Below are 57671 nucleotides of genomic sequence, written 5' to 3'. Positions count from 1 at the left end.
GCGTGACGCTGCCCAACATCAAGTGGGGCCTGCTGTATGGCGTGATCCTGTGCAATGCGCGGGCCATGGGCGAGTTCGGCGCGGTGTCGGTCGTCTCGGGCCACATCCGCGGCCAGACCAACACCATGCCGCTGCACGTGGAGGTGCTCTACAACGAGTACCAGTCCGTCGCGGCCTTCGCCGTGGCCTCGCTGCTGGCCATCCTGGCCCTGGTCACGCTGGTGATCAAGTCCTTCATCGAATGGCGGCACGAGCGTGAGATGAAGGCCCTGGCCGACCTGCCGCCGGAGCGCCCGCCGCAGGACGCGGCCGCGGCATGACAGAGTGAGCGAGAGGAACAAGAAATGAGCATCGAGATCCGCAACGTCAGCAAGCAGTTCGGCGACTTCCACGCGCTGCGCAACGTCAACCTGGACGTCGAGTCCGGCGAGCTGGTGGCCCTGCTGGGCCCCTCGGGCTGCGGCAAGACCACGCTGCTGCGCATCATTGCCGGCCTGGAGACGGCCGACGCCGGGAGCATCCTGTTCGCCGGCGAGGACACCACCGCGGTGCACGTGCGCGAGCGCCAGGTGGGCTTCGTGTTCCAGCACTACGCGCTGTTCCGCCACATGTCGGTGTTCGAGAACGTGGCCTTCGGCCTGCGGGTGAAGCCCCGCGCCACGCGGCCCAGCGAAGCCCAGATCAAGGCCAAGGTGACGGACCTGCTCAAGCTGGTGCAGCTCGACTGGCTGGCCGACCGCTATCCCTCGCAGCTCTCGGGCGGCCAGCGCCAGCGCATCGCCCTGGCGCGTGCCCTGGCGGTCGAGCCCAAGGTGCTGCTGCTGGACGAGCCTTTCGGCGCGCTGGACGCCAAGGTGCGCAAGGAACTGCGCCGCTGGCTGCGCCGGCTGCACGACGAACTGCACGTCACCTCCATCTTCGTCACCCACGACCAGGAAGAGGCGCTCGAAGTGGCCGACCGCGTGGTGCTGATGAACAGCGGCCGCATCGAGCAGGTGGGCTCGCCCCAGCAGGTGTGGGACCACCCGGCCAGCCCCTTCGTCTACGGCTTCCTGGGTGACGTGAACCTGTTCCACGGCCGCGCCCACGAGGGCGAGGTCGAGGTGCAGGGCGTGCGCTTCGAGGCCCCCGAGCACGGCGGCGCGCGCGACGCCAAGGCCCTGGCCTATGTGCGCCCGCACGACCTGGAGGTGCGCCCCTATGTCGAGGGTGCCAGCGGCATCGTGGCGAGCATCGGCCGCGCCATCGTGGTCGGACCCATCGCGCGGCTGGAACTCGAGCCGGTCGAATCGAATCCTGATAATCCAGGCAGCGGAACCATCATCGAAGCGCAAATCCCTGCGCAACAGTTCCGCGACCTGGGTCTGAAGGAAGGCGCCAAAGTGGTTGCCACGCCCCGCAAGGCCCGGGTGTTCGTCGAAGAAGACTGGGTGTCACCTTGATCCATTGGTTTTTTGGCGCGCCGCGCCGTGCGTTCGGCCTGATCGGCCTGGCTTGCGTGGCCATGCTGGCCTTCGGCCTGTACCTGCAGCACGTGGTCGGGCTCGAGCCCTGCCCGATGTGCGTGGTGCAGCGCTACGCGCTGGTGGCGGTGGCGGTGTTCGCCGGCCTGGCCTCGGCGGTGCGCGGCCGAGGGGGCCGCGTGGCCTGGGCGGTGCTGGGGCTGGTGGCCTGCGTGGGCGGCGCCTTCACGGCGGCGCGCCAGAGCTGGCTGCAGTGGCATCCGCCTGAGTTCACCAGCTGCGGCCGCGACATCTACGGGATGATCGAGACCTTCCCGCTGCAGCGCGCCCTGCCGATGATCTTCCGCGGCAGCGGCGACTGCTCCAAGATCGACTGGACCTTCCTGGGCCTGTCGATCGCCAACTGGTCCTTCGTCGCCTTCACCGTGTTCGGCCTGCTCATCGTCGGCCTTCTGATTGCCGGCGGGCGAGGCCGCACGGGCGGGGGCTACAGCGGCAAGGTGTCGAAGGCAGCGTAGGAAGTCGCCAGCCAGCTCTTCACGCGCTGGCGTTCGAGCAGGCCGAGGGCCGAGGGGCCCTCGCGGTCGTTCACCGCCTTCCAGAAGCTGGTGTTCTGCGCATCGATCTTGCGCATGCTCGCATCGTGCAGGCGGGGCAGGGCGATGACCTTGGCACCCGCCCGCGTCGCCTTGGCCAGCGATTGCGAGCCCAGCAGCAGCCCGAAGTCGCTGCCGCGGCCGTAGTTCTGCACCACGATGTAGTTGGGCTTGTCACCGAAGGTGTCGATCAGCGTGCCCAGCAGGTCGGTGGAGTCTCGGCCGTCGTCCAGCACGTGCCAGAAATTGACCTTCACCCCCAGATCGTCGAAGACCGAGAACAGGTCCGACTCCTTGATCCACCGCGACAGCGGCGCCAGCGTCTGTGCCGCCAGGTCGACGATCACGCTCTGCTCTGGGTTGTTCTCGAAGCCGTTGACCACCGTGTCCAGCCCTTCGAAGCTGTCGACGACCACCGGGGACGCGAAGCCCTGGTAGAAGCGCGTGAAGGAGCTGTGCGAGCGGTCCGTGTCGAAGCCCACGAAAGGCCGGCTGCGGTCGATGAAGTACTGCGCCAGAAGACGCGAAGTCACCGACTTGCCCACGCCGCCTTTTTCGCCACCGATGAAATTGAGGGAGCTCATGAACCTGCCTTGCCTTTGAGGTTGGTTGCCGGGGTTGCGAGGCATTCTAGGGTGCACCCGCCCGCACATGCTGCGCCGCTAGACCAGGTAGGGCACGAAGCGGTGCGTGCGGCGCATGTAGTCGCGGTAGGCGTCGCCGAAATGTGCGAGGCACTCCTTCTCCTCGCGCCAGGCGGTGATGAACATCAGCGCGGTCGCCGCCAGCACCAGCAGCAGGCCCAGCCAGGTGAAGCGCTGCAGGAAGACGCCCCAGGCCAGGCAGATCAGCGCCGTGTACATGGGGTGGCGGATGTATCGGAAGGCGCCCGTGGTCACGAGCCGGGTAGTCTTCTCGAAGCCGAGCAGTGCCTCGTCACGGCGGGTGCTGTTCGGCTGGCCCCACCGTCTCAGGCGGCGCGCCGCATGCAGCGGCAGCCAGACCGACGTGGCCAGTAGCAGCAGCGCCGCGAACTGGCTGGGTGACAGCGCGGGATCGTCGCCCCAGACCGGCAGGTTGATCCAGATCAGGCCGAAGATGCACTCGACCGCGAAGAATCGGTAGAAACCGTGCGAGCGCGGCCGCGTGATCGACCTGCGCGAGATGTAGAGCAAGACCGAACTCACGATGACGAAAGTTGCGGGGTAGGCCTGCAGGGGCAGAAGCATGCGGGAAATCTACACGCAGACGCGGCGGCGCTGCATGCGTCGTTGACATTGGTCACTTGGGGACTCCCAGGACGTCGGGATGAGGCACCGCAAGTTATCATCCTCGCCTCGACCCGCAGTTCCCCCTGCGATCAAATTCCTTGTAAATCAACAGCTTGGATCGAAGTCCTGCCATACAGGCAGAACCCGGCCAGGCAGGGCAAGAGCTCGTGCGCCTCAACTCGATCAAGCTTTCCGGCTTCAAATCCTTCGCTGAGCCGACCAACTTCATGCTGCCCGGGCAGCTGGTGGGCGTGGTCGGCCCCAACGGATGCGGCAAGTCGAACATCATGGACGCGGTGCGCTGGGTGCTGGGCGAATCGCGCGCCTCGGAACTGCGCGGCGAGTCCATGCAGGACGTGATCTTCAACGGCACCACCAGCCGCAAGCAGTCCAGCCGCTCCAGCGTGGAACTGGTGTTCGACAACGCGGACCATCGCGCCGGCGGCCAGTGGAGCCAGTTCACCGAGATCGCGGTGCGGCGCGTGCTCACCCGCGACGGCACCAGCAGCTACTACATCAACAACCAGCCCGTGCGCCGGCGCGACGTTCAGGACGTGTTCCTTGGCACCGGCCTGGGCCCGCGGGCCTACGCCATCATCGGCCAGGGCACGATCAGCCGGATCATCGAATCCAAGCCGGAAGAGTTGCGCCTGTTCCTCGAAGAGGCCGCCGGCGTCTCCAAGTACAAGGAGCGCCGCCGCGAGACCGAGAACCGCCTCTCGGACACGCGCGAGAACCTGACGCGCGTGGAAGACATCCTGCGCGAGCTCAACGCCAACCTCGAGAAGCTGGAGAAGCAGGCCGAGGTGGCGGCGCGCTACAACACGCTGCAGGGCGATGCCACGCGCAAGCAGCACCAGCTGTGGTTCCTCAAGCGCGGCGAGAGCGAGGCGGATCAGGCCAAGATCAAGATGGACGCCGAAAAGTCCATCAACGACCTTGAAGCCCGCACCGCCGAGCTGCGCCATGTCGAGGCTGAGCTCGAAACCGTGCGCCAGGCCCACTACGCGGCCGGCGACCAGGTCAACCAGTCGCAGGGCAAGCTGTACGAGGCCAGCGCCGAGGTCGGCCGGCTCGAAGGCGAGATCCGCTTCGTGGTCGAGGGCCGCCAGCGCGTCGAGCAGCGCCTGGTCCAGCTCAAGGAGCAGATCGCGCAGTGGGGCACCCGTCGCGAGGAAGCCCAGGCCGAGATCGAGACGCTGGCCGGGCAGGGCGTGGACGCCGAGGAGCAAGCGATCCTCCTGGCCGCGCAGCTCGAGGAGCACGACGCCCGCATGCCCGAGCTGGAAGAAGCGCAGCAGCGCGCCCAGGACGAGGCCAACTCGCAGCGGGTGGCAGTCACGCAGGTGCAGCAGCAGATCCAGGTGCTGGCGGCGGACCAGCGCAACATCGACGACCAGGTGCGCCAGCTCAGCGTCCGCGCCGAGCGGCTCGAAACCGACAAGCGCGCCCTGGCCGCGCCCGACGAGGCCAAGCTCGCCGACATGCAGGAGCAGTTGGCCGCCGCGCAGGAAGCCGCGAGCGAATCCGATGCCCGCCTGCACGAGCTGCAGGAATCGGTGCCGCTGCTGGACGAGTCGCGGCGCGAGAAGCAGCAGCAGGTCAACACCGAGAGCGCCCGCCATGCCGAGCTGTCCGCCCGCCTGGAGGCGCTGCGCGCCCTGCAGGAGAAGGTCAAGACCGACGGCAAGCTCGCGCCCTGGCTCGCCAGGCACGGCCTGGAAGGCCTGCAGGGCCTGTGGACCAGGATCCACATCGAGCAGGGCTGGGAGAACGCACTGGAAGCCGCCTTGCGCGAGCGCATGGGCGCGCTGGAGATCAGCCGCCTGGACATGGTGCGCGGCTTCCTCGGTGCCGAGGGCAAGGACGCGCCGCCCGCAAAGCTGGCCTTCTACAGCCCGCCCAGTGCCGCGCAGCCCGCAGCCGCCGGCAGCCTGCCGCGCCTGGCAGACCTGCTGCGCCTGAACGACGCCGGCTTGCAGGCCCTGCTGTCCGACTGGCTGCATGACAGCTTCACCGCCCAGAGTTTCGAAGAGGCGCTGTCATTGCGCGACAAGCTGCCCCCGGGCGGCGTGATCTATGTGAAGAGCGGCCATGCCGTGTCGGCCCACGGCGTCAACTTCTACGCGCAGGATTCCGAGCAGGCCGGCCTGCTGGCCCGCCAGCAGGAGATGGAGAACCTCGAGCGCCAGCTGCGTGCCCAGGCCCTGCTCAGCGAAGAGGCCCGCAGCGCGCTGGTGCGAGCCGAGGCCGCCTACACCGACTCTGCCTCGCGCCTGGTCACCGCCCGGCGCGAAGCCGCCGACACCCAGTCGCGCTCGCACGAGCTGCAGGTGGAGACGCTGCGCCTGACGCAGCTGGCCGAGCAGACCCGCGCCCGCAGCGCGCAGCTCAATTCCGACCTGGGCGAGGTCAACGCGCAACTCGAAGAGCTGCAGGAGCGCCGCGTCGCCGCCGAGGCCCGCTTCGAGGAACTGGACATGCAGCTGGCCGATAGCCAGGAGCGCCACGCCCAGCTCGACGAGAAGGTCATCGAGGCGCAGCGCCGCCTGGCCGACAGCCGCGAGCAGCACCGCAGCCTGGAGCGCCAGGCGCAGGAGGCAACCTTCGCACAGCGCACCCTCGACGCGCGGCGCGCCGAGCTGCAGCGCGCCATCCAGACGGCCGAGCAGCAGTCCGTGTCGCTCGCCGACGAAGACCGGCGTGCCCGCGCCGAGCTGGAGCGGCTGTCAGACGCAGCGGCGCAGGCCGGCCTGCAGAACGCGCTGTCGCTGAAGATGGAGCGCGAGGCGGCCCTGGGCGCCACCCGCAGCCAGTACGACGACCTGACCATCAAGCTGCGCGCCAGCGACGAGCGCCGCCTGCAGATCGAGCGCGCGCTCGACCCGCTTCGCCAGCGCATCACGGAGTTCCAGCTCAAGGAACAGGCGGCGCGCCTGGGCTTCGAGCAGTACTCGCAGCTGCTCACCGACGCGCAGGCCGACCTGGAGGCAGTGGCCGCTTCCATCGAGTCCGACAAGGTGCGCCTGACGGGCCTGCAGACCGAGATCGACCGCCTGCACCGCGAAGTCGCTGCACTGGGCGCGGTCAACCTGGCTGCCCTGGACGAGCTGAACGTGGCCAGCGAGCGCAAGACCTTCCTGGATGCGCAGTCCGCCGACCTGAACGAAGCCATCGGCACGCTGGAGGACGCCATCCGCAAGATCGACGGCGAGACGCGCGAGCTGCTGGGCGGTACCTTCAAGATCGTCAACGACCACTTCAGCCGCATGTTCCCCGAGCTCTTCGGCGGCGGCAACGCCAAGCTGGTGATGACGGGCGACGAGATCCTGGATTCGGGCGTGCAGGTGTTGGCGCAGCCACCGGGCAAGAAGAACCAGACCATCCACCTGCTCTCGGGCGGCGAGAAGGCGCTGACCGCCATCGCGCTGGTCTTCGCCATCTTCCAGCTCAACCCCGCGCCCTTCTGCCTGCTGGACGAGGTGGACGCGCCGCTGGACGACGCCAACACCGAGCGCTATGCCAAACTCGTGACCGCCATGAGCAAAGAGACCCAGTTCCTCTTCATCAGCCACAACAAGATCGCCATGGAGATGGCCGAGCAACTGATCGGCGTGACCATGCAGGAGCAGGGCGTCTCGCGCATCGTCGCGGTGGACATGGAAGCCGCAGCCTCGATGGCCGAGGCGGCATGAGCCCCCGCACGGCCGCTCCGAAGGGGGCTCGCACCGCAGTGCGCAGCACGGAGGTTTTCGAATGAGCCCGCACACGGCCGCGCGCACCGCAGTGCGCAGCACGGAGCTTTCCGAATGAGCAACCTCACCGTCGCGCTCGCGATCCTCGGCGGCCTGGTGCTTGCTGCCGTCATTGGCTACAACGCCTGGACCTCGCGTCGCAACACGCCGCGCCAGCCAACCCAGCTCTCGCCCGAAGAGGCCGCGGCGTCCGCACCCCAGCCGCTGCGGCGCGAAGATAGCGAGGAACCCGTGCTGCATGTGGACCCGCCGACGGACCCGGGGGCCGACCGGCACGAGCCGCTTTTCGATCCGGACCTGCCGGCACCAACGGCGCTGGGTGCGGGCGCGGTGGAACGCCGCGGTGCCCTCGACGCGCTCATCGACGTGATCGCGCCCATCGCTCTGGACGGCGTCGTGTCGGGCGAGGCGGCCCTGGCCGCCATGCCGGCCACGCGCCGCGCGGGCAGCAAGCCGGTGGCCATCGAGGGCCTGAACCATGCGAGCGGCCAGTGGGAGCAGCCGGCGCCCGGCCAACGCTACCGCGCCTTCCAGGCTGGTGTGCAGATGGCCAATCGCACCGGTGCGCTCAACGAGATCGAGTTCTCCGAATTCACCGTCAAGGCCTCGGCCTTCGCCGATGCGGTCAACGGCACGCCGCAATTCCCCGAGATGCTGGACGAGGTGGGCCGGGCGCGCGAGCTCGACCAGTTCGCCAGCTCGCACGACGCGCAGCTGAGCTTCGTGCTGCGCGCCCGCCACGCGGCCTGGAGCCCCGGCTACGTGCAGCAGAACGCGGCGCGCCTGGGCTTCGTGGCCGGCCTGCTGCCCGGCCGCATGGTGCTGCCGGCCAGCGAGAACGGCCTGCCGCCCATCCTCGGCCTGGCCTTCGACACCCAGGCTGCGCTGGCGGACGACCCCACGCAGTCGGCAATCCGCGAGCTGGTGCTGAGCCTGGACGTGCCGCAGGTGGACCGCGGCGAGCAGCCCTTCAACCGCATGCGCGAGGTTGCCACTGCGCTGGCCCGCGAGATGGATGGCGTGGTGACCGACGGCGACAGCCAGCTGCTTCGCGAGGACACCATGGACATCATCGGCGCCGACCTCGAGCAGCTCTACGACACCCTCGATTCGCGCGACCTCGCCGCCGGCTCCGTGCTGGCGCGCCGGCTGTTCAGCTGATCCATTGCGTTCGGCCAGCCTGTCTGGCGGGTGTTGCCGTCGTCCAATCGGCCGAGGCCGCCTGAGCGCGGCGGCAGGCCGTTGCGACTGAGAAGAGAATCGACCTTCCGCACCGCATGCGGAACCCACTCCACATCGCCATGAGTCCATCCTCCACAGCCACATCCCCGGTCGAACTGGCCGCGGAAGCCCAGCGCCTGCGCGCCGAGTTGCAGCACCACTCGTACATGTACTACGTGCTCGACACCCCGGAACTGCCGGACGCCGAGTACGACAAGCGCTTCCAGCGACTGCAGGAAATCGAGAAGGCGCACCCCGAGCTGCGCACGCCGGATTCACCCACGCTGCGGGTGGGCGGGGCTGTGCTGCCGGGGCTCACGCCGGTGCGCCATGCGGTGCCCATGCTTTCGATCCAGACCGAGACCGACACCACCGCCACCGGTGCCCAGGCCTTCGACGCGCGCGTGCGCCGCGAACTGGGTCTGGCCGCCGATGCGCCGCCGGTCGAGTACGCGGCCGAGCTCAAGTTCGACGGCCTGGCCATCAACCTGCGCTACGAGGACGGCGTGCTGGTGCAGGGCGCCACCCGCGGCGACGGCGAGACCGGCGAGGACGTGACCCAGAACCTGCGCACCATCGGCCAGATCCCGCTGCGCCTGCGCGGCGATGCGCCGCAGGTGCTGGAAGTGCGCGGCGAGGCCTACATGCGCCGCGACGATTTCGAGCGCCTGAACGAGCGCCAGCGCGAGCGCGGCGACAGGACCTTCATCAACCCGCGCAACACCGCGGCCGGCGCCATCCGCCAGCTGGACCCGGCCCTGGTCGCCCAGCGGCCCCTGAGCTTCTATGCCTACGGCCTGGGCGAGGTCGTGGGCTGGGACGCGCAACCCGACACGCACAGCGGCATGCTGGACGCGCTGGGCGACTTCGGCCTGCCGGTGTCGAAGGACCGGGCCGTGGGACAGGGCGCCGAGGCGCTGGTCGAGTTCCACGCGCGCATCGCGGCGCAGCGCGACGCGCTGCCCTTCGACATCGACGGCGTGGTCTACAAGGTCAACAGCCTGGCACTGCAGCGGCAGCTCGGTTTCAAGAGCCGCGAGCCGCGCTGGGCGGTGGCCCACAAGTACCCGGCGCAGGAACAGGTGACCGAGGTGGTGGGCATCGAGATCCAGGTGGGCCGCACCGGCAAGCTCACGCCGGTGGCCAAGCTCGCACCGGTGTTCGTGGGCGGCGTCACCGTGACCAACGCCACGCTTCACAACGAGGACGAGGTGCGGCGCAAGGACGTGCGCGTGGGCGACAAGGTCATCGTGCGCCGCGCCGGAGACGTGATTCCCGAAGTGGTGGGCGTGCTGCCCGAGAGCGCCGCGCTGGCACCCGAGCAGCGCGGTCCGGTCTTCACCATGCCCGCAAAATGCCCCGTGTGCGGCTCCGACGCGGTGCGCGAGGAAGGCGAGGTCGACCACCGCTGCAGCGGCGGCCTGTTCTGCGCCGCCCAGCGCAAGGAAGCCATCCTGCACTTCGCCGCGCGCCGTGCCATGGACATCGAGGGCCTGGGCGACAAGCTGGTGGAACAGCTCGTGGACGGGAAGCTGATCCACACGCTGCCCGATCTGTACAAGCTGGGCCTGAGCACGCTGGCGGGGCTGGACCGCATGGCCGAGAAGTCGGCGATGAACCTGGTCCAGGCGCTGGAGAAATCGAAGAGCACCACGCTGCCGCGCTTCCTCTTTGGCCTGGGCATCCGCCACGTGGGCGAGAGCACGGCCAAGGACCTGGCGCTGCACTTCGGCAAGCTCGACGCGATCATGGATGCGAGCGAGGAAGCGCTGCTCGAAGTGAACGATGTGGGCCCGGTGGTGGCGCAGAGCGTGCACACCTTCTTCCAGCAGCCCCACAACCGCGAGGTGGTGGAGCAGTTGCGCGCCAGCGGCGTGCACTGGGAAGAGGGCGAGCCCGCGGCGCGAGCGCCCAAGCCGCTGTCGGGCAAGACCTTCGTCATCACCGGCACGCTGCCCAACCTCGGCCGCGACGAGGCCAAGGACAGGTTGGAGGCCGCCGGCGCCAAGGTGGCGGGCTCAGTGAGCAAGAAGACCGACTACCTGGTCGCGGGCGCCGAGGCGGGCAGCAAGCTGGACAAGGCGCGCGAGCTGGGCGTGAACATCATCGACGAAGCGCAGATGCTCGACTTGTTGCAAGCCTGAATGCGCTTTACCCAGGCTTCACACGCCGGGGTCAACAGGGCATTGGACGGGGCGTTGAATGGGCAGAGATGAACGCACATTCAGGAGAACGCCCATGAAGACATTTCGACGATTGGCCCTGGCCGGCAGCGCCGGCGCGGCCGTGTTCCTGCTGGGCGGCTGCGTGGTCGCGCCGCCCGCCTATGGCTCCTACGGTGCCGCCCCCGTGGTGGTGGCGCCGCCCGTGAGCGTGGGCATCGGCGTGGGCGGCGGCTACTACGGCGGCGGGGGCGGGTACTACGGGCGCCCCGGCTACTACGGTGGGCGCGGGTACTGGGGTCGCGGCTACTGGCGCTGACGCACCCGCCGCCGCTGCCATGCGCGGGCGCCACATAATCGGCGCATGGCAGTGCTAGACATTCTGAAGATGGGCGACCCGCGGCTCTTGCGCATCGCCCAGCCCGTGGCCGAGTTCGACAGCGACGCGCTGCACCTGTTGGTGCGCGACATGTTCGAGACCATGGCTGCGGTCAATGGCGCGGGCCTGGCGGCGCCGCAGATCGGCGTGGACCAGCAACTGGTGATCTTCGGCACCAATGCACCGAATCCCCGCTATCCGGACGCGCCCGTGGTGCCGCGCACGGTGCTGATCAATCCGGTAATCACGCCCATCGGCGAGGAGGAAGAGGAGGGCTGGGAAGGCTGCCTTTCGGTGCCCGGCCTGCGCGGCGTGGTGCCGCGCTTCGCGCACATCCGCTACACCGGCTTCGATCCCTACGGCGACCCGATCGACCGGACGGTGAGCGGCTTTCATGCGCGCGTGGTCCAGCACGAGGTGGACCACCTGCTGGGCAAGCTCTACCCGATGCGGGTGCGCGACTTCACGCGCTTCGGCTTCACCGAGGTCCTGTTTCCAGGCCTCGATGCCAGCGAAGACGACTGATCAGTTGTAGCGCCCGCCGGTGCCGCCCACGCTGAAGCGGCCTGCACCCATGAAGCCCACGGCCGCGGCGGCGAACAGGAACATGCCCTGCAGTTCCAGCGCCCAGCCGCCTTGCTTGTTCAGCGCCGCCAGGTCCTTGGTGTGAACAAGCCAGATGGCGACCAGCATGTTGATGACCACCACCCACGCCGCCGGCCGGGTGTAGATGCCGGCGATCAGCAGCACCGGGGCCAGCACCTCGCCCACGTAGACGAAGTAGGCCAGCGCGCCCGGCAGGCCCTGGGCGGAAAGGCCGCCGGCGATGCCACTCACGCCGGAGCTGATCTTGGCGATGCCATGCAGCAGGATGAGCACACCCAGTGCCACGCGAAGTACGAGCTTGCCGGTGTCGTCGGAACGGATCATTGCAGTTGCCACTTTCTCTCTTGATTTGGGTTGACGAAAAAAAGCGCCATTGTGGTTCAAGTCTGTGACGGCGGCCGCGATCGCGCACAGCGGCCGCGTTTGCAGGACCTTAGCTATCAGGTTTGCGATTGCGTCCGACACCCAAGCCGGTTACGCTCGCCGCGACCCGGGTTAAATGTCTCGAAAGGTAAAACGCCTTTCGGTCCGGCAGGAGGTGACAGGGGCGATGGCGTATCTATCCGCAGTCGGCAGGGGGGCGTGGTGGCGAACTGCTGCGCAATGGTTGTTGGCAGGCTTCGTGGCCGTGGCGGCTTCGGGCTGCGCCAGCTTCTCAGGCACCGATCCATTACCGTCCTGGGCCGACGGTCCGGCGCGCAAGGCGATCCTCGATTTCGTCGACGACGTCACCCGCGACGGCTCGCCCAACTACGTGGCGCCGGCCCAGCGCATCGCCACCTTCGACAACGACGGCACGCTGTGGGTCGAGCAGCCCATGTACACGCAGTTCGCCTTCATGATCGACCAGGTCAAGGCGGCGGCGCCGCGCAATCCGCAATGGGCGGACAACCCGGTCTACAAGGCACTGGCCGCCAATGACCTGAAGGGCGCCTTGGCCCAGGGCGAGAAGCCGCTGCTGGAACTGCTCATCCAGGCCAACAGCGGCATGTCGGTGGAAGACTACGACAAGACCGTACGCCAGTGGTTTGCCACCGCGCGCCATCCCACGCTCAAGCGCCCCTACACCGAGACCGTCTACCAGCCGCAGCTGGAGCTGATGAAGTACCTGCGTTCCAAGGGCTTCAAGACCTTCATCGTCTCGGGCGGCACCATGGAAGTGATGCGGCCCTGGACGCAGGAGATCTACGGCATCCCGCCGGAACAGGTCGTGGGCTCCTCGCAGGGCATCGTGTTCGACGGCAGGGTGCTCATGCGCCAGCCGACCATGAACTTCATCAACGATGGCCCGGGCAAGCCGGTGGGCATCTACATGCAGATCGGGCAACAGCCGATTCTGGCTTTCGGCAACTCGGACGGCGACCTGCAGATGCTGCAGTACACGACCAGCGGAAGCGGGCGCCGCCTGGGCCTGCTGGTGCACCACGACGATGCCGAGCGCGAGTTCGCCTATGACCGCCAGTCGCCTTTCGGCAAGCTGGACAAGGCGCTGGACGAGGCCCCGCGGCGCAACTGGGTGGTCGTGAGCATGAAAAAGGATTGGAAGCAGATTTTTCCAGGCAAGCCCTGATTGAACCGAAAGGAGAGCAGGATGATGTGGAAGACAGCAAACCATCGATTGCGCCTGGCGCGCGCTCTGGTGGCGGCGGGCATGGCGCTGGGCGCCGCGTTCGGCGCCACCAGCGCGGGTGCGCAGGCCAAGCCGCCGCAGGCACAAGGCCAGACCCAGAACCAGCCGCCGGCCAATGGCGGCAAGAAGCCCAACATCCTCGTCATCTTCGGAGACGACGTCGGCCAGACCAACATCAGCGCCTTCGGCAACGGCATGGTGGGCTACCGCACGCCCAACATCGATCGCATCGCCAACGAGGGCATGAAGTTCACTGATTACTACGCCGAGAACAGCTGCACCGCGGGACGCTCCAGCTTCCTGACCGGACAAAGCGTGTTCCGCACCGGCCTGTCGAAAGTCGGCGTTCCTGGCTCGTCTGTCGGCCTGCAGGACCGCGACATCACCATCGCCCAGGCGCTCAAGCCCCTGGGCTACGCCACCGCCCAGTTCGGCAAGAACCACCTGGGCGACCAGGACCGCTTCCTGCCCACCAAGCATGGCTTCGACGAGTTCTTCGGCAACCTCTACCACCTGAATGCGGAAGAGGAGCCCGAGCGGCCCTACTGGTTCAAGAACAGCCCTGAATTCCTGAAGTCGTACAACCCGCGCGGTGTGATCAAGTCGAGCTCCGACGGCAAGATCCAGGACTCCGGCCCGCTGACGCGCAAGCGCATGGAAACCATCGATGACGAGACCACGGGCGCGGCCATCGACTACATCAAGAAGCAGGCCGACGCGAAGAAGCCCTTCTTCGTGTGGATGAACTTCACCCGCATGCACATCTTCACCCACGTGCGCCCCGAGTACCGCGGCAAGGCCGGCCTGGGCATGGGCCACGAATACGCCGACGGCATGTGGGAGATGGACCAGAACGTGGGCAAGCTGCTCAAGACGCTGGACGACGCCAAGATCAGCGACGACACGATCGTGGTCTTCACCACCGACAACGGGCCCAACTTCTTCACCTGGCCCGATGCGGCGAACACGCCCTTCCGCAGCGAGAAGGACTCGAACTGGGAGGGTGCCTTCCGCGTGCCTGCCATGGTGAAGTGGCCGGGCAAGATCAAGCCGGGCACCACCAGCAATGGCCTGATCTCCGGAATGGACTGGTTCCCCACCTTGCTGGCCGCTGCGGGCGACAACAACGTCAAGGATCGGCTGCTCAAGGGCACCGGCATCGGCGGCAAGAACTTCAAGGTCCACCTGGACGGCTTCAATCAACTGCCCATGCTGACCGGCCAGACCGAGAAGAGTGCGCGCGAGGAGTATTTCTACTTCAACGACGACGGCGAATTGGTGGCGATGCGCTTCGACACCGCGCTGCCGGGGGCGACCAACCCGACGGCCTTCAAGGTGGTGTTCTGCGAGCAGCGGGCGCCGGGTGGCATGAGCATCTGGAAGGAACCCTTCGTCTGTCTGCGAACGCCGAAGTTCTACAACCTGCGGCTGGATCCGTACGAGCGGGCGGACGTCGGGCCGACCAATCTGTACGAGCAGGTGCAGACGGAGAACGCCTTCGTCCTGTTCGAAGGCGGGCGCCGGGCCGGCAACTTCCTGCAGACCTTCCTCGACTATCCGCCGAGCCAGGTTGCGGCCAGCTTCACCATCGACCAGGTGAGCGCGGACATCAAGCGCAAGGTCCAGGCGCAGATCGAGCGCCAGAAGCAGCAGTCGCAACCGCAGCAACAGAAGAAGTAGTCGTTGCACGCCATGCGCAGGTCGCGCCGGCGCGGACCTGAAAGCCCGTTGCAGGGTTTGGGGTCCAGTCCGGCGCCTGCCGGCTCGCAGCCGGCGCACGACACGACGGCAAGGGAAGGGCGCATCGGCATCGCCACGGTGCTGGCCGGCTCCTTGCTGTTCTTTTCCGGACTCTCGGCCCTGGTGTTCCAGGTGCTGTGGGTCAAGCAGCTGGGCCTGGTGGTGGGCGTGGAAGTCCATGCCGTCGCGCTGGGCGTCGGTGCCTTCTTCGCCGGCCTGGCGCTGGGCGGCTGGCGGGCCGGTCCGCTGGCCGATCGCCAGGCGCGGCCTCTGCGCCTGTATGCCGCCGTGGAGGCCGGCATCGCGGTGCTGGCCGTCCTCGCCACCTTGGCGCTGGCGCGCACCGCCGCACCCTTCGTCTGGCTGGAAACGCATGCAGGGCCCCTGGCCTGGCTGCTGCCCATGGCGCTGGTGATGCTGCCGGCCTTGCTGATGGGAGCGACGCTGCCGGTGCTGATGCGCGCGGTGGCGCCGTCCGAAGGTCGCGTGGGCCGCGCCGGCGGCGGGCTTTATGCAGCCAACACGGCGGGTGCGATTGCGGGAGCCTTGCTCGCGTCCTTCCTGCTCATCCCCGCGCTGGGGATTCGACGTGCAGCGCTGGCGGCCGCTGGCCTGAACCTCGTCGTGGCATTGGTGGCATGGCTGATGGACCGGGGTGGCCTGGCCGTGGCAGAGGATGACGCGGCAGCCGCCGCGGCTCCGGCGGCCATTGAACCCATGCCTGCTTCCGCACGCGCCGCCCTGTGGCTCTACGCCGCCGCGGGCGGCGTAGCGCTGGGCTACGAGGTGGTCTGGTCGCAGGCGCTGGTGCAGTTCATGAGCACGCGCGCCTTCGCCTTCTCGGTGCTGCTGGCCACCTATCTCGCAGGGCTGATGCTGGGCAGCGCATTGCAGGCGCGCTGGGCCGACCGCATCCGCGATCCCTGGGGCGTGTTCGGATTGCTGGTGGCCGGCGCGGGTCTGGTCGCGCTGCTGGAGTTCGCCTTGCTGGGCCCCTGGCTGCTGCAGTGGCAATCCGCCGCAGGCTCGCTGCTGCCGGGGCCGGACGACCGGCTGGCTTCCATGAGCCTGCGCTTTGCGGTCGCGGGTCTGGCCGTCGTCTTCCTGCCCACGGTGCTGCTCGGCGCGGCCTTTCCGGTGGCGCTGCGGCTGGTGGTGGATGCGCGGCAGGTGGGCCGTGGCCTGGGTCGCGTGGTGGCGCTGAACACGCTGGGCGGCATCGTCGGCACGCTGCTCGCCGGCTTCGTTCTGGTGCCGCTGCTGGGGCTGGTGCGTGCATTGGGGCTGCTGGCCCTCGTGGCTGCCGCGGTCGGCCTCGTTGCGGTGTGGCGCGCGCCCGGCCGTGCGCGCTGGGCCTGGCCGGTTGTGTCGGCAGTGGCTCTCGCCTCGGTCATCGCGGCGGTGCTGACGCCCCCCGATCGGCTCGCGCAACTGCTGACCAAGGCGCGCGGCGGCGAGCTGGTGTTCTACGAGGAAAGCCGCGGCGGCACCGTGGCGGTGGTCGCGCAGCGCTCGGGCAGCCACGCCTTCAAGCGCCTGTACATCCAGGGCGTGTCCAACTCGGGCGATGCCATGACCTCGCAGCGCTACATGCGGCTGCAGGCCTTGCTGCCGCTCATCATCGCCAGGGGGGAGCCGCGCTCCGCGCTGGTGATCGGGTTGGGCACTGGCATCACGGCGGGCGCCCTGCTTGCCTATCCGACGCTGCAGGACCGCGTGGTCGCCGAACTGCTGCCGGCCGTGGCACGGGCCACGACGCAATTCAGCGGCAACCAGTCGGTGGCCAGTGATCCGAGGGTGCAGATCCGCCTGCGCGACGGCCGGCGCGAGCTGCTGGGCAGCACCCAGGCCTACGACCTCATCACCCTGGAGCCGCCGCCGCCCTCTGCCGTCGGCGTGGTCAACCTGTACTCCAGCGACTTCTATCGCCTGGCGGCATCGCGCCTGGCCAAGGGCGGCCTGTTCGCGCAATGGCTGCCGCTGCCTACGCAGAACGAGGAGGACAGCCGCGCGCTGGTGAAGAGCTTCCTCGATGCGTTCCCGCATGCCACCTTGTGGAGCACCGAGTTGCATGAGATGCTGCTGGTGGGCTCCTTCGATCCCATCGAGCTGGATGTGCCGCGCATCACGCAGCGCTTCAACCAGCCGACCGTGGCCGCGAGTCTTGGCGAAGTGGGCGTGGCCTCGCCGGCGGCCCTGCTGGCCACCTGGGTGATGGGGCGCGAAGGCCTGGAGCAGTTCGCGGGTGACGCGTTGCCGGTGACTGATGACCGGCCGCGCATCGAATACGCCGACTGGGTGCGACCCGGCGAATTCACCCGCGTGCTGCCCACGCTCTACCAGCTGGCCGATATGCCGGTTTTGCGCGGCGAGGATGCGCAGTTCAAGGCCGAACTCGCGGCCGAGCAGCGGCGCCTGCGCGGCTTCTACCGCGCGGGGCTTTCGGCCTATCGCCGCGATGAGGCCGCCTGGGCGCAAGACATGCGCCAGCTGATGCGCGAGGATGGAGGCAACCCCTACTACCGCTGGTTCGTCGGCGGGGCCGCGGCGCAGGCCGAGGGTCAGGGCAATTCCACGGCAGGAACGCAGCGATGAGTGCCCTGTCGGACGTTCAAGCCCTGAAGGCGGCCATGATGACTTCGGTGATCGGCCAGGAACGCATGATCGAGCGACTGCTCCTGGGCCTGTTGGCGGACGGCCACCTGCTGGTCGAGGGCCTTCCTGGCCTGGCGAAGACGCGCGCCATCAAGAGCCTGGCAAAGCACCTGGAGGCCCGCTTCTCGCGCGTGCAGTTCACGCCCGACCTGCTGCCTGCGGACATCACCGGCTCGGAAATCTACTTCAGCGAGGGCGGCAAGGGCGAGTTCCGTTTCCAGGAGGGGCCGCTCTTCGCCAACCTGGTGCTGGCCGACGAAGTGAACCGCTCGCCCGCCAAGGTGCAGGCGGCGCTGCTCGAAGCCATGGAGGAGCGGCAGATCACCGTGGGCGGCAAGACGCATCCGCTGCCGCCGCTGTTCCTGGTGATGGCCACGCAGAACCCCATCGAGCAGGAAGGCACCTATCCGCTGCCCGAGGCGCAGATGGACCGTTTCCTGATGCACCTGAGCGTGGGCTACCCCGAGGGCGGTGCGGAAGCCGAGATCGTGCGCCTTGCGCGTTCCGAGGAAGCGTCCACGCCGCAGGCAGCCGGCGTGTCCGGCACCGAGCGCCTGGGGCAGGACAGCATCTTCGCTGCCCGCTCCGAGATCCATGCGGTGCAGGTAAGCACGGCCGTGGAGCAGTACATCGTCGCGCTGGTGCAGGCCACGCGCGAGCCCGCGCCCATCGATGCGGAACTGGGCCAGTGGATCCAGGTGGGCGTGAGCCCGCGCGGCTCCATCGGCCTGGACAAGGTGGCGCGCGCCTTCGCGTGGCTGCAGGGCCGCGACTACGTGGTGCCCGAGGACGTGCAGTCGGTGGTGCATGAAGTGTTCCGCCACCGGCTGATCCTGTCGTACGAGGCGCATGCCGCGCGCATCACGGCCGATGCCGCCATCGACCGGCTGGTGCAGAAGGTGGCGGTGGCCTGAGCACGGCCGAAGGGCAGGGTGCGCATGTTCGACGGCAAGCGTCTGCACCTGGCCGGCCTGGCGCGCGCAGGCCGGGCCGTGCCGGAGCGTGCCGCGGACGCGGCGCATTCGGCCCTGCACGCCGGCGAGGACGCGCAGGTCGTCAGCGGCGTGCACGTGAACACCGCCGGCCTCGCGAGCCTGGAGATGGCGGCGCGCGAGTTCCACTTCATGCCGCGCCAGCCGGTGCACAGCGTGCTGGCCGGCCGCCATGCCTCGCGCGTGCGAGGGCGCGGGCTGGACTTCGAGGAGCTGCGGCCCTACCTGCCCGGCGACGACATCCGCAGCATGGATTGGCGCGTCACCGCCCGCAGCGGCGTGCCGCATGTGCGCGTCTATTCCGAGGAGAAGGACCGCCCGGTGCTGCTGCTGGTGGACCAGCGCATGAACATGTTCTTCGGCACCCGCCGCGCGATGAAGTCGGTGAGCGCCGCGGAGGCGGCTGCGCTGGTGGCCTGGCGCGTGCTGATGGACGGCGACCGCGTGGGCGGCGTGGTGTTCGGCGACGAGAACCTCACGCAGCTGCGACCGCAGCGCAGCCGCGATGCCGTGCTGCAGCTGCTGGGCGAGATCGCGCGGCGCAACCAGCGGCTGCGCGCCGACGCACCGGCGGGCCGGGGTGCGAGCCAGCTCAACCAGGCCCTGCAGCAGGCGGCGCGCCTGGCGCATCACGACCACCTGGTGGTGGTGGTGAGCGACTTCGACGGGCATGACGCACTGACGCGCGACCTGCTCACCCGCATCGCCGCGCGCAACGACCTGCTGGCGGTGATCGTGCACGACCCTTTCATGAGCGAGCTGCCACCTTCGGGCGAGCTGGTGGTGAGCGACGGCGAACTGCAGGTGGAACTGGGCCTGGGCCGCGATGCGGTGCGGAAGGGCATCGCCAGCTTCGTCGACGCGCGCAGCCGCGAGCTCTTCGAGTGGCGCCATCTCATCGGCGTGCCGGTGCTGCCCCTGTCGGCGGCCGAGGAGACGGCCCCGCAACTGCGCCGCCTGCTGGGCCAGGACAACCCGCAGGCGCGGCGCGGGAGGGTGCGGTGAGCGATGCGCGGCCTTCGCTCACGCAGCTGGCCGACGTGGTGCAGCCCGCGCCGGTGTCGTGGCGGCCGCAGACCGTGGGCTGGGAGGTGCTGGGCGCGCTGCTGGTGCTGGTCGCCTTGTGGCTGGCTTGGCGCGGCATCCGCTGGTGGTTCCGCAACCGGTACAGGCGCGATGCGCTCGCGGAGCTTCGCGCACTGGAGATGCGCTGGCAGGCCGAGCCCGACACGGGGCCCGCGGTGCTGACCGCATTGCCGGCGCTCATCAAGCGCTGTGCGCTCGCCGCCTGGCCGCGCGAGCACGTGGCGGGCAGCAGCGGGGCGGAGTGGGCGCAGTTCCTGGTGCGCAACGCGGGCCATGCGCAGCACGGCGCGCAGGCACTGGCGCCGCTGGTGCGCGAGATCCAGTACCACGACGCGCAGGCGCTCGCGCGCATCTCGCCGCACGACGTGCAGGTGCTCATCGAGGCCTCGCGCCAATGGATCCAGGGCCATGTATCAACTTGAATACCCCTGGCTGCTGGCCCTGCTGCCGCTGCCCGTGCTCGTGTGGTGGCTCATGCCGCCGTACCGGGAGGAGAGCGCCTCGGTGCGCCTGCCTTTCTTTGGCGAGGTGGCCAGCGCCGCAGGACTGAAGCCGGCCCCCGGCGCGGTAGTGCCGCGCAGCCACTGGCTGCAGAAGGTGCTGGCGCCCATCGCCTGGGCGCTGGTGGTGCTGGCGCTGGCGCGGCCGCAGTTCGTGGAGCCGCCCATCGAGAAGATCCAGCCGGCACGCGACCTGCTGCTGGCTCTGGACCTCTCGCAATCCATGGACACGCGCGACTACAAGCGCCCGGACGGCACCGTCATCGCCCGCGTGGACGCGGTGCGCCAGGTGGTGCGCGACTTCGTCGGCCGGCGCACGGGCGACCGCATCGGGCTGGTGGTATTCGGGGACGCGCCATATCCGCAGGTGCCCTTCACCATGGACCACCCGCTGGTGCAGGCCATGATCGGCGAGATGCTGCCCGGCATGGCCGGCCCGAGCACGGCGATGGGCGACGCCATCGGGCTGGGCATCAAGATGTTCGAGCACAGCGAAGCGCCGCAGAAGGTGATGATCCTGCTGACCGACGGCAACGACACCGCCAGCAAGATGCCGCCGCCGCGCGCCGCCGGCATCGCCAAGGAGCGCGGCGTGACGGTGCACACCGTGGGCATCGGCGACCCCGGCGCGACCGGCGAGGAAAAGGTGGACTTGGACCTGCTGCGCTCGCTGGCCGCGACCACCGGCGGGCGCTTCTTCTTCGCAGGCAACCAGGGCGAGCTGGAGCAGATATACGCCACGCTGGACCGCATCACGCCGCAGAACCAGAAGACCCTGTCCTGGCGCCCGCGGCGCGAGCTCTTCATGTGGCCGCTGGGCGCGGCAGTGCTCATCGTCATCGCCTACCAGTTGCTGATGGCTTCGCTGGCCATGGCGCGCCGGGCCTCGGCGTCGCGCTCGGATGAAGCCGATGCGCAGGCGCGCAAGGCGGCCGGAGGCACGGCCTGATGGACACGCTGGCGCAGTTCCACTTCCTGCGGCCCTGGTGGCTGCTGGCCCTGCTGCCGGCCGCGCTGCTGCTGTGGGCCATCGGCCGGCGCGACGACGTGCGCAAGCGCTGGGGGCGCAGCATCGCACCGCACCTGCTCGATGCGCTGGTGGTGGAGCGGCGCAGCGGCTGGCGGCTGCGGCCGGTGCACCTCACCTCGGCGCTGATGGCCCTGGGCGCCCTGGCCATGGCGGGCCCGGCCTGGGAGCGCGAGCGACCGCCTTTCCTGGAGGAGAAGGCGCCGCTGGCCATCGCCATCGATCTCTCGCCGACCATGGATGCGAGCGACCTCAGCCCCACGCGGCTGGAGCGTGCCAAGCTCAAGGTGAAGGCGCTGCTGGCCTTGCGGCAGGGCGCGCGCACCGCCATCTATGCCTACGCCGGCAGCACGCACCTGGTGCTGCCGCTCACCGACGACGCGCGGCTCATCCAGACCTTCGTCGACGCGCTGCAGACCGGCATCATGCCCAGGCCCGGCCGGAACACGGTCCTTGCGCTGCGCACCATCGACGCCGACATGGCCAAGGAAGACACGCCCGGCACCATCGTCTTCTTCACCGACGGTGTGGAGCCCGGCGCCACCGAGGCCTTCAAGGCGCAGGTGGACAGCGGCCGCAGCCTGCCGGTGGTGCTGGGCTTCGGCACCGCGCAGGGCGGGCCGATCAAGGCGCAGGAGGGTGGGGCGCCAGAGGCCGGACGGCCGCGCTTCGCCCGCCTGGACGTGGACGCGCTCAAGCGCCTGGGCCGCGAGGCCGACGTGCCCGTGGCCACCGTCACGCCCGACAGCGACGAGGACGTGCAATGGGTGCAGCACCGCGTGCAGTCGCACCTGGCGCAGAAGGAATCCGAATCCGATGCACGCTGGAAAGAGGCTGGCTGGTGGCTGCTGATTCCCATCGCGCTGCTGTCGGCCCTGTGGTTCCGCAAGGGATGGACGGTGCGCTGGGTCGGTGCCTGGCTGGTGGCGGTGTTCGTCGCCGGTGCCGGCATGCCGCGCGACGGGGTGGCGCAACTTGTGCCCCGCACGGCCGACGAGCCGGCTGCTGCCGCCGATGCGCCAACGCCGGCGCGTCAGTGGCGCTTCATCGACCTCTGGCTCACACCTGATCAGCAGGGCCGCCGCGCCTTCGAAAGCGGCGATTTCGAAGCAGCCGCCGCGCAGTTCCAGGATCCGACGTGGCGCGGCATGGCCCTCTACCGCCTTGGGCGCTACGAAGCTGCGCAGCAGGCCTTCGCGCAGGTCGATTCGCCCGAAAGCGATTTCAATCAGGGGAACGCGCTCGCTTGGCAGCGCCGCTTTCCGGATGCCGCGCAGATGTACACGCTGGCACTGGAGCGCAGGCCGGACTGGAAGGAGGCCAAGGCCAACCTGGCCCTGGTGCAGGCCATGCTCGCGCAGCAGGACAAGGACGAAGGCGAGGAAGCGCCCGACCTCAAGCCCGACAAGTTGCAGTTCGACAAGCGCAAGCTCCCCAAGGGCGGCAAGGAGGAGCAGGTGCTGGCCGCGCAGAATGCCGAGACCTGGATGCGCAACATCCAGACCTCGCCCACCGAATTGCTGGCGCGCAAGTTCATGCTTCAGGCCCAGCAGCCGGCGCCGGGTGCATCCTCGGCGCCATCGGCCGCAGGAGCGAAGCCGTGATGCGCGCATGGTGTCGCTGGATGGCGCTGGCCGCGCTGCTGACAGGGGGTGTGGCGCATGCAGCCCAAGGGCCCGGCGTGCGTGTGCAGGTGCAGGGAAAGCAGCCGGTGCTGGTCGGCCAGCAGGTGCCGGTCGAGGTGACCGTCGTTGCGCCCAACTACTTTCTCTCTGCACCACCCTTTCCCGACCTGGTGCTGCAGGGCGCCATCGTCACCATGCCCGACGACCGCAGCATCCACGGCGTGGACACGGTGGACGGACAGACCCTGGCCAGCATCCAGAAGACCTACGTGTTTACCGCGCAGCAGGCCGGCGATTTCGAGCTGCCGCCGGTGAGGATCGACTTCAGCTACCAGGGCGATGACGGCAAGCCGCAGCAGGCGAACCTGACGCTGCCGTCCACGCGCATCGGCGTGCAGCTCCCGGCCGGCACGACGGCAGCGGCGGCGGCAGGCGCGGCGTTGATGCCGGCCACGCGCCTTCTGATCCAGCAGAGCCTGGACCGGGATGCGAGCCAGCTGTCGGCCGGCGATGCGCTGGTACGCACCGTGCAGATCCAGGCCGCGAACACGCCGGCCATGCTGATCCCCCCGCCGAAATTCGAAGCGCCTTCGGGCGTGCAGATGTTCCAGGCCGATCCGGTGCTGAGCAACGGCGACGGGCGCGACGGCGGCTTTGCCGGCGGGCAGCGGCTGGAGCGGGTGACCTATGTGTTCGAGAAGTCGGGCAGCTACACCTTGCCTGCCGTCGAGCTGCAGTGGCTGGACCCGCAAACGCAAAAGCCTGCCACCGCCCAGGCGCCTGCCGTCATGGTGCAGGTCAAGGCAAGTGCGCATCTGGGTGATCGGATCGCGCCGGCGTTGCCGGCAGGTGCGTCCTCCTCGCCCGCTCGCAAGCCTGTGCACTGGTCGTGGATCGCTCTCGCGGTGGCGGGCGTGGCGCTTCTGCTGGCCACGGGGTGGTGGGTGCGCTCGCGCCTGCCGCGCTGGCGGCAGCGGCGGGCCGAGGCGCAGGCGGCGCACGCCCGATCCGACGATGCCATGTTCGAGCACCTGCTGGTAGCCTGCCGCGCCGGCGATGCGCGCGCCGCGCACACGGCCCTGCTGGACTGGTGCCGGGCGCATGTCCAGGCCACGCCGCAGGCTTGGGCGGCGCAACTGGGCGACGGCGAGCTGGCTGCGCAGGTGGAGCGGCTGGGTCGCCAGCTTTATCGCGCCGGGCCGGGCGATGTCGAGCGGTGGCGAGGCGAGGAATGCGCTCAGGCCCTGGGTCAGGCGCATCTGCATTGGCAGGCGCAATCCGGCGGCCACGCGACCCGCGGTGCGCGAGGACGCCATCTGGGGCCGCTGAACCCGCTCCTGCGCGGTCGCTGACACGCAAGGGCGCGTTCGATCGCCGTTCTTGAACGGTTGGTGGCAGTGCTGCGGCGGCAGCAACATGAGTAGGGACAAGCCCCTGATGCGCGCGCATGGCGATCTCTCGCGATCGATAATCGAACGCTCCATGGTCCAGCGCCGTTGTGGGGCAGGGTGGTGCCCACCTACAGTGCCTCCATGCGCCGATCCATCGCCACCGTGTCCCTCAGCGGAACCCTCCGTCAAAAGCTGGAAGCCATCGCGGCTGCCGGCTTCGAGGGCTATGAGCTTTTCGAGCCGGACTTCATCCAGTTCCAGGGCTCCGCCAAGGAACTGCGCCAGATCGGGAGCGACCTCGGGCTGACGCTGGACCTGTTCCAGCCCCTGCGCGACTTCGAAGCCATGCCCCCCGCGCAGTTCCAGCGCAACCTGGAGCGTGCGGAGCGCAAGTTCGACCTGATGCAGGAAATGGGCGCCGAGCTGCTGCTGGTTTGCTCCAGCACCTCGCCCTTGGTCATCGACGACGCCGAACTTGCCGCCGCGCAGCTGCGCGAGCTGGCCGAGCGCGCCGCCCGCCGTGGCCTGCGGGTGGGTTTCGAGGCGCTGGCCTGGGGCCGCGTCACCTCCCGCTGGAGCCAGGCCTGGGACATCGTGCAGCGCGCCGGCCATCCGGCCCTGGGCCTGATCCTGGACAGCTTCCACACGCTCTCGCTGCGCGACGACTTCGCGGGCATCGCGCAGCTGCCCGGCGACCGTATCTTCTTCGTGCAGATGGCCGACGCACCGCTGCTGGCCATGGACGTGCTGCAGTGGGCGCGCCATCACCGCTGCTTCCCTGGCCAGGGCGAGCTGCCGGTGTTCGACTTCTTCGAGCAGGTGCTCAGGAGTGGCTACCAGGGCAACCTCTCGCTGGAGATCTTCAACGACATCTTCCGCGAGACGCCCAACCGCCGCACCGCGGTGGACGCGATGCGTTCGCTGCTCTTCCTCGAGAGCGAAATGCGCGTTCGCGTGCCCGAGGCGTCGCCCGCGCTGGGCCTGTTCGACCCGCCGCCCGCGCCGACGCTGGACGGCATCCGCTTCATCGAGTTCGCGGCCGACGAGAAGGCGGCTGCCGACCTGGACGGGCTGTTCACCACGATGGGCTTCTCGCAAGCCGGCCAGCACCGTTCGAAGGCCGTGAAGCTATACCGGCAGGGCGACATCCACTTCATCGTCAACGCGCAGCCCGGCTCCCACGCGCGCGAGCGCTTCGAGCTGGCCAAGGACTGCACCGTGTGCGCCCTGGGCATCGGCAGCCCTGATCCGATGTCGGCCGTGGCGCGGGCGACGCAGCTGCTCTCGCGCTGGCACGACAGCCCCGTGGGACCCGGCGAGATGCGCGTGCCCGCCACCGTGATGCCGGGCGGCAACCTCATGCATTTCGTCGACACGGTGGAAGGCGTCGAGGCGCTGTTCAAGGCCGACTTCGTGCCCGAGCCGGCTGACCCGAAGACCGACGCGCAAGGGGTTGGCCTCGCCCGCGTGGACCACGTCGCATTGGGCCTGGCGCCCGACCAGCTGCACACCTGGATGCTCTTCGCCCGATCGGTACTCGGCCTGGAGGCCGGCGAGAGCCTGGAGCTGGCCGACCCCTTCGGCCTGGTGCAAAGCCGCGGCCTGGCCAATGCCGACCGCAGCGTGCGCCTGGTGCTCAACGCCTCCACCAGCCAGAGCACGCAGCTGGCCCGCGGCGTGTCGGCGCGCGGGGGCGGGGCGGTGCATCACATCGCGCTGGCCACGGCCGACATCTTCGGCGCCGTGGCGGCACTGCGCGAGCGCGGCCTGCCTTTCGTGCCGATCTCGGACAACTACTACGACGACTTGCCGACGCGCCTGGACCTGGCGCCCGGCCTGCTGGCGCGCCTGCGTGCGCACGGCGTGCTGCTGGACCGCTCGAGCGGCGGCGACTATCTGCATGCCTACACGCCGCCGCTGGCTGGTGGCTTCTTTTTCGAGCTGGTGCAGCGCGACGCCGAATACGACGGCTACGGCGCCGCCAATGCACCAGCGCGCCTGGCTTCCCAGGCGCAGCAGGCGAGCTGACGCCCACCTGCTTTTCTCGCCCTCCCGCTGTCACACACACCTACCTGGAGACTGAACGATGGCCAATGCGCAAACCGCGCCGCAGGCGCACGACCACCAGCAATCGAAGAAGGCCGCCGCCAGCGGCTGGATCGGTTCGGCGCTCGAGTACTACGACTTCTTCATCTACGCCACGGCGGCGTCGCTGATCTTTCCGCAGATCTTCTTTCCCTCCGGCAACCCGAGGATCGCCATCATCGCCTCGTTGGCGACGTACGGCGTGGGCTACGTCGCGCGGCCCATCGGCGCTTTCGTGCTGGGCCACCTGGGCGACACGCACGGCCGCAAGAACGTACTGCTGATCTGCATGTTCCTGATGGGCTTCTCGACCATTGCAGTGGGCTTGCTGCCCACCTACGCGCAAGTGGGCCTGTGGGCGCCGGCGCTGCTGGTGCTCATGCGCCTGATCCAGGGCTTCGCGGTAGCCGGCGAGATCTCGGGCGCGAGCTCGATGATTTTGGAGCACGCGCCCTTCGGTCGCCGCGGCTTCTTCGCCAGCTTCACGCTGCAGGGCGTGCAGGCCGGCCAGATCCTGGCTGCCGCGGTGTTCCTGCCGCTGGCCCACTACATGCCCGAGGACCAGTTCAATTCCTGGGGCTGGCGCATTCCCTTCCTGCTGTCCTTCGTGGTGATCGTGGCCGGCTACATCATCCGCCGCGAAGTCGAGGAGACCCCCGCCTTCACCGAGGAGACGGCCCACAACGAAGTGCCCAAGTCGCCCATCGTCATGGCCTTCCAGGACAGCTGGCGCGACATGCTGCGCGTGGTGTGCATGTCGCTGATGAACGTGATCCCGGTGGTGGCCACGGTGTTCGGCGCCGCCTACGCGGTGCAGGCGGCCTACGGCATCGGCTTCAAGAAGGACATCTACCTGTGGATCCCGGTGCTGGGCAACATGCTGGCGGTGATCGTGATCCCCCTGGTGGGCAACCTGTCGGACCGCATCGGCCGCAAGCCGCCGATCATCGTCGGCGCCATCGCCTCGGGCCTGCTGTCCTTCGGCTACCTGTACGCCATCAGCACCCGCAACGTGCCGCTGGCCATCCTGCTGTCGCTGCTGATGTGGGGCGTGGTCTACCAGGGCTACAACGCGGTGTTCCCCAGCTTCTATCCGGAACTGTTCCGCACCCGTAGCCGCGTGTCGGCCATGGCCATCTCCCAGAACCTGGGCACGGCCGCCACCGCGATGCTGCCGGCCCTGTTCGCCGCCGTGGCGCCTCCCGGCTCGACCAACATCTGGTTCACCGTGGGTGCGATCAGCTTTGCGATCACCATCCTGGCTGCGCTGGCCTGCGCCAGTGCCCGTGAAACCTTCCGCGTCCGCATGGAAGACCTGGGCGACCCCAATGCCCAGCCGGTGCCGGAAGCCGAGTACGAGCGCCAGCGCCGGGCAGCCATGAGCCACGGGCACGGCCAGGTCGCCGGCACTGCCGCCTGAGCGTCTTTACAGCCTCTCGAAGGGCGGCCGGGGACACCCGGCCGCCTTTTTGGCTTTTGTGGTGCATGAATGCGACGGTTTTTTGTGCACTAGTGCACAAACCGCCGAATTCGAAACGCGCAATATTCGTGAGCAGGTGTAGCTTCTTGCCTGTTGCGGGAAGACATGGCAAGCGGCTGTGACAGCTGCGTCAATCTTCTTCTGCGGCATCAGTGGAGGAAGAGAGAAATGGACAAAGATTCCAGCGGCGCCGAACCGGCGCAAGACCTCGCCAACACGGCGCAAACCGCCATCACCGAGTGGCGGCTGAACATGCAGGCACAGGCCGGCGCCTACTTCGATGGCCTGCGGGCCCAAGGGCTGGCGGCAGTCCAGCGGCATGCCCTCCGCGGACGGACTTTCGTGGACATCAGCATCGAGGGCCGCCGCTTCAAGGGCCAGGTGCGCAAGGGCCCGCAACTCGTGGTGGGCGATGAGGAATGCCTGCTCACCTGCGCCTCGATCAGCTTCGGCGCCGATTTCCTGAATCCGCAGGGCACGCCGCATTGGGCGGTGAGCAAATACCGCACGCAACAGCGCATTGCTGTTGACGACCTCACGCCCGAAGGCCGGCGCGCGCTGGCCTGTGAGTTCGGCCTGCTGATCCATGGCGACGGGGACATGGAGTCCGAGTCGCTGCTGGCCTCGGAGTGCTTCATGCTCTCGCGCGCCTGGAGTGGCCTGCGCGCGTGGGCCGTGGCCAACCCGACGGTAGCGCGCAAGCAGCTTCGCGAGCAGCCCGGCCTTCTGCGCCATCTGGAGGTGCCGCCCGGACGGCCCCGTCGGCACTCGCGCTATCGCAGCATCTACGACTTCGAATACCTGGTGGGGTCCTGAGGGGTACTTGCCTTGAGCTAGGGAAAACCCTAAAATCAGGGTAACACCTCAAGGACATCGACCATGAACCAAGCCACCACTTCCTACACCTCGCGTTCGCCTGTCGAAGGCGCTGCGTCGGCATCCAACATGCTGCGCGAACTGGTGGCCGCGATGCCCATCGTTGTTCTCTTCAAGGCGATTCGCGCCGCATTCGCAACGCGCTGAAGTAGCCCAACCCCGACACCAAGCCCGGATCATTCCGGGCTTTTTTTGTTCGCTTTCAATCTGCTTTCAGTATCACTTCCCGCGCGCACGCACACGCGTACAAGTGACGGATGAGTGCATGCGCGCATCGCGCGCTTGCGAGAGGCGACAACGCATCGCTGAGAAATCTTTACAGATGGACTGCAGCAGTTCCGCCAAATCTTGATCGCAGTCAATCGCTCGCGCCGCACCGCGTTCTCAAAATGGCCTCGCGCAAAGAAAGCGAAGTCCAGGCGGTCTCATGAGCTCGCCTCGGCGACACGGTGAGTTCACTTCCCTTTGGAGACCAACACAATGACTAGAGACAACACGTTGGCGACGATGGCGACCAAACCCGCTTCGTACCGATGGATGCAGTTGCTGATGGGCATCATCTGCATGGCGATGATTGCGAACCTGCAGTACGGATGGACGCTCTTCGTCAATCCGATCGCCGACAAGCACGGGTGGTCACGCGCCTCGATCCAGGTGGCATTCACCATCTTCGTGCTCGCCGAGACATGGCTCGTTCCCATCGAAGGCTACCTGGTGGACCGCTTCGGTCCGCGTCCCGTCGTGCTCGTCGGCGGCCTGCTGTGCGGCATCGGCTGGGTACTCAATTCATTCGCCGACACGCTCACGATGCTGTACATCGCGGCGGCCGTGAGCGGCATCGGTGCGGGCGCGGTCTATGGCACCTGCGTGGGCAATGCGCTCAAGTGGTTCCCTGACCGGCGCGGCCTCGCAGCAGGCCTCACGGCCGCGGGCTTCGGTGCCGGTTCTGCGCTGACCATCCTTCCGATCTCCGCGATGATCAAGACCAGCGGCTACGAAGCAGCCTTCCTGTACTTCGGTATCGGGCAGGGCATCGTGGTGGTGCTGATGGCGCTTCTTCTGACCGACCCGCGCCACGTGATCAGCCCCGCGCTCAGGGCCAAGGCGGCCCGCGCATCGGCCCATTCTGCGGTGCCCCAGTCGCGACGCGACTTCAAGCCTTCCGAGGTGGTGCGCACGCCGGTGTTCTGGATCATGTACTTCATGTTCGTGGTGGTGGCCGCAGGCGGCCTCATGGCCACCGCACAGCTGGGCCCCATTGCCAAGGACTTCCACATCAGCGACACGCCGGTGAGCATCATGGGCCTGGCATTGCCGGCGCTGACCTTCGCGCTGGCCATCGACCGCGTGCTCAACGGCATCACGCGGCCCTTCTTCGGCTGGGTGTCGGACCGCATCGGCCGCGAGCCGACCATGTTCTTCGCCTTCGGCATGGAAGCCTTCGGCATCCTGGCGCTCTACCACTACGGCCAGAACCCCGTGGCCTTCGTGATCCTGACGGGCCTGGTGTTCTTCGCCTGGGGCGAGATCTACAGCCTGTTCCCCTCGACCTGCGCCGACACCTTCGGTTCGCGTTTCGCGGCGGCCAACGCCGGCATGCTCTACACCGCCAAGGGCACGGCATCGCTGCTGGTGCCGCTGTCCAGCGTGCTGGCGACCATGACGGGCAGCTGGCATGCGGTGTTCATCGTGGCGAGCTCGCTCAATGCATTGGCCGCGCTGATGGCCTGGTTCGTCCTGCGGCCAATGCGGCGCGCGCACATCGAGGCGGCGAACAACACGGTGAACCACGAGGCTTCGTCGGAAGGCGCTCCGGTACTCGCGCACTGACGATGAAGAACAAACGGGGCCGCTTGCGGCCCCGTCTTGCATTGCCTCAGTTCAAGGCTTCGACGAGCTCGGTTTCGATGTCCATCTGAGACCGGTGCCCCTGCAACTCGGGCCCGCTGATGAGGAAGGTGTCTTCCACCCGCTCGCCCAGCGTCGTGACCTTGGCCAGTTGAAGGTTGAGGTGATGCCGTGCCAGCACGCGCGCCACCGAGTAGAGCAGGCCCACGCGGTCGCTGGCCGAGATGTTGAGCACCCAGCGCTGCGCCTTCTCGTCGGGCACCAGCGTGACGCGGGTCTTGATCGGAAAGCTCTTCACCCGGCGCGACACGCGGCCGCGGCTGGGCGCGGGCAGCTCGCCCGGATCGGTGAGCGCATGGGCAAGGTCGGTCTCGACCATGCTGATGAGCTCGCGGTAATGGTCGGGCAGGAAGGTGGTCACCACCTGGAAGGTGTCCAGCGCGTAGCCGTTGCTGGCCGTGTGCACCTTGGCATCCAGAATGCTGAAGGAGGCATGGTCGAAGTAGCCGCAGATGCGCGCGAACAGGTCGGGCTGGTCGGGTGTGTAGACCAGCACCTGCAGTCCTTCGCCCACCGGTGACAGGCGGGCGCGCACGATGACGGGCGCACGCGGGTCGATGGGCGTACCAGCCAGCGGCACGTGGCGCGAGAGCTGGCGCGCATGCCAGGCGATTTCGGCCGCGTCGTGGCGCATGAAGTAGCCCACGTCCAGCGTGTCCCACAGCGACTTGTGCGCCTCGAAGGGCAGGGCGTGCGGCGCCAGCAGGGCCAGCGCCTCGCGCTTGCGTGCCTCGATCTCGGCGCCGGGGTCGGGCATGCGCCCCCCGAGCGCGCGGGCGGTCGCGCGGTAGAGGTCTTCCAGCAGCTTGCCCTTCCAGGCATTCCACACGCGCGGCGAGGTGCCGCGGATGTCGGCCACGGTGAGCAGGTACAGGGCCGTGAGGTAGCGCTCGTTGCCCACCAGCTTGGCGAAGTTGCCGATGACGACCGGGTCGCTCAGGTCCTGCTTCTGCGCGATGTGGCTCATTACCAGGTGCGAGGCCACGAGGAACTCGATGAGCTTCGTGTCTTCACGATCGATGCCGTGCTGCTTGCAGAAGCGCTGAACGTCGCGCGCGCCCAGCACCGAGTGGTCGCCGCCCCGGCCCTTGGCGATGTCGTGGAAGAGGGCGGCCACGTACAGGATCCACGGCTTGTCCCAACCGCCCGCCAGCTGCGAGCAGAAGGGGTACTCGTGCGCGTGCTCGACGATGAAGAAGCGTCGCATGTTCCGCAGCACCATCAGGATGTGCTGGTCCACCGTGTAGACGTGGAACAGGTCATGCTGCATCTGGCCGACGATGCTGCGGAACACCCGCAGGTAGCGCCCCAGCACCGAGGTCTGGTTCATCAGCCTGAAGGCGTGCGTGATGCCGCGCGGCTCCTTCAGGATGCGCATGAACATCTCGTGGTTGGCCGGGTCGTTGCGGAACTTGCTGTCCATCACGTGCCGCGCGTTGTAGAGCGCGCGCAGCGTGCGTGCCGACAGGCCCTTCACGCCCACCGTCTTCTCGAAGAGCCAGAAGGTTTCCAGGATGGCGTGCGGCTCGCGCAGGTACAGGTCGTCGCTGGCCACTTCGATGGTGCCGCCCTTGTCGAAGAAGCGCTCGTTGATCCGGGTGGGCACGTCGGCCTGCGGCTGCAGCCGCTCGCTGATGTTCAGCAGCAGGATCTCACTGAGCTGTGTCACCGCCTTGGCGGCCCAGTAGTAGCGGCGCATCAGCGCCTCGCTGGCCTTGCGCTGCGACTCGCCCTCGTAGCCGAAGCTGGCCGACACGGCGGTCTGCAGGTCGAACACCAGCCGGTCCTCGCGTCGGTTGGCGATCACGTGCAGGCGGGCGCGGATCAGCGAGAGCAGCGCCTCGTTGCGCTTGATCTGCTGGATCTCGAAGGCGGTGGCCAGGCCGTTCTTGGCCAGGTCGTCCCACTTGTGGCCGAAGCCGGCCGCCTTGGCCACCCACAGGATGATCTGCAGGTCGCGCAGGCCGCCGGGCGATTCCTTGCAGTTGGGTTCCAGCGCGTAGGGCGTGTTCTCGTACTTCTGATGCCGGTGCCGCATCTCCTGCGTCTTGGCGGCGAAGAACTCGCTCGGGTTCACCGAGGCCAGGAAGCGCTGGCGAAAGGCGGCGTAGAGCTTCTTGTCGCCGGCCACCAGGCGCGACTCGAGCAGCGAGGTCTGGACGGTGACGTCCTTCTCTGCCTCGGCCAGGCATTCCTCGACGTTGCGCACGCTGGAGCCTATCTCGAGGCCCGCGTCCCAGCACTGGCCGATGAAGGCCTCCAGCTTGGCCGACTCGATGGCGTCGGCCGCCTGGCCGTCCGGCAGCAGCAGGAGCACGTCGACGTCGGAGTAGGGAAAGAGCTCGCCGCGCCCGAAGCCGCCCACCGCCACCAGCGCGAACTGGTTGCCGAAGCTGGCGTCGTTCCAGAGGGCGCGAAGCGCCTCGTCGGCCAGGGAAGAGAGCTGCTTGAGCACCGCATGCACACCGCGCGCCGGCGCATGCGCATTGCGCAGCGTGTCGAAGACAGAAGATTTGTGCGCGCGATAGGCATCGCGCAGCATGGAGAGGTCGACCATGTCTGCTGTCCAGCTCTGCGGTACGAGCCGCCGGCGCCCCTGGCGGCTCAAGCGGTGGCGGGTGCGGGTGTCGCGGCGTTCACGAAAGCGGGCGTCGGCGGGCTGCCGGCCGAGAGCGTCAGCACCTCGTAGCCGGTCTCGGTGACCAGCACGGTGTGCTCCCACTGGGCCGACAGGGAATGGTCGCGGGTGACGATGGTCCAGCCGTCGTTGCCCCATTCCTTGATGTCGCGCTTGCCGGCGTTGATCATGGGCTCGATGGTGAAGGTCATGCCCGGCTTGAGTTCTTCCAGCGTGCCCGGGCGGCCGTAGTGCAGCACCTGCGGTTCCTCATGGAAGCCGCGGCCGATGCCGTGGCCGCAGAACTCGCGCACCACCGAGAAGCCGTTGCTCTCGGCAAAACGCTGGATGGCAAAGCCGATGTCGCCCAGGCGTGCGCCGGGCTTGACCTTCATGATGCCGTGCCACATGGCATCGTAGGTGAAGCTGACCAGCCGCTTGGCGGCGATGGAGCCATCGCCCACGATGAACATCCGGCTGGTGTCGCCGTGCCAGCCATCCTTGATGACGGTGATGTCGAGGTTGATGATGTCGCCCTTCTTCAGGGCCTTGTCGTTCGGGATGCCGTGGCACACCACGTGGTTGACCGAGGTGCAGATCGACTTGGGGTAGGGCACCGAGCCGCCGCCCATGTAGTTGAGGGGCGCCGGGACGGCCCCCTGCACCTGGGTGATGTAGTCGTGCGCGAGCTTGTCGAGTTCGTTGGTGGTGACGCCGGGCTTCACGTGCGGGGTGAGGTAGTCCAGCACTTCGGAGGCGAGGCGGCAGGCCACGCGCATGCCGGCCACGCCTTCGGCGTCTTTGTAGGTGATGCTCATCCGGCAATTATCCCATTCGTCCGAAGACAACGCTGGCCCGGCCCCTTCGACGACCCGGCGCACCCGCGTGCGGCAGATTCCCGTCCCGAAGGCCGCAGTTCGCACCCGCTGATTCATGCGGCGATTGGTGCCCCGCGCCCGGAAAGCCCGGCTGCCTTGCCCTAAAATTCAGGGTTTTCGCGGATGGCCCCAGTCAGCGGCCGGCCGCACCCCGGAGCTTTCGCCCAACAATCCCGGCCGCCAGGCCCTCAACGACAGTGACGCTGCCCGTGACCTCCAACCGGCCCCACACCGCCCCCATCGTGACGCGCTTCGCCGGCGCCAGTGCCCTGAGCGACTTCCGTGCCCGCCAGCTGCTGCCCCGGCTGCAGGCCATCGAGCCGCGAATCGCCTCTCTGGGCGCCCGCTTCGTGCACCTGGTGGCCACCGACGCGCCCCTGTCCGACGCGCAGCAGGCCCAGTTCGGTGCGCTGCTCAGCTACGGCGAGCCGGCCGTCGAGCCGCCCAAGGGCCATGCCGCCATCGTGGTGGCGCCGCGCCTGGGCACGGTGTCGCCCTGGGCTTCCAAGGCCACGGACATCGCCCACAACTGCGGCCTGTCGGTGCGCCGCGTCGAGCGGGTGACCGAGTTCCACGTCGGCCTGAAGGCGCCGCTGATCGGCAAGGCGCCGCAGCTGGACGAGGCCCAGCGCGCGGCGGTTGCCGCAGTGCTGCACGACCGCATGACCGAATCGGTCCTGCCCTCGGTGGACCAGGCCCAGGCCCTGTTCGCCGAACTGCCCGCCACGCCCATGGCCCACGTCGACGTGCTGGGCGGCGGCCGCGGCGCGCTGGTGGACGCCAACAAGACCTTTGGCCTGGCACTGGCCGAGGACGAGATCGATTACCTGGTGGACGCCTTCACGAAGCTGGGCCGCAATCCCACCGACGTCGAGCTGATGATGTTCGCGCAGGCCAACAGCGAGCACTGCCGGCACAAGATCTTCAACGCCGAGTTCACCATCGACGGGCAGAAGCAGCCGCAGAGCCTGTTCTCGATGATCCGCCACACCGAGCGCGCGAATCCGCAGCACACCGTGGTGGCCTATTCCGACAACGCCTCCATCATGGAAGGCCACCAGGTGGAGCGCTTCGCCGCCCGCATGGAGGCGGGCAGCGGCTCGCCCGGCTACGGAAAGAGCCAGGCCCTGAACCATGTGCTGATGAAGGTGGAGACGCACAACCACCCGACGGCCATTTCGCCCTTCCCGGGTGCTTCCACCGGCGCCGGCGGCGAGATCCGCGACGAAGGCGCCACCGGGCGCGGCTCGCGTCCCAAGGCGGGCCTGACCGGCTTCACCGTGTCCAGGCTGTGGCCGGAAGAGGGCAGCTACGGCAAGCCCGAGCACATCGCCAGCCCGCTGCAGATCATGACCGAGGGTCCCCTGGGCGGCGCCGCCTTCAACAACGAGTTCGGCCGGCCCAACCTGCTGGGCTACTTCCGCGAGTACGAGCAGGCGGTGGCCAGCGACACCGATACCGTGCAGCGCGGCTACCACAAGCCGATCATGATCGCCGGCGGCCTGGGCCAGATCGACGCGACCCAGACCCGGAAGATCCTGTTCCCGGCCGGCGCGCTGCTGATCCAGCTGGGCGGCCCCGGCATGCGCATCGGCATGGGCGGCAGCGCCGCGAGTTCCATGGCCACCGGCGCCAACGCGGCCGAGCTGGACTTCGACTCGGTGCAGCGCGGCAATCCCGAGATCGAGCGCCGTGCGCAGGAGGTCATCAACCACTGCTGGCTGCAGGGCGACGCCAACCCGATCCTGGCCATCCATGACGTGGGCGCGGGCGGCCTGTCCAACGCCTTCCCCGAGCTGACCAACGACGCCGGCCGTGGCGCGCGCTTCGACCTCTCGGCCGTGCCGCTGGAAGAGTCGGGCCTCGCGCCCAAGGAAATCTGGTGCAACGAAAGCCAGGAGCGCTACGTGCTGGCCATCGCGCCCGAGTCGCTGCCGGTGTTCCAGGCCTTCTGCGAGCGCGAGCGCTGCCCCTTCGCAGTGGTCGGCGTGGCCACCGAGGCCCGCGAGCTGCTGCTGGCCGACGCCGATGCGCCGGAAGAAGACAAGGCGGTGCACATGCCCATGGACGTGCTCCTGGGCAAGCCGCCGAAGATGCACCGCGACGTGAAGTCGGTGGCGCGCAGCTTCAAGCCGCTCGACCTGACCGGCGTGGACCTGACGAAGTCCGCCATCGCGGTGCTGGCCAACCCCACGGTGGCGTCCAAGCGCTTCCTGGTCACCATCGGCGACCGCACGGTGGGCGGCCTGAGCCACCGCGACCAGATGGTCGGCCCCTGGCAGGTGCCGGTGGCCGACTGCGCCGTGACCCTGGCCGACTACGCCGGCTTCGCGGGCGAAGCCATGAGCATGGGCGAGCGCACGCCGCTGGCCTCCTACGATGCGCCGGCGTCCGGCCGCATGGCGGTGGCCGAGGCCATCACCAACCTGCTGGCGGCCCCCATCGAGCTGTCGCGCGTGAAGCTCTCGGCCAACTGGATGGCCGCCTGCGGCGAGCCCGGCGAAGACGCCGCGCTGTACGAGACCGTGAAGGCCGTGGGCCTGGAGCTGTGCCCCGCGCTGGGCATCTCCATTCCGGTCGGCAAGGATTCGCTGTCGATGCGCACCCAGTGGCGCGACGGCGGGGAAGACAAGCGCGTCACTTCGCCGGTGAGCCTCATCGTCAGCGCCTTCGCCTCGGTCGACGACGTGCGGGGCACGCTCACGCCGCAGCTGGACGGCAAGGAAGCCGACACCACGCTGGTGCTGATCGACCTGGGCCGCGGCAAGCAGCGCATGGCAGGCAGCATCCTGGCCCAGACGCTGGGGCAGGGCGGCGACGCGGTGCCCGACCTGGACGATCCGAAGGACCTGGTGCGCCTGGTCGATGCCGTCAACGAGTTGCGCGCGAAGAAGCGCATCCTGGCCATGCACGACCGAAGCGACGGCGGCCTCTTCGCCGCTGCCTGCGAGATGGCTTTTGCCGGCCACGTGGGCGTGGCCCTGAACGTGGACATGCTGGTCACCGAAGGCGACGGCATCTCCGACAGCCGCGCCGAGTACGGCGACGCCAAGAACTGGGCGACCCAGGTCAGCGCGCGCCGCGAGGAACTCACGCTCAAGGCCCTGTTCAACGAAGAGCTGGGCCTGCTGCTGCAGGTGCGCACCGACGTGCGCAACGAAGTCATGCAGGTGCTGCGCACGCACGGCCTTTCGGCCTGCAGCCACTTCGTGGGCAAGACCCGTCCCGACAGCTCCATCATCGAAGCCGGCAAGGGCCGGCTGGAGATCTGGCGCGACGCCAAGTCGGTGTTCAGCGCCAGCCTGCAGGACCTGCACCAGGTGTGGGATTCGGTCAGCTGGAAGATCGCCGTGGAGCGCGACAACCCCGCCTGCGCAGACCAGGAGCACGCAGCGGCCGGCGACCCGGCGGACACCGGCCTGCACGTCTTCCTGCCCGATTCGCTCAAGGCCAGCCTGGCTGCGCCGGCGGTCATCGTCGGCAACCGGCCCAAGGTGGCGATCCTGCGCGAGCAGGGCGTGAACTCGCACGTGGAGATGGCCTACGCCTTCACCGAGGCCGGCTTCGAGGCCTTCGACGTGCACATGACCGACCTGCAGACCGGCCGCGCCGACCTGGCCGACTTCAAGGGCGTGGTGGCCTGCGGCGGCTTCAGCTACGGCGACACGCTGGGCGCGGGTATCGGCTGGGCGCGCAGCGTCACCTTCAACCCGAGGCTGTCGGAGCAGTTCCAGGCCTTCTTCGGCCGCAGCGACACCTTCGGCCTGGGCGTTTGCAACGGCTGCCAGATGTTCGCCGAGCTGGCCGACATCATTCCCGGTGCGCAGGACTGGCCGCGCTTCACCACCAACCAGAGCGAGCGCTTCGAGGCCCGCCTCTCGCTGGTGGAAGTGCTGGAGTCGCCCAGCCTGTTCTTCGCCGGTATGGCCGGCGCGCGCCTTCCCATCGCGGTGGCGCATGGCGAGGGCTACGCCAACTTCAAGCACCGCGGCGACGCGTCCAAGGCGATCGCGGCCATGCGCTATGTCGACCACGCGGGCCAGGCCACCGAGCGCTATCCCTTCAACCCCAACGGCAGCGCCGGCGGCCTGACCTCGGTCACCACCGCCGACGGCCGCTTCACCGCGCTGATGCCGCACCCCGAGCGCGTGTTCCGCAACATCCAGATGAGCTGGACCTCGGGCGACAGGAGCCAGCTCAGCCCGTGGATGCAGATCTGGCGCAACGCCCGCAAATGGGTGGGCTGATGCCCCTGCATGGGCAGGGAACGCGGCGCCGTGACATCCTCGGGGCCAGCACACTGCTGGCCACTGGAGCTTTCTCGATGTCGACCCCCACCGAAGCCGCGTCGCCCGACGCCTTCGCCTTCAAGCACCTCAAGCGCTCGCCGCGCCTGCCGGTGCTTTTCCTGGGCCATGGCAGCCCCATGAACGCGATCGAGGACAACGCCTACCGGCGCAGCTGGCAGGCGCTGGGCACCGAGTTCGGCAGCAAATGGGCGCAGCCGCAGATGATCCTGTGCATCTCGGCGCACTGGCTCACACGCGGCGGCTGGTGGCTCACGGCCATGGACAAGCCCAAGACCATCCACGACTTCGGCGGCTTCCCGCAGGAGCTGTTCGCGCAGCAGTACCCGGCGCCGGGCGCGCCCCGGGCCGTCGAGGAAATCAGCCAGGCCGTGCGCCAGCCCGTCAGCGGCACGGCGCTGGGACTGGACAAGGCCGAATGGGGTCTGGACCACGGCACCTGGTCGGTGCTCAAGCCCATGTTCCCCAAGGCGGAAATCCCGGTGGTGCAGCTGAGCATGGACTACAGCCGCTCACCCGCCGAGCACTACCTGCTGGGCCAGCAGTTGCGCGATCTGCGCGAGCGCGGGGTGCTCATCGTGGGCAGCGGCAACATCGTGCACAACCTGCGCGCCATCCGCTTCGACGCCAAGCCGGGCCAGGCCTACGACTGGGCCATCGAGTTCGACAAGGTGGTGGATGGCCAGATCCGCAAGGGGGAGCTGAACGCGCTGTCGACCTTCCAGCGCCTGGGCCAGGTGGCGGTGCAGGCGCATCCCACCTACGAGCACTACCTGCCGCTGCTCTACGCGGCCGGCGCCGTCGACCCGTCGCGCGATCAGCCGCGTTTTTTCAACGAGGACTTCCAGGCGGCGTCGATCTCGATGCGCTCGGTGCTTTGGAGCTGAGGCACTCCATGTGCCCATGAAAAAAGCGGCCCATGGGCCGCTTTTTTTTATGGAAGCGAGTTCGCTTACTCGATCTTGGCCTTGGCGCGCAGGTCTTCCTGGTACTTCTGCAGGCGCTGTTGCGACAGCTGCTGCACGATCTGCGGCTTGACCTCTTCCAGCTTGGGCAGCTGCGCCTGACGGATGTCGTCCACGCGGATGATGTGCCAGCCGAACTGCGACTTGACCGGCACCTGGGTCATCTCGCCCTTGTTGAGCTTGATCATGGCCTCGGAGAACTCGGGCACGAAGCTGGCCGCGCTGGCCCAGTCGAGGTCGCCGCCGTTGGCGCCCGAACCCGGGTCCTTGCTCTGCTTCTTGGCGATGTCCTCGAACTTGGCGCCCTTCTTCAGGTCGGCAATGATCTTCTTGGCCTGGTCCTCGGTTTCCACCAGGATGTGGCGGGCCTTGAATTCCTTGCCGCTGTTGGCGGCCACGAACTTGTCGTACTCGGCCTGCACCTCGGCGTCGGTCACCGGGTTGGCCTTGCGGTAGTCCTCGAAGAGCTGGCGGATCAGGATCGCCTGGCGGGCCAGGTCCATCTGCGCCTTGTAGTCGTCGGTGGCGTCCAGGCCCTTCTTGCGCGCTTCCTGCATGAAGACTTCGCGGCTGATGATTTCTTCCTTCAGCTGCGGCTCCATCTCGGGCGATACCGGTCGGCCGGCGGCGGTCAGCTGCTGCGCCAGTTGATCGACGCGGGCCTTGGGCACCGGTTGGCCGTTGACGATGGCAATGTTCTGCGCCTGGGCAGACATGGAGATCGCGCCCAGCAGCGCTGCGGCCGCGGCGGCCTGCAAGAGTTGTTTTTTCATGGGAGGCAAGGGAGGTTTGTCATTGCGCCGCAAGGGCGCAGGTTCGCGATCCGGCGTGGTTCTCAGAGCACTTCGATGGCGAGCGCATGAAGGCCCTGGGCGACGAAATCGTCCAGCGCATCATACACAAGCCGGTGTCTCGCAACCCGGCCCTTGCCCTCGAAGAGCGGGCTGGCGATGCGCACCCGGAAATGGGTGCCGTAGCCCTGGGCATTGGCGCCGGCGTGGCCCGCGTGGGCGGCGCTTTCGTCGATGACCTCGAGCTGCGTCGGCTGCAGCACCTCGACCAGGCGGGCCTGCAGGGCGGCGGCGGTCGGCAAGGGGTGGACGGTGGTCATGCGCTGGGCTCGTCGGACTTGAGGTGCGGCGCGATGTACAGGCCCTGCGCCACCAGGAAGGCGATGGGGAAGGCATAGCCCCACAGCTTGAAGTTCACCCAGGCGTCGGTGCTGTAGTAGGCCGCCACCCAGCCGTTGATGGCCGACATGAACAGGCAGTAGGTGATCCAGGCGATGTTCAGGTGCGACCAGATGCGCTCGGGCAGGGCCAGCTGGCCGCCCAGCAGCATCTTCAGGAAGTTCTTCTTCACGCCCCAGTAGGCCACCGCCAGCGCGATGCCCATGGCGGCGTAGAGCACCGTGGGCTTCCACTTGATGAAGCGGTCGTCGTGCAGCACCAGCGTGAGCGTGCCGAAGACCAGGATTAGCGCCAGCGTCGCCTTCTGCATGGGCTGCAGCTTGCCTTCGGTGAAGTACACCCAGGCCATCTGCACGGTGGTGGCCGCCATCAGCACGCCGGTGGCCACGTAGATGCCGTAGAGCTTGAAGGCGCCGAAGAACAGCAGGATGGGCAGGAAGTCGAGCAGCAGTTTCATGTGAGGGGCGGAAGGCGAGGGCGGCGGTGCGGAGTCAATCCTTGGGCTGGAAGTCCAGGGATGCCGAGTTCATGCAGTAGCGCAGTCCGGTTTCGGTCGGGCCGTCCGGGAAGACGTGGCCCAGGTGGGCACCGCAATTGGCGCACAGGTTCTCGGTGCGGACCATGCCGTGGGTGCGGTCCACCACGTTCTTGATGGCACCCGGCACGGCTTCCTGCGAGAAGCTGGGCCAGCCGCAGCCGGCGTCGAACTTGGTGCCGGAGTCGAAGAGCTTGGCGCCGCAGCACATGCAATGGTAACTGCCGTCCTCCCAATGGGTTTCGTACTTGCCGGTGAAGGGGCGCTCGGTGGCGGCGTGGCGGGTGACTTCGAAGGCCGGGCGCTCGGCGCCTTTCTCGGCCAGCAGCGCCTTCCATTCGGCGTCGGTCTTTTGAACAGGGTAGGTCATGACGAGCAGCTGATTTCGATGGAGGAAGCCCAGTCGGGCGGAAAGCCGGCCAGGTCTTCATGGCCGGGATGCTCTTCAAATGGGGATTCGAGCACCGCCTGCAAGCGGGCCACGCCCGAGAAGTCCTTCTGGCGGGCCTGGTCGATCGCCATTTGGCCCAGGTGGTTCCGCAGCACGAACTTGGGGTTGGCGCGCAGCATGCCGGCGGCCGCTTCCTGCGCGCTGGCGGATTGTCCGGCGCGGCGGGCCGCATAGGCGGCCAGCCAGGCCTCGATGGGCGCGGGGTCGATGAACAGGTCGCGCACCGTCGATTCGGCTTCGCCGCCCACGTGGTGCGACAGGCGGCGCCAGAAGATGGTCCAGTCCACCTTCTCGGTGGCCAGGGCGCGCAGCAGGTCGTTGACGAATTCACGGTCGCCCTCGGCGGGCTGTTGCAGCCCCAGCTTGGCGCGCATCCGCGATTCGAACTCGCTGGGGAACACCGTCTTGTACGACTCCAGCGCGGCTACGGCCACCTGCTGGTCGCCGATCAGCGGCAGCAGGGCCTGAGCCAGGCAGAACAGGTTCCAGTAGGCGACGTTGGGCTGCTGGTTGTAGGCATAGCGGCCCGCGCTGTCGCTGTGGTTGCAGATGTGGCGCGGATCGAAGCCGTCCAAAAACTGGAAGGGGCCGTAGTCGATGGTGAGCCCCAGGATGCTCATGTTGTCGGTGTTCATCACGCCGTGGCAGAAGCCCACCGCCTGCCACTGCGCCATCAGCGCCGCGGTGCGCTCGCTCACCGACTGCAGGAAGGCGGCGTAGGCATTGCCTCCGAACAGCGAAGTCTCGCGGCAGTCCGGGTAGTAGCGGTCGATGACGTAGTCGGCCAGCTGGCGCAGTTCGTCGATGCGCTCGTTGGCCGCGAAGTGCTCGAAGTGGCCGAAGCGGATGAAGCTGGGCGCCAGGCGCGCGACGACGGCCGCCGTCTCGATCTCCTCGCGCCGCACGGGGGAATCCGAGCCGGTGACGCACAGCGCCCGCGTGGTGGGAATGCCCAGGGCGTGCATCGCCTCGCTGCACAGGAACTCGCGGATGCTGGAGCGCAGCACTGCGCGGCCGTCGCCCATGCGCGAGTAGGGCGTCGGGCCGCTGCCCTTGAGCTGCACTTCCCAGCCGGTGTCGGTCTCGCCCAGCATGATCGCGCGGCCGTCGCCCAGCTGGCCGGCCCACACGCCGAACTGGTGGCCGCTGTAGACGGTGGCATAGGGCTGGCTTCCGCTCGGCAGCACATTGCCGGTGAAGGCCTGCAGGGCGTCCTCGCTGCGCCAGTCGGCGGGCAGTCCCAGCAGGCGCGCGGCCGGCTCGCTGCTGCCGACCCAGTAGGGCGGCGCGCCCAGCGGGGTGGGGCGAAGCCGGGTGTAGAAGCCCGGCCCCAGTGCAGAGAAGCCAGGAGTCCAGCGCAGGCCCAGGTCGACCGTGCCTTCCGTGTCCGTGTCTTCTAGTGGGGCAGCAAGCAGGCTCGTTGGGGTCATGGGTCGATTGTCGGGCAGACGCCTAGACCCCTGGCCGCAGGGGGCATCGCCCCTGCAAGAGATGCGCTTGTCGACGCCTCAGCCCGCGGCGAACGCCGGGCGTAGCGCCGGAGCATTGGCGGCGTCGCCTTCGCGCCACAGCTGCGAGCGGTACTGGGCCGGCGGCAGGCCGAACCAGCGCTTGCAGGCACGGAAGAAGTTGCTGCTGTCCACGAAGCCGAGCAGTTCGGCCACGTCGGTCAGCGTGTGGCGCTCCTGCGCGAGGTAGCGCTGCGCCAGCTCGCGCCGCGTGCGGTCGAGCAGCGCCTGGAAGGACACCGACTCCTCCTGCAGCCGCCGCTGGAGCGTGCGCTCGGCCAGCCCCAGACCCGAGGCCACGTCCTGCCGGCGCGGCTCGCCCTGTGGCAGGCGGCGCGCGATCTCCGCGCACACCAGCGTGCTGGTGGTGGTCTGGCCGAGCTGGTCGAGCTGGTCTTCCAGCAGTTGCGCCTGGATCTGCGCAAGGGCCGGATGGTGGGTGGGCAAGGTCAGCGCCAGGTCGGCGCTGGCCATCAGCATGCGGTTGGCGGGCGCATCGAAGCGCACGGCGCAGCCGAAGGCCTCGCGGTGCAGGCGGTCGTCTGCGGGCGCGGGGTAGGCGAATTCCACGGCCAGCGGCTGCAGCTCGCGGCGGGTCAGCCAGCTGCTCTGCATCAGGATCGTGAGCAGCGCGTATTCCACACGCTGGCGCGGAATGGGCAGCCGGCCGCCCACATGCTCGATGGCCACCCAGGCCCCGCGCGGATCGCCCTGCACCGTGAAGACGGTGGCGTCGGAGATCACCGGCATGTAGCGCGTCACCAGCCCGTAGGCCATGGACAGGTCGGCGCAGCAGGCCATCGCATGGCCCACCGTGCCGAGCTTGCTGTGGCTGGCCGCGAGCTCGCGGCACAGGCCCAGCGTCGGCCGGCCGGCCTGGGCCACCGCCAGCTGCCACAGCAGCGTGATCTCGTCGACCGGGATGCGCGCGTTCTGCCGGTGCAGCGATTCCGGATCGAAGCCGGCGTCGCCCAGCAGCGAGGCCACGTCAAGCCCTTCGTCCTCGAACACCGAGAGCACCCCTTCGAGCCAGGCCGCCGAGCTGGTGCGCAGTTCGGGCTGCGGCATGCAGCCCGGGCGGTGACGCGGTCGGTGGGTGTTCAGGGTTCCAAAAGTCATTGAATTGGCTCGCTTGCGATAGCGGTGGAAACGGCAGGCGCCGCCAGAATTTTCCAGGGACGCCGAACGTGGCCGCCAGTATGGCCCGAGGCGTGGATGCAGGAATTCCCAAAAACCCCCAAATGGAGACAAGGCAGATGCAGACCATGACCCTCACCCGGGTGCTCGCCGCCACCGCGGCCTGCGCCGCGCTCGCCGCCTGTGGCGGTGGATCCAGCAGCCCACCGCCAGCGACTCAGAACCCGCCCCCGGTGGCGCAGGACGGCCCGATGGTGCGCAAGACCACGGCCGGCAAGATCGAGGGCGTCGACGACAGCGCAGGCACCGGCACCTACGCCTGGAAGGGCGTGCCCTTCGCGCAGCCGCCGGTGGGCAACCTGCGCTGGGCGCCGCCGGCCGACCCGGTCGCCTGGGACGGCGTGCGCGCCACCAGCGCTTTCGGCCACGGCTGCGCGCAGGGCGGCCGCTACTTCAGCCCCGCGCCCAACGACGCGCCTTTCGGCCTGGCCGTGCGCGAAGGCTTCGGCAAGCCCGTGGGCGATGAGGACTGCCTGACGCTCAACATCTGGCGCCCGGCGACCAAGGACGAGAAGCTCCCGGTGATCGTGTTCATCTACGGCGGCAGCAACATCTCCGGCTACACCGCCGACCCCAGCTACGACGGCGCCCAGTTGGCCAAGCGGGCCAATGCGGTGGTCGTCACCGTCAACTACCGGCTGGGCTTCCTGGGCTGGCTCGACCTGCCGGCGCTCAAGACCGGCGATCCCAAGAACGATTCGGGCAACTTCGCGCTGCTCGACCAGATGCAGGCGCTGAAGTTCATCCAGGGCAACATCGGCAACTTCGGCGGCGACGCGGGCAGCGTCACGGTCATGGGCCAGTCGGCGGGTGCGGTCAACACCTGGGCCCTGGTCACCTCGCCGGCCTCGTCCGGCCTGCTGCACAAGGCGGTGGCCATGAGCGGCGGCATCGCCTTCGCCTCGCGCACCAACGCGCAGAACTATTCGAAGGGGCTGGTCAACGCCATCGCGATCGCCGACGGCAAGGCGACCGACGCCGCGTCGGCGACCGCCTGGCTGGCGACGCAGACCAACGCACAGGTGGCGGCCTGGCTGCGCGCCCTGCCGGCGAACAAGCTGGTGGCCACCATGCTGGCCAACCCGCAGCTGGGCAATGCGCCGGCGCCCATCGAGGACGGCAACATCCTGCCGGTGAACTCGAAGGCCGCCGTGGCCGCAGGCAACTTCAACAAGGTGCCGATGATCATCGGCAACACCAAGGACGAGGGCACGCTCTTCGCCGGCCTGTTCGGCCTCTACAACGGCACGGGCATTTCCGGCTTCAAGCTGAACGACTACGACCGCTTCGGCCTGCAGTTCAACTTCAACCCCGATGCGCCCGGCGCGCTGGCGGAGGGCGACCTGATCAACGCCGCCTACCTGCCGGTGAACACGCCGGTGACCGGGTGGAAGGCGATGTCGGACCTGGTGACGAGTGGCATCTTCACGACCGGCGCCGGCTTGTCGGCGCAGATCGACTCGATCGCTGCCCAACTGCCCACCAAGACCTGGTACTACCGCTTCGACTGGAACAAGGAGCCGGCGCCCTTCAACACCGTCTACGGCGCCACCCACGGGATGGACACGGTCTTCTTCTTCCACAACTTCGGCACCAACGTGTTTTCCTTTGCCTACGGCGCGGCGAACAAGCAGGGGCGCGAGGCGTTGTCGGACGCGATGGTCGGCAGCCTGGCCGCCTTCGCCAGGACCGGCGACCCGAACCATGCCGGCCTTGGCGTGAGCTGGCCCAACTGGCCGCGCCAGGTCGTGTTCGACGCCAGCCTGACGCAGGTGCAGAACAGCGCGCCCTGAGTGGCCTGGGCGCCGGGTGTCTTCGAAACGACAGCCCGGCGCCCGGATACTGCGGGTTTCTGACATTGTGCGAACGCACAAAGATTGCGTGAATCGCCGTTGTCATTGATATCGCTGTATGCAAAAAGAAGGAGCCAGTCAGATGTTGGGTTTGATGCAAGACCACCCGCTGTTGATCTCGTCACTGCTCGAATTCGCCGAGCACCACCACGGCGACGGCCAGATCGTGTCGCGGCGGGTCGAGGGCGATATCCACCGCTACACCTGGGCCGACGTGGCCCGCCGCGCCCGGCAGGTGGCCAATGCGCTGGACGCCGACGGGGCAGCCTTTTCCGACCGCATCGCCACCCTGGCCTGGAACGGCTACCGCCACCTCGAGATGTACTACGGCGTGAGCGGTTCTGGCCGCGTGCTGCACACCATCAACCCGCGCCTGCATCCCGACCAGATCGCCTGGATCGCCAACCATGCCGAAGACAGCATGCTGGCCTTCGACCTAAGCTTCCTGCCGCTGGTGCAGGCCGTTCATGCGCGCTGCCCCAATGTGCGCAAGTGGATCGCGCTGTGCGACGCCGACAAGCTGCCCCAGGACTCGGGCGTGCCCAACCTGGTGAGCTACGAGGCCTGGATGGGCCAGCAGTCCACCGACTACACCTGGCCCACCTTCGACGAGAACTCGGCCTCGAGCATGTGCTACACGAGCGGCACCACGGGCAACCCCAAGGCCGCGCTCTACAGCCACCGGTCCTCGGTGCTGCATGCGTACGCGGCGGCGCTGCCGGACGTGATGTGCCTGTCGGCCCGCGACTCGGTGCTGCCGGTGGTGCCCATGTTCCACGTCAACGCCTGGGGCATTCCCTACTCGGCGGCCATGGTGGGCTGCAAGCTGGTGTTCCCCGGCCCGGCGCTGGACGGCAAGTCGGTGTACGAACTGATCGAAAGCGAGAAGGTCAGTTTCGCTGCCGGCGTGCCCACCGTGTGGCAGATGATGCTGGGCCACATGAAGCCGGGCGGCCTGCGCTTCTCCACGCTCAAGCGCACTGTGATCGGCGGCTCGGCCTGCCCGCCGGCGATGATCCGCGCCTTCCAGGACGACTACGGCGTCGAGGTGCTGCATGCCTGGGGCATGACCGAGATGTCACCGCTGGGCACCCTGTGCACGCTCAAGAACAAGCACATGGAGATGAGCCCGGAAGACCGCCTGGCCATCCGCCTCAAGCAGGGCCGCGCCATCTTCGGCGTGGACATGAAGATCGTCGACGGCGACGGCCAGGAACTGCCGTGGGACGGCAAGGCCTACGGCGACCTGCACGTCAAGGGCCCCTGGGTGGTGCGCGAGTACTTCAAGGGGGAGGGCGGCGATCCGCTGGTCAACGGCTGGTTCCCCACCGGCGACGTGGCCACCATCGACGCTGATGGCTTCCTGCAGATCACCGACCGCAGCAAGGACGTGATCAAGTCGGGCGGCGAATGGATCAGCTCCATCGACATCGAGAACATCGCGGTGGCGCACCCGGGCATCGCCATGGCGGCGTGCATCGGCGTGCACCACCCCAAGTGGGACGAGCGGCCGATTCTGGTGGCGGTCAAGCGGCCCGGCGCCGAGGTGACGCGCGAGGAACTGCTGAAGTTCTACGAGGGCAAGACAGCCAAGTGGCAGATTCCCGACGACATCGTCTTCGCCGACGCGATTCCCTTGGGCGCGACCGGAAAGATCCTGAAGACGAAGCTGCGCGAAACCCTCAAGGACTACAAGTTGCCCGGGCTTTGATTCCGGGAATTTCTACCGGCGGGTAGCATCGCGGCGTCACCCTGTCACCTGTGTGATAGGGATGAGGTTCTCTTAGGGACTATCCCTGTGAGATGCTCCTCACGAAAGCGCTTGTAATCCCGTCGGCTAATGGCTTTTGATGACTGACAGTAACTTGGAGACACGTATGAAGTTCGCATTGAAGTTTGTCACCGCCAGCATCATCGCGGCGACCGCGACCGGCGCTTTCGCCCAGAAGGGCGAGACGGTGAAGGTTGCCTGGCTCGACCCGCTGTCGGGCCTCATGGCGGCCGTGGGCACGAACCAGCTGAAGACCCTGCAGTTCTTCGCCGAGAAGTTCAACGAGAAGAACGCTGCCGGCGTGAAGTTCGAGATCATCCCGATCGACAACAAGCTCAGCCCGCAGGAAACTACCGCCGCGCTGCGCTCGGCCATGGACCAGGGTGCGCGCTACGTGCTGCAGGGCAACGGCTCCGGCCCGGCCCTGGCGATCATCGACGCGCTGGAAAAGAACAACGCCCGCAACCCCGGCAAGGAAGTCCTGTACTTCAACTACGCCGCCGTGGACCCGGACCTGACGAACAGCAAGTGCAGCTACTGGCAGTTCCGCTATGACGCGGACACCTCCATGAAGATGGAGGCGCTGACCACCTACATGAAGGATCAGCCGGACATCAAGAAGGTCTACCTGATCAACCAGAACTACTCGCACGGCCAGCAGGTTTCCAAGTACGCCAAGGAAAACCTCAAGGCCAAGCGCCCCGACGTCGAGATCGTCGGCGACGACCTGCACCCGCTGGCCCAGGTGCGCGACTTCGCGCCCTACATCGCCAAGATCAAGCAGTCGGGTGCAGATACGGTCATCACCGGCAACTGGGGCTCGGACCTGGCGCTGCTCATCAAGGCCTCGAACGACGCCGGCCTGAACGTCAAGTTCTACACCTACTACGCCGTGACCACCGGCACGCCCACCGCCATGGGCGCGGCCTCCGACGGCAAGGTCTACCAGGTCGGCTACGCCCACTACAACATGGGCGGCCAGATGCAGAAGTGGGCCGACGAGTACAAGAAGCGTTTCAACGACGACATGTACACCACCTCGCTCTACACGGTGCTGCTGTCGCTGTCCGAAGCCATGGCCAAGGCCAAGACCACCGACGTGCTCAAGGTCGCTTCCACGCTGGAGGGCATGCGCTTCACCAGCTACAACGGCGACGTCGAGCTGCGCAAGGCGGACCACCAGATGCAGCAGGGCCTGTACATCACCCGCTGGGAGAAGGCCAGCGCCAAGTACCCCTACAGCCCGGAGAACACCGGCTACACCCTGGCGCCCGTGAAGTTCTACGACGCGTACGTGGCCAGCACCCCGACCACCTGCCAGATGAAGCGCCCCGGCCAGAACGGCTGACGCGGCCTGCGGGGCCGCACGGACGCGGCTCCATCGAGAAGGGCCCGAGCAGCTTCGGGCCCTTTCTTTTTGTCCTGCCTAGGGAGTGATTTCCAAATGGAATTCTTCGTCATCTCGTTGCTGAACGGAGTCAGCTACGGGTTGCTGCTGTTCATGCTGAGCTCGGGCCTGACGCTCATCTTCAGCATGATGGGCGTGCTCAATTTCGCGCACACCAGCTTCTACATGCTGGGTGCCTACATCGCCTACACGCTGTCGGGCGTGGTGGGCTTCTGGCCGGCGCTGTTCATCGCGCCGCTGCTGGTGGGTGGCCTGGGCGCGCTGTTCGAGCGCTACAGCCTGCGCCGGGTCCACAAGTTCGGCCACGTGCCCGAGTTGCTGGTGACCTTCGGCCTGTCCTACCTGATCCTGGAGATCGTGCAGCTGGTGTGGGGGCGCTCCACCGTGCCCTACGGCCTGCCGACGCAGCTGCAGGGCCCGCTCTTCACGATCTTCGGCACGCAGTTCCCGAAGTCGCGCTCCTTCATCATGCTGGTGGCCCTGCTCATGCTGTTCTCGGTGTGGCTGCTGCTCACCCGCACCCGCATCGGCCTGGTGATCCAGGCGGCCCTGAAGCACCCCGAGATGGTCGAGGCGCTGGGCCACAACGTGCCGCGCGTCTTCATGCTGGTGTTCGGCGGCGGCGCCGCGCTGGCAGGGCTGGCCGGCGTGATCGGCGGCAACACCTACGTCACCGAGCCGGCCATGGCCGCCTCGGTGGGCTCGATCATCTTCGTGGTGGTGGTGGTGGGCGGCATGGGTTCGCTGGCCGGTGCCTTCCTGGCCTCGCTGCTCATCGGCATCGTGCAGACCTTCGCGGTGGCGCTCGACTATTCCGGTGCCACGGCCCTGCAGGCGCTGGGCATGAACATCACCCGCGAATCCTTCGGCTATCCGCTGCTGTCGCTCACCATCTCGCAGGTGGCGCCCATCCTTCCCTACCTCTTCCTCGTGCTGATCCTGATCTTCAGGCCCAAGGGCCTGCTGGGCACCCGTGAGGACTGACGCCATGAGCACCGCCATGTCCTCGACCGCCACCCCTTCCTACTACCGCTTCAAGCCGTTGAACGTCGGCCGGATCCTGATCTGGTCGCTGTTCGCCATCGCCTTGATCGTGGCGCCGCTGTTCTTCAAGAGCAGCCTGGCGCTGACCATGCTCTCGCAGATCGGCTACCTGATCATCATCTGCCTGAGCTACAACATGCTGCTGGGGCAGGGCGGCATGCTCAGCTTCGGCCATGCCGTCTACGTGGGCCTGGGCTCCTTCATCGCCGTCCACGCGATGAACCTGGCTTCCAAGGGCTCGATCCCGGTGCCGCTGGTGCTCATCCCGATCGTGGGTGGCCTGGGCGGCGCCTTCTTCGCGGTGCTCTTCGGCTACGTGACCACCAAGAAGTCGGGCACCACCTTCGCCATGATCACGCTGGGCATCGGCGAGCTGGTGGCGGCCATGGCGCTGATGTTCCCCGGCTTCTTCGGCGGCGAGGGCGGCATCACCACCGACCGCGTGTACGGCAAGGGCTTCCTGGGCATCACCTTCGGCCCGCAGATCCAGGTTTACTACCTGATTGCCGTGTACTGCTTCATCTGCACCGCGCTGATGTTCGCCTTCACCGGCACGCCGCTGGGCCGCATGCTCAACGCGGTGCGCGACAACCCGGAGCGCGTGGAGTTCATCGGCTACAACACCCAGCGGGTGCGCTACATCGCCTTCATCATCGCCGGCTTCTTCGGCGGCATCGGCGGCGGGCTGGCGGCCATCAACTTCGAGATCGTGAACGCGGCCGACAGCCTGAACGCGCTGCGCTCGGGCGGCTACCTGCTGTTCACCTTCCTGGGCGGCGCCACCTTCTTCTTCGGGCCGATCATCGGCGCGGTGCTGCTGGTGTTCGCCTCCATCCTGCTGTCGGAGCTGTCCAAGGCCTGGCTGCTGTACCTGGGCCTGGCCTTCCTGCTGATGGTGATGTTCGCGCCCGGTGGCGTGGCCAGCCTGATCATGATGAACATCCGCGTGGCGGCCTTCGGCAAGTTCAGGCGGCTGGTCAAGCCCTACCTGGGCCTGATCGTGGCCTCGGCCATCATGGTGGTGGGCGCGGCAATGCTGATCGAGATGACCTACCACATGCAGCTCAATGCGGCGCTGGGCCCGAAGGTGCCGCTGTTCGGCACCGAGCTGGACACCTCCAGGTCCACTTCGTGGATCACTGCGGCGGCGCTGCTGGCGGTCGGCCTGGGCTTGTTCGAGGTGATGCGGCGCAAGTTCGTCGTCGTCTGGGGCCATGCGCAGGAAGAGATCGAGGCGGAGATCAAGCGCCGCGACTCGCTCTGAGACCCGGGAGAACAAGAAGCACATGATCTACGCACTCGAACTGAAAGACCTGCGCAAGAGCTTCGGCAAGACCGAGATCATCCGCGGCGTCGACCTGGCGGTGAATGCGGGCGAGCGGGTGGCCATCATCGGCCCCAACGGCGCCGGCAAGTCCACCCTCTTCAACCTGATCAGCGGGCGCATGGCGCCCAGCAGCGGCGAGGTGCACCTCAAGGGCCAGCGCATCGACGGGCTCAAGCCCTTCGAGGTGAACCGGCTGGGGCTCTCGCGCAGCTTCCAGATCACCAACATCTTCCCCAAGCTCAGCGTTTTCGAGAACCTGCGCTGCGGGGTGCTGTGGAGCCTGGGCTACAAGTACACCTTCCTGCGCTTCCTGAAGAACCTGGACGACGCCAACATGCGTGCCGAGGAGCTGCTGGTGCAGGTGGGCCTGGCCCGCAAGCGCGACGTCCTGGCGGTGAACCTCACCTATGCCGAACAGCGCGCGCTGGAAATCGGCGTGACCATCGCCGGCGGCGCCGAGGTGATCCTGCTGGACGAACCCACGGCCGGCATGAGCAAGACCGAGACCGCGCACTTCATCGCGCTGATCCGCCAGGTGACGGTGGGCCGCACGCTGCTCACGGTGGAGCACGACATGGGCGTGGTCTTCGGCCTGGCCGACAAGATCGCGGTGGTGGTCTATGGCGAGGTGATCGCCTTCGACACGCCGGACAAGGTGCGCGCCAATGCGAAGGTGCAGGAGGCCTACCTGGGCTCGCCCGTGGCCCATGCCCAGGGAGGACACTGATGCCCCCACGCTCTTCACTTCGTGTAATCGCTGCCCCCCGAGGGGGCGCGGCCTCCCTAGGGGCGGCCCGGCGGGAGGCCAATCAATGCTGAAACTGCAAGACATCCACGCCTACTACGGCAAGAGCCATGTGCTGCATGGCGTTTCATTCGAGGTGGGCAAGGGCGAGATCGTGGCGCTGCTGGGCCGCAACGGCTCGGGGCGCTCCACCACCGCCAAGGCCATCATGGGCCTGGTGCATGCCGAGGGCGGCATGCAGTGGCAGGGCCAGGACATCCTGCGCAAGAAGGCCTACGAGGTGGCGCACCTGGGCATCGGCTACGTGCCGGAGAACCGCGACATCTTCCCCAAGCTCACGGTGCACCAGAACCTGCTCCTGGGCCAGAAGGGCAAGGGCAAGGACAGCCGCTGGGGCTTCGAGGACATGTACGCCATGTTCCCGCGCCTGAAGGAGCGCCAGCACACCGAGGCCGGCGTGCTCTCGGGCGGCGAGCAGCAGATGCTTACCTTGTGCCGCACCTTGATGGGCGACCCCGACCTGATCATCATCGACGAGCCCACCGAGGGCCTGGCGCCGAAGATCGTCGAGTTGGTGGGCGAGTACCTCAAGCGACTGAAGGACCGCGGCATCTCGGTGTTGCTGATCGAGCAGAAACTGACCATTGCGATGCACATTTCCGATCGCGCGCTGGTCATGGGGCACGGGACGATCGTCTTTGACGGGACGCCGGATTCGTTGCGCGCGGATGCGGCGACGCGCAAGGAGTGGTTGGAGGTTTAGGCGGCTACGGGAGCTTCGCCGTCCATCGCTCCCACCAGTGCGGGGGCAGTGAGATGGTTAACTCATCTGCTCCGCCAACGCTGACCGCTTTCTCGTACCAGTCAATCCGGTACGGGACTTCGCCCCAAAATCGTCTGTCCGCAATCACTTCGTTGTTGTCCCCGTGGTACAGGCGCATCCAGTGGAAATCCGGTGAAGTAACTGCATGCTCAAGGCGATATCGCCCATCGGGAGACGCAAATGCCTCGAAGGCATTGTGTTCGATGATCCAACGACGGGCCGACAAGTCAACCGCGCAGAGGAACGTCGTCCCAAGCGCTACGACTGTGGCGAGCACTGCTGCAATGAACGTGCTGGTTTTCAAGGGGGCGCGCGTCATGGCAGCTTCGCGGTCCATCGTTCCCACCAATGTGGGGGCAGCGAGATGGCTGACTCATCGCTTGAGGCCACGTGAACGCTGTCCACGTTCCAATTGATCCGATATGGGACTTCGCCCCAGAAGCGCCGGTCCGCAATGACTTCGTTGTCGCCTTGGCGGTATAGGCGCATCCAGTTGAAATCCGGCGACGTCAGGCCGTATTCGAGGCGATAGCGCCCATCGGGTGAAGTAAAGATTTCGAATGCGTTGTGATCGAGTATCCAACTGCGCGCCAATACGCCACGTCCGTAGAGGAACGCAACGCAGATCGCAATGACCACCGCAAGTACCCCGGAGATGAACGTTCTGGTCTTCATAACACTACCCGGATAGGCGTGACGAGGGTCACCCAACGAAAGTCCGAGTAAGCAATGAAGTCTCCTCCTTGCTGGTGCTTCATCTGCCAGTCCCTGAATGAGCGGTTTCGCACGGGGTGGTAGATCATGTCCTCCAGAAATGTTGCGGGGCGAACCGGCTTCTTGTCGACAACGAGAGGGTAGTCGGCCTCGATAAATTCACTGGCGATCGAGGTGTAGGGGCTGATGACTACCGATCTCCTGTTCCAGTGCCCTAGATATTGGGAAGGTCTTGCGTGGTTGGTGGTGAAGGTGTAGCTGTCCTTCACGTAGAGAGCGATTCCAGTCACAACTGCAACAACGCTCGCTGCAGTTCGTTCGATGTAAAAACGCGAAACGGCTGCATACAAGTTGAAAGCCCCGAGGGCTCCGGTAAGGTCATCCGGAATTCCTTGATTTGTCAGATTCACTCGAAGTTGTTCGGCAATTTTCTGAGAAAGAGATCCATCCACCTGAAGGAACTGGAACTGAAAGTCCCGATGCAGCTCTTCAATGTCCCCATTGCACAGCTGCCAGGTGTGCATGAATCCGTGGCGCTGCCAATAAGGGAGAAGCGCTTTCCTTAACTCTATGTACGCGCTCTGAGTTCGCAACGCGCTGTGCGTATAGAGTTGAGGCGATGGCTCCATCCTGCCGGTCCATCGATCCTTCGTGTAGTAGCTTTGCTCCGTCAGGTTCTCAAACGCGATCCGTGCCCGCTTGTATTTCAGCGCCCAGTCCATGGTGATGATGGACTTGTCGATCATGCTGGGCGGATAGGGTTGGCCGTTCTGGTTCAGGCCTTCCTTCTCGTCCGCTTCGGTCGGCGAGTAGTTCAGTTGCCCCTTGAACCACCTCTCCATCATCGCCGCTGACACCGGCATGTTCAGCTTGCGCATCGTGGCCGGAATGTCCTGGATGTCGACTGGCTTCACCTGGACCGCTGGCGCCGGCGGCGGGGAAGCAGCGGCTACCGATGGCGCCTTCGGTGCAGGCGGCTGCTTCAGCCAGGCTCTGAAGGCGCTGACGCCGTCCACCACCGCCACGACGTTGTTGAAGAATTTCTCATCCTTGGCCGCTTGCTTCTGCGCGCGCGTCAGCTGTACGGGCGCAGGAGGAGGGGGCGGAGGCGGCGCGGGTGGAAAGGCCAGCGTCGGCGGCGGCTTCCCCATGGAAAGGGCCAGGCCCTCGATCTCGCAACGGCAAGCGTGGTTCGCTTCCCAGAACGGGAGCAGGCCGGTGCCCGCCCTCCACGTGGTGGCGTCTTGTTCCTGACTCATTGAGTCCTCCCTGTCTTATCGTTCTATTTCATCACGCCCTTCACGCGCTCGGCCGTCCTGGCTTCACGCGCAGCCTTGTCCCGATCGTGACTCAGCCGTTGCGCGGCCACCCCCTAGAATCTTCCGAAAACGAACAATCGTGCTTTTTTGTGCCGGCGCGTATCGTGACGAGCCCGCCAAGTGCTCGCCGCACCAAGATTCGTCTCATTTTTTCTTCCCATCCAAAGGAACGCAGCATGACCGCTGAATACAAAGTCCACGGCGACGTGGCCGTGATCACCTTGAACAATCCTCCGGTCAACGGCCTGGGCCATGCGACCCGCCTGGGCATCACCGAAGGCCTGGCCAAGGCGCAGGCCGATGCGGCGGTCAAGGCGGTGGTCGTCACCGGCGCCGGCAAGGCCTTCTCGGGTGGGGCGGACATCAAGGAATTCGGCTCGCCCAAGGCGCTGGCCGAGCCCAACCTGCTGTCGGTCATCCTGGCGCTGGAAGCCACCACCAAGCCGGTGGTCGCCGCGATCCACACCGTCTGCATGGGCGGCGGCCTCGAACTGGCGCTGGGCTGCCACTACCGCGTGGCCGCACCCGGCACCAACGTCGCGCTGCCCGAAGTCAAGCTGGGCCTGATCCCAGGCGCCGGCGGCACGCAGCGCCTGCCGCGCGTGCTGGGCGTGGAAACCGCCCTGAACATGATCGTGAGCGGCGAGCCGGTCAAGAGCGAACTGCTTGCCAGCCTGCCGGGCCAGAAGCTGTTCGACAAGATGGCCGCGTCGGCCGAGACCGTGCTGGAAGAAGCCATCGGCTTCGCCAAGGACGTGGCCGGCAAGGGCGGCGACCTGCCGCTGGTGCGCAACCTGCCGTGCAAGCACCCGCAGGGCGACGCCTACTTCCGGTTCGCCAAGAACATGGTGGGCGGCATGTCGAAGAACTTCCCCGCGCCGCTGAAGTGCGTGGACGCGGTTCAGGCAGCCACCAAGATGAAGTTCGACGATGGCATGGCGGAAGAGCGCCGCGTCTTCACGGCCCTGATGTTCACGCCCGAGTCCGCTGCGCTGCGCCATCTCTTCATGGCCGAGCGCGCCGCCAGCAAGATCCCCGACGTGCCGGAAGACACGCCCAAGCGCGAGATCAAAACGGTGGGCGTGATCGGCGCCGGCACCATGGGCGGCGGCATCTCGATGAACTTCCTGAACGCGGGCATCCCCGTCAAGATGCTCGAGATGAAGCAGGAGGCGCTGGACCGCGGCGTCGCCACCATCAAGAAGAACTACGAAGCCCAGGTCAAGAAGGGCAAGCTCAAGCAGGACAAGCTCGACCAGCGCATGTCGTTGCTGTCCACCACGCTCAGCTACGACGACCTGAAGGACTGCGACCTCATCATCGAGGCCGTGTTCGAGGAAATGGGCGTCAAGGAGCAGGTGTTCAAGAAGCTTGACGAAGTCGCCAAGCCCGGCGCCATCCTGGCTTCCAACACCTCCACGCTGGACGTGAACAAGATCGCATCCTTCACCAAGCGTCCGCAGGACGTGGTCGGCATGCACTTCTTCAGCCCCGCCAATGTGATGAAGCTCCTGGAAGTGGTGCGCGGCGAGAAGACCGGCAAGGACGTGCTGGCCACCGTGATGGCCCTGGGCAAGAAGATCAAGAAGACCGCCGTGGTGTCGGGCGTGTGCGACGGCTTCATCGGCAACCGCATGATCGAGCAGTACAGCCGCCAGGCCGGCTTCCTGCTGGACGAAGGCGCCACGCCGCAGCAGGTCGACAAGGCCGTCGAGAAGTTCGGCTTCGCCATGGGCCCCTTCCGCATGGGCGACCTGGCCGGCAACGACATCGGCTGGGCCATCCGCAAGCGCCGCGCCACCGAGCGCGCCGACATGAAGTACAGCCGCACGGCCGACAAGCTGTGCGAACTGGGCCGCTTCGGGCAGAAGACGGGCGCCGGCTGGTACGACTATGCCGCCGGCAAGCGCGACGCCATCCCGTCGAAGCTGGTGGAAGACATGATCGTCGAGCACCGCAAGGAACTGGGCATCACGCCGCGCAAGATCTCCGACGAGGAAATCGTCCAGCGCCTGGTGTTCGCCCTGGTCAACGAAGGCGCGCACATCCTGGAAGACGGCACCGCCTCCAAGGCTGGCGACATCGACATGGTCTACCTCACCGGCTACGGCTTCCCCATCTGGCGCGGCGGTCCGATGCACTACGCCAGCCAGGTCGGCCTGTACAACGTGGCAGCCACCATGCGCCGCTTCGCGCTGAACCCGCGTGACGACGCCGCCTTCTGGCAACCCGCGCCGCTGCTGGCCAGGCTGGCCGCCGAAGGCAAGAGCTTCAGCTGATCGGCGGGACGAGCAAGCACGTGGCAATCGTCAAGCGCATCGTCGTCCTCCTGCTGCTGGCGCTCGTGGCGCTGGCGGCGGTGGTGGGCATCAAGACCTGGCGCACGCCCTCGCGCCAGGTGGCCGTGGAGCCGCTGCAGAAGGCGCCGGTGGACGCGCAGGCCGTGGCCGGACGCCTGTCCGGCGCGGTCCGCTTCAAGACCATCAGCAGCCTGGAAGACCCGCAGGCCAACGCCGCCGAGTTCCAGAAGCTGCACGCCTACCTGCGCGAGCAGTTCCCGGCACTGCACGG

General features: G+C 67.5%; 47 protein-coding genes (2 of these 47 cut by a window edge). 33 read left to right on the top strand and 14 right to left on the bottom strand.

Going from position 1 to position 57671, the window contains the following annotated elements:
- The 3 genes in view from cysW to BM345_RS22110 are tightly spaced (at most 24 nt apart) and all read left to right on the top strand, a layout consistent with a single transcriptional unit that may run on beyond the window.
- Nucleotides 1-320, top strand: the 3' portion of a protein-coding gene (gene cysW / locus BM345_RS22120; protein ID WP_093383720.1) for a sulfate ABC transporter permease subunit CysW. The gene continues 595 nt to the left of window position 1, outside the view; 320 of the gene's 915 nt are visible here — the last part of the coding sequence; its start codon lies off the left edge, out of view; the stop codon is at nt 318-320.
- 24 nt (nt 321-344) lie between these two features.
- On the top strand, nt 345-1442 hold the full coding sequence (locus BM345_RS22115) for a sulfate/molybdate ABC transporter ATP-binding protein (RefSeq protein ID WP_093383717.1): 1098 nt from the start codon (nt 345-347) through the stop codon (nt 1440-1442).
- Complete coding sequence (locus tag BM345_RS22110) at nt 1439-1981, top strand: disulfide bond formation protein B (protein ID WP_093383715.1); 543 nt, start codon at nt 1439-1441, stop codon at nt 1979-1981. Before BM345_RS22115 ends, BM345_RS22110 begins: the two co-directional genes overlap by 4 nt.
- On the opposite strand, the gene BM345_RS22105 is transcribed toward BM345_RS22110, so the two are convergent.
- Nucleotides 1951-2643 carry a P-loop NTPase family protein gene (locus BM345_RS22105; RefSeq protein WP_093383712.1) on the bottom strand — a complete coding sequence of 231 codons (693 nt, stop codon included), beginning with the start codon at nt 2641-2643 and terminating at the stop codon, nt 1951-1953. The two genes, BM345_RS22110 and BM345_RS22105, sit on opposite strands and share 31 nt — an antisense overlap.
- Nucleotides 2644-2721: 78 nt before the next feature.
- Nucleotides 2722-3288, bottom strand: a complete 567-nt coding sequence (locus BM345_RS22100; RefSeq protein ID WP_093383710.1) for a methyltransferase family protein — start codon at nt 3286-3288, stop codon at nt 2722-2724.
- A gap of 209 nt (nt 3289-3497) precedes the next feature.
- Between BM345_RS22100 and smc the strand changes: the two genes are divergently transcribed.
- From smc to def, 5 genes are all read left to right on the top strand, one after another.
- Nucleotides 3498-7025, top strand: coding sequence for a chromosome segregation protein SMC (smc, locus tag BM345_RS22095; RefSeq protein ID WP_093383707.1), 3528 nt, complete (start codon nt 3498-3500; stop codon nt 7023-7025).
- 114 nt (nt 7026-7139) lie between these two features.
- A complete protein-coding gene (locus BM345_RS22090) occupies nt 7140-8246 on the top strand; it encodes a cell division protein ZipA C-terminal FtsZ-binding domain-containing protein (protein ID WP_093383705.1) in 1107 nt (368 codons plus the stop codon).
- A 140-nt stretch (nt 8247-8386) separates the two neighbouring features.
- A complete protein-coding gene (gene ligA, locus BM345_RS22085; protein WP_093383843.1) occupies nt 8387-10450 on the top strand; it encodes an NAD-dependent DNA ligase LigA in 2064 nt (687 codons plus the stop codon).
- A 94-nt stretch (nt 10451-10544) separates the two neighbouring features.
- Nucleotides 10545-10787, top strand: a complete 243-nt coding sequence (locus tag BM345_RS30250) for a hypothetical protein (RefSeq protein WP_093383702.1) — start codon at nt 10545-10547, stop codon at nt 10785-10787.
- Between the two features lie 45 nt (nt 10788-10832).
- Nucleotides 10833-11372, top strand: coding sequence for a peptide deformylase (gene def, locus BM345_RS22075; protein WP_093383699.1), 540 nt, complete (start codon nt 10833-10835; stop codon nt 11370-11372).
- On the opposite strand, the gene BM345_RS22070 is transcribed toward def, so the two are convergent.
- The gene (locus BM345_RS22070) at nt 11373-11777 is read right to left on the bottom strand and encodes a DoxX family protein (RefSeq protein WP_093383697.1); all 405 of its coding nucleotides are present in this window, start codon (nt 11775-11777) and stop codon (nt 11373-11375) included.
- Nucleotides 11778-12063: 286 nt separating this feature from the next.
- On the opposite strand from BM345_RS22070, the gene BM345_RS22065 reads away from it, so the two are divergent.
- The 14 genes from BM345_RS22065 to oxlT all read left to right on the top strand — a co-directional run bounded on the left by BM345_RS22065 (nt 12064) and on the right by oxlT (nt 30370).
- Nucleotides 12064-13023, top strand: coding sequence for an HAD family hydrolase (locus BM345_RS22065; RefSeq protein WP_254789905.1), 960 nt, complete (start codon nt 12064-12066; stop codon nt 13021-13023).
- Between the two features lie 81 nt (nt 13024-13104).
- Complete coding sequence (locus tag BM345_RS22060) at nt 13105-14763, top strand: arylsulfatase (protein ID WP_093383840.1); 1659 nt, start codon at nt 13105-13107, stop codon at nt 14761-14763.
- 138 nt (nt 14764-14901) lie between these two features.
- Nucleotides 14902-17418, top strand: a complete 2517-nt coding sequence (locus BM345_RS22055) for a fused MFS/spermidine synthase (protein WP_254789904.1) — start codon at nt 14902-14904, stop codon at nt 17416-17418.
- The gene (locus tag BM345_RS22050) at nt 17415-18392 is read left to right on the top strand and encodes an AAA family ATPase (RefSeq protein WP_093383692.1); all 978 of its coding nucleotides are present in this window, start codon (nt 17415-17417) and stop codon (nt 18390-18392) included. The genes BM345_RS22055 and BM345_RS22050 overlap by 4 nt, the downstream gene beginning before the upstream one ends.
- Before the next feature lie 24 nt (nt 18393-18416).
- A complete protein-coding gene (locus BM345_RS22045) occupies nt 18417-19475 on the top strand; it encodes a DUF58 domain-containing protein (RefSeq protein ID WP_093383689.1) in 1059 nt (352 codons plus the stop codon).
- Nucleotides 19472-19978, top strand: a complete 507-nt coding sequence (locus BM345_RS22040) for a DUF4381 domain-containing protein (RefSeq protein WP_093383687.1) — start codon at nt 19472-19474, stop codon at nt 19976-19978. The genes BM345_RS22045 and BM345_RS22040 overlap by 4 nt, the downstream gene beginning before the upstream one ends.
- Nucleotides 19965-21005, top strand: coding sequence for a vWA domain-containing protein (locus tag BM345_RS22035; protein ID WP_093383684.1), 1041 nt, complete (start codon nt 19965-19967; stop codon nt 21003-21005). Before BM345_RS22040 ends, BM345_RS22035 begins: the two co-directional genes overlap by 14 nt.
- Nucleotides 21005-22687: a VWA domain-containing protein gene (locus BM345_RS22030; RefSeq protein ID WP_093383682.1), complete on the top strand. Its 1683-nt coding sequence runs from the start codon at nt 21005-21007 to the stop codon at nt 22685-22687. The genes BM345_RS22035 and BM345_RS22030 overlap by 1 nt, the downstream gene beginning before the upstream one ends.
- Nucleotides 22687-24060 (top strand): BatD family protein, encoded by a 1374-nt coding sequence (locus tag BM345_RS22025; protein WP_093383679.1) that lies wholly within the window; start codon nt 22687-22689, stop codon nt 24058-24060. The genes BM345_RS22030 and BM345_RS22025 overlap by 1 nt, the downstream gene beginning before the upstream one ends.
- Before the next feature lie 180 nt (nt 24061-24240).
- Nucleotides 24241-26127: a bifunctional sugar phosphate isomerase/epimerase/4-hydroxyphenylpyruvate dioxygenase family protein gene (locus tag BM345_RS22020; protein WP_093383834.1), complete on the top strand. Its 1887-nt coding sequence runs from the start codon at nt 24241-24243 to the stop codon at nt 26125-26127.
- A gap of 58 nt (nt 26128-26185) precedes the next feature.
- The gene (locus BM345_RS22015; RefSeq protein ID WP_093383677.1) at nt 26186-27604 is read left to right on the top strand and encodes an MFS transporter; all 1419 of its coding nucleotides are present in this window, start codon (nt 26186-26188) and stop codon (nt 27602-27604) included.
- Nucleotides 27605-27832: 228 nt separating this feature from the next.
- Nucleotides 27833-28480 (top strand): hypothetical protein, encoded by a 648-nt coding sequence (locus BM345_RS22010; protein ID WP_093383674.1) that lies wholly within the window; start codon nt 27833-27835, stop codon nt 28478-28480.
- A 63-nt stretch (nt 28481-28543) separates the two neighbouring features.
- Nucleotides 28544-28687: a hypothetical protein gene (locus BM345_RS30245; protein WP_175545112.1), complete on the top strand. Its 144-nt coding sequence runs from the start codon at nt 28544-28546 to the stop codon at nt 28685-28687.
- Between the two features lie 360 nt (nt 28688-29047).
- Nucleotides 29048-30370 carry an oxalate/formate MFS antiporter gene (gene oxlT / locus BM345_RS22005; protein WP_093383672.1) on the top strand — a complete coding sequence of 441 codons (1323 nt, stop codon included), beginning with the start codon at nt 29048-29050 and terminating at the stop codon, nt 30368-30370.
- Between the two features lie 46 nt (nt 30371-30416).
- Here oxlT and BM345_RS22000 read toward each other — a convergent pair whose 3' ends face one another.
- Nucleotides 30417-33005, bottom strand: coding sequence for a [protein-PII] uridylyltransferase (locus tag BM345_RS22000; RefSeq protein WP_093383669.1), 2589 nt, complete (start codon nt 33003-33005; stop codon nt 30417-30419).
- A gap of 47 nt (nt 33006-33052) precedes the next feature.
- Nucleotides 33053-33883 carry a type I methionyl aminopeptidase gene (map, locus tag BM345_RS21995; protein WP_093383667.1) on the bottom strand — a complete coding sequence of 277 codons (831 nt, stop codon included), beginning with the start codon at nt 33881-33883 and terminating at the stop codon, nt 33053-33055.
- 257 nt (nt 33884-34140) lie between these two features.
- Between map and purL the strand changes: the two genes are divergently transcribed.
- Nucleotides 34141-38190 (top strand): phosphoribosylformylglycinamidine synthase, encoded by a 4050-nt coding sequence (gene purL, locus BM345_RS21990; protein WP_254789894.1) that lies wholly within the window; start codon nt 34141-34143, stop codon nt 38188-38190.
- 77 nt (nt 38191-38267) lie between these two features.
- Nucleotides 38268-39137, top strand: coding sequence for a 4,5-DOPA-extradiol-dioxygenase (gene ygiD, locus BM345_RS21985; protein ID WP_093383664.1), 870 nt, complete (start codon nt 38268-38270; stop codon nt 39135-39137).
- Nucleotides 39138-39202: 65 nt separating this feature from the next.
- Here the strand turns inward: ygiD and BM345_RS21980 are convergent, their stop codons facing one another.
- The 6 genes from BM345_RS21980 to BM345_RS21955 all read right to left on the bottom strand — a co-directional run bounded on the left by BM345_RS21980 (nt 39203) and on the right by BM345_RS21955 (nt 44018).
- Nucleotides 39203-39988 carry a peptidylprolyl isomerase gene (locus BM345_RS21980; protein WP_093383662.1) on the bottom strand — a complete coding sequence of 262 codons (786 nt, stop codon included), beginning with the start codon at nt 39986-39988 and terminating at the stop codon, nt 39203-39205.
- A 62-nt stretch (nt 39989-40050) separates the two neighbouring features.
- Nucleotides 40051-40326, bottom strand: a complete 276-nt coding sequence (locus tag BM345_RS21975) for a BolA family protein (RefSeq protein WP_093383659.1) — start codon at nt 40324-40326, stop codon at nt 40051-40053.
- The gene (locus tag BM345_RS21970; protein WP_093383657.1) at nt 40323-40862 is read right to left on the bottom strand and encodes a septation protein A; all 540 of its coding nucleotides are present in this window, start codon (nt 40860-40862) and stop codon (nt 40323-40325) included. Before BM345_RS21970 ends, BM345_RS21975 begins: the two co-directional genes overlap by 4 nt.
- Nucleotides 40863-40896: 34 nt before the next feature.
- Complete coding sequence (gene msrB, locus BM345_RS21965) at nt 40897-41310, bottom strand: peptide-methionine (R)-S-oxide reductase MsrB (RefSeq protein WP_093383654.1); 414 nt, start codon at nt 41308-41310, stop codon at nt 40897-40899.
- Complete coding sequence (locus BM345_RS21960) at nt 41307-42821, bottom strand: protein adenylyltransferase SelO (protein WP_093383651.1); 1515 nt, start codon at nt 42819-42821, stop codon at nt 41307-41309. The genes msrB and BM345_RS21960 overlap by 4 nt, the downstream gene beginning before the upstream one ends.
- A gap of 78 nt (nt 42822-42899) precedes the next feature.
- Entirely contained in the window at nt 42900-44018 is a 1119-nt protein-coding gene (locus tag BM345_RS21955; protein WP_254789892.1) for an AraC family transcriptional regulator, read from the bottom strand.
- A gap of 137 nt (nt 44019-44155) precedes the next feature.
- Here BM345_RS21955 and BM345_RS21950 point away from each other — a divergent pair, with 137 nt between their 5' ends.
- The 7 genes from BM345_RS21950 to BM345_RS21920 all read left to right on the top strand — a co-directional run bounded on the left by BM345_RS21950 (nt 44156) and on the right by BM345_RS21920 (nt 53007).
- On the top strand, nt 44156-45889 hold the full coding sequence (locus tag BM345_RS21950; RefSeq protein WP_093383646.1) for a carboxylesterase/lipase family protein: 1734 nt from the start codon (nt 44156-44158) through the stop codon (nt 45887-45889).
- Nucleotides 45890-46031: 142 nt separating this feature from the next.
- Nucleotides 46032-47660, top strand: coding sequence for a 3-(methylthio)propionyl-CoA ligase (locus BM345_RS21945; RefSeq protein ID WP_093383644.1), 1629 nt, complete (start codon nt 46032-46034; stop codon nt 47658-47660).
- Between the two features lie 166 nt (nt 47661-47826).
- Complete coding sequence (locus tag BM345_RS21940) at nt 47827-49068, top strand: branched-chain amino acid ABC transporter substrate-binding protein (RefSeq protein WP_093383641.1); 1242 nt, start codon at nt 47827-47829, stop codon at nt 49066-49068.
- A gap of 96 nt (nt 49069-49164) precedes the next feature.
- On the top strand, nt 49165-50112 hold the full coding sequence (locus BM345_RS21935) for a branched-chain amino acid ABC transporter permease (protein ID WP_093383639.1): 948 nt from the start codon (nt 49165-49167) through the stop codon (nt 50110-50112).
- A 4-nt stretch (nt 50113-50116) separates the two neighbouring features.
- Nucleotides 50117-51436 carry a branched-chain amino acid ABC transporter permease gene (locus tag BM345_RS21930; protein WP_093383636.1) on the top strand — a complete coding sequence of 440 codons (1320 nt, stop codon included), beginning with the start codon at nt 50117-50119 and terminating at the stop codon, nt 51434-51436.
- Between the two features lie 22 nt (nt 51437-51458).
- On the top strand, nt 51459-52226 hold the full coding sequence (locus BM345_RS21925; RefSeq protein WP_093383633.1) for an ABC transporter ATP-binding protein: 768 nt from the start codon (nt 51459-51461) through the stop codon (nt 52224-52226).
- Between the two features lie 85 nt (nt 52227-52311).
- Nucleotides 52312-53007, top strand: coding sequence for an ABC transporter ATP-binding protein (locus BM345_RS21920; RefSeq protein WP_093383631.1), 696 nt, complete (start codon nt 52312-52314; stop codon nt 53005-53007).
- Between the two features lie 4 nt (nt 53008-53011).
- Here BM345_RS21920 and BM345_RS29815 read toward each other — a convergent pair whose 3' ends face one another.
- Genes BM345_RS29815 through BM345_RS21915 form a run of 3 tightly spaced genes read right to left on the bottom strand, consistent with a single transcriptional unit; the run spans nt 53012 to nt 55040 of the window.
- Entirely contained in the window at nt 53012-53404 is a 393-nt protein-coding gene (locus BM345_RS29815) for a hypothetical protein (protein WP_175545110.1), read from the bottom strand.
- Complete coding sequence (locus tag BM345_RS29810) at nt 53383-53742, bottom strand: hypothetical protein (RefSeq protein ID WP_139237582.1); 360 nt, start codon at nt 53740-53742, stop codon at nt 53383-53385. The genes BM345_RS29815 and BM345_RS29810 overlap by 22 nt, the downstream gene beginning before the upstream one ends.
- On the bottom strand, nt 53739-55040 hold the full coding sequence (locus tag BM345_RS21915; RefSeq protein WP_093383628.1) for a DUF6402 family protein: 1302 nt from the start codon (nt 55038-55040) through the stop codon (nt 53739-53741). Before BM345_RS21915 ends, BM345_RS29810 begins: the two co-directional genes overlap by 4 nt.
- A gap of 236 nt (nt 55041-55276) precedes the next feature.
- Here BM345_RS21915 and BM345_RS21910 point away from each other — a divergent pair, with 236 nt between their 5' ends.
- Nucleotides 55277-57379: a 3-hydroxyacyl-CoA dehydrogenase NAD-binding domain-containing protein gene (locus tag BM345_RS21910; protein WP_093383626.1), complete on the top strand. Its 2103-nt coding sequence runs from the start codon at nt 55277-55279 to the stop codon at nt 57377-57379.
- 26 nt (nt 57380-57405) lie between these two features.
- Nucleotides 57406-57671, top strand: the beginning of a protein-coding gene (locus BM345_RS21905) for a M20 family peptidase (RefSeq protein ID WP_093383828.1). Its footprint extends 1225 nt past the window's final position; the window shows 266 of its 1491 coding nt (coding positions 1-266); the start codon lies at nt 57406-57408; the stop codon falls past the right edge of the window.

The organism is Variovorax sp. OV329, from assembly GCF_900114785.1.
In the GTDB taxonomy this organism is placed as follows: Bacteria; Pseudomonadota; Gammaproteobacteria; order Burkholderiales; family Burkholderiaceae_C; genus Variovorax.
The sequence above is the reverse complement of the archived record's forward strand: the minus strand, read 5'-3'. Positions and strand labels throughout refer to the sequence as shown.

Excerpts from the sequence above, each read along its gene's own strand:
- BM345_RS21910 (WP_093383626.1), top strand. The coding sequence starts at position 55,277 with ATGACCGCTGAATACAAAGTCCACGGCGACGTGGCCGTGATCACCTTG.
- BM345_RS22020 (WP_093383834.1), top strand. The coding sequence starts at position 24,241 with ATGCGCCGATCCATCGCCACCGTGTCCCTCAGCGGAACCCTCCGTCAA.
- BM345_RS22070 (WP_093383697.1), bottom strand. The coding sequence starts at position 11,777 with ATGATCCGTTCCGACGACACCGGCAAGCTCGTACTTCGCGTGGCACTG.
- BM345_RS21955 (WP_254789892.1), bottom strand. The coding sequence starts at position 44,018 with ATGACTTTTGGAACCCTGAACACCCACCGACCGCGTCACCGCCCGGGC.
- BM345_RS22015 (WP_093383677.1), top strand. The coding sequence starts at position 26,186 with ATGGCCAATGCGCAAACCGCGCCGCAGGCGCACGACCACCAGCAATCG.
- BM345_RS21950 (WP_093383646.1), top strand. The coding sequence starts at position 44,156 with ATGCAGACCATGACCCTCACCCGGGTGCTCGCCGCCACCGCGGCCTGC.
- BM345_RS21940 (WP_093383641.1), top strand. The coding sequence starts at position 47,827 with ATGAAGTTCGCATTGAAGTTTGTCACCGCCAGCATCATCGCGGCGACC.
- BM345_RS21915 (WP_093383628.1), bottom strand. The coding sequence starts at position 55,040 with ATGAGTCAGGAACAAGACGCCACCACGTGGAGGGCGGGCACCGGCCTG.
- BM345_RS22050 (WP_093383692.1), top strand. The coding sequence starts at position 17,415 with ATGAGTGCCCTGTCGGACGTTCAAGCCCTGAAGGCGGCCATGATGACT.
- BM345_RS22010 (WP_093383674.1), top strand. The coding sequence starts at position 27,833 with ATGGACAAAGATTCCAGCGGCGCCGAACCGGCGCAAGACCTCGCCAAC.
- BM345_RS21920 (WP_093383631.1), top strand. The coding sequence starts at position 52,312 with ATGCTGAAACTGCAAGACATCCACGCCTACTACGGCAAGAGCCATGTG.
- BM345_RS22000 (WP_093383669.1), bottom strand. The coding sequence starts at position 33,005 with ATGGTCGACCTCTCCATGCTGCGCGATGCCTATCGCGCGCACAAATCT.
- oxlT (WP_093383672.1), top strand. The coding sequence starts at position 29,048 with ATGGCGACCAAACCCGCTTCGTACCGATGGATGCAGTTGCTGATGGGC.
- BM345_RS21925 (WP_093383633.1), top strand. The coding sequence starts at position 51,459 with ATGATCTACGCACTCGAACTGAAAGACCTGCGCAAGAGCTTCGGCAAG.
- BM345_RS30245 (WP_175545112.1), top strand. The coding sequence starts at position 28,544 with ATGAACCAAGCCACCACTTCCTACACCTCGCGTTCGCCTGTCGAAGGC.
- BM345_RS21975 (WP_093383659.1), bottom strand. The coding sequence starts at position 40,326 with ATGACCACCGTCCACCCCTTGCCGACCGCCGCCGCCCTGCAGGCCCGC.
- BM345_RS21960 (WP_093383651.1), bottom strand. The coding sequence starts at position 42,821 with ATGACCCCAACGAGCCTGCTTGCTGCCCCACTAGAAGACACGGACACG.
- BM345_RS22060 (WP_093383840.1), top strand. The coding sequence starts at position 13,105 with ATGGCGCTGGGCGCCGCGTTCGGCGCCACCAGCGCGGGTGCGCAGGCC.
- BM345_RS22035 (WP_093383684.1), top strand. The coding sequence starts at position 19,965 with ATGTATCAACTTGAATACCCCTGGCTGCTGGCCCTGCTGCCGCTGCCC.
- ligA (WP_093383843.1), top strand. The coding sequence starts at position 8,387 with ATGAGTCCATCCTCCACAGCCACATCCCCGGTCGAACTGGCCGCGGAA.
- BM345_RS21980 (WP_093383662.1), bottom strand. The coding sequence starts at position 39,988 with ATGAAAAAACAACTCTTGCAGGCCGCCGCGGCCGCAGCGCTGCTGGGC.
- BM345_RS30250 (WP_093383702.1), top strand. The coding sequence starts at position 10,545 with ATGAAGACATTTCGACGATTGGCCCTGGCCGGCAGCGCCGGCGCGGCC.
- map (WP_093383667.1), bottom strand. The coding sequence starts at position 33,883 with ATGAGCATCACCTACAAAGACGCCGAAGGCGTGGCCGGCATGCGCGTG.
- msrB (WP_093383654.1), bottom strand. The coding sequence starts at position 41,310 with ATGACCTACCCTGTTCAAAAGACCGACGCCGAATGGAAGGCGCTGCTG.
- BM345_RS21945 (WP_093383644.1), top strand. The coding sequence starts at position 46,032 with ATGTTGGGTTTGATGCAAGACCACCCGCTGTTGATCTCGTCACTGCTC.
- def (WP_093383699.1), top strand. The coding sequence starts at position 10,833 with ATGGCAGTGCTAGACATTCTGAAGATGGGCGACCCGCGGCTCTTGCGC.
- BM345_RS22025 (WP_093383679.1), top strand. The coding sequence starts at position 22,687 with ATGCGCGCATGGTGTCGCTGGATGGCGCTGGCCGCGCTGCTGACAGGG.
- BM345_RS21970 (WP_093383657.1), bottom strand. The coding sequence starts at position 40,862 with ATGAAACTGCTGCTCGACTTCCTGCCCATCCTGCTGTTCTTCGGCGCC.
- BM345_RS22105 (WP_093383712.1), bottom strand. The coding sequence starts at position 2,643 with ATGAGCTCCCTCAATTTCATCGGTGGCGAAAAAGGCGGCGTGGGCAAG.
- BM345_RS22030 (WP_093383682.1), top strand. The coding sequence starts at position 21,005 with ATGGACACGCTGGCGCAGTTCCACTTCCTGCGGCCCTGGTGGCTGCTG.
- BM345_RS21930 (WP_093383636.1), top strand. The coding sequence starts at position 50,117 with ATGAGCACCGCCATGTCCTCGACCGCCACCCCTTCCTACTACCGCTTC.
- BM345_RS22100 (WP_093383710.1), bottom strand. The coding sequence starts at position 3,288 with ATGCTTCTGCCCCTGCAGGCCTACCCCGCAACTTTCGTCATCGTGAGT.
- ygiD (WP_093383664.1), top strand. The coding sequence starts at position 38,268 with ATGTCGACCCCCACCGAAGCCGCGTCGCCCGACGCCTTCGCCTTCAAG.
- BM345_RS22115 (WP_093383717.1), top strand. The coding sequence starts at position 345 with ATGAGCATCGAGATCCGCAACGTCAGCAAGCAGTTCGGCGACTTCCAC.
- BM345_RS21935 (WP_093383639.1), top strand. The coding sequence starts at position 49,165 with ATGGAATTCTTCGTCATCTCGTTGCTGAACGGAGTCAGCTACGGGTTG.
- BM345_RS29810 (WP_139237582.1), bottom strand. The coding sequence starts at position 53,742 with ATGAAGACCAGAACGTTCATCTCCGGGGTACTTGCGGTGGTCATTGCG.
- BM345_RS29815 (WP_175545110.1), bottom strand. The coding sequence starts at position 53,404 with ATGGACCGCGAAGCTGCCATGACGCGCGCCCCCTTGAAAACCAGCACG.
- BM345_RS22045 (WP_093383689.1), top strand. The coding sequence starts at position 18,417 with ATGTTCGACGGCAAGCGTCTGCACCTGGCCGGCCTGGCGCGCGCAGGC.
- BM345_RS22090 (WP_093383705.1), top strand. The coding sequence starts at position 7,140 with ATGAGCAACCTCACCGTCGCGCTCGCGATCCTCGGCGGCCTGGTGCTT.